General features: G+C 62.9%; 33 protein-coding genes. 22 read left to right on the top strand and 11 right to left on the bottom strand.

The genetic code is table 11. The annotated features are described in order from the left end of the window. From ABN482_RS14095 to ABN482_RS14155, 13 genes are all read left to right on the top strand, one after another. Window positions 1-136 (top strand): aldehyde dehydrogenase family protein (locus ABN482_RS14095; protein WP_349504453.1); only part of this gene is annotated, 136 nt, incomplete at its 5' end. 21 nt (window positions 137-157) lie between these two features. After that, window positions 158-1,186, top strand: coding sequence for an alcohol dehydrogenase AdhP (gene adhP, locus ABN482_RS14100; protein ID WP_349504578.1), 1,029 nt, complete (start codon window positions 158-160; stop codon window positions 1,184-1,186). Between the two features lie 150 nt (window positions 1,187-1,336). Beyond that, window positions 1,337-2,218, top strand: a complete 882-nt coding sequence (locus tag ABN482_RS14105; protein ID WP_349504579.1) for a helix-turn-helix domain-containing protein — start codon at window positions 1,337-1,339, stop codon at window positions 2,216-2,218. A gap of 90 nt (window positions 2,219-2,308) precedes the next feature. After that, entirely contained in the window at window positions 2,309-4,480 is a 2,172-nt protein-coding gene (locus tag ABN482_RS14110) for a TonB-dependent siderophore receptor (RefSeq protein ID WP_349504580.1), read from the top strand. 16 nt (window positions 4,481-4,496) lie between these two features. Then, a complete protein-coding gene (locus tag ABN482_RS14115) occupies window positions 4,497-6,200 on the top strand; it encodes a PepSY-associated TM helix domain-containing protein (protein WP_349504581.1) in 1,704 nt (567 codons plus the stop codon). Window positions 6,201-6,234: 34 nt separating this feature from the next. Beyond that, window positions 6,235-7,380 (top strand): YncE family protein, encoded by a 1,146-nt coding sequence (locus ABN482_RS14120; protein ID WP_349504582.1) that lies wholly within the window; start codon window positions 6,235-6,237, stop codon window positions 7,378-7,380. Between the two features lie 109 nt (window positions 7,381-7,489). Further along, the gene (locus ABN482_RS14125; protein ID WP_349504583.1) at window positions 7,490-8,665 is read left to right on the top strand and encodes a GGDEF domain-containing protein; all 1,176 of its coding nucleotides are present in this window, start codon (window positions 7,490-7,492) and stop codon (window positions 8,663-8,665) included. Between the two features lie 48 nt (window positions 8,666-8,713). After that, complete coding sequence (locus ABN482_RS14130; RefSeq protein WP_143859428.1) at window positions 8,714-9,238, top strand: sigma-70 family RNA polymerase sigma factor; 525 nt, start codon at window positions 8,714-8,716, stop codon at window positions 9,236-9,238. Then, a complete protein-coding gene (locus ABN482_RS14135) occupies window positions 9,235-10,251 on the top strand; it encodes a FecR family protein (protein WP_349504584.1) in 1,017 nt (338 codons plus the stop codon). The genes ABN482_RS14130 and ABN482_RS14135 overlap by 4 nt, the downstream gene beginning before the upstream one ends. Window positions 10,252-10,331: 80 nt before the next feature. Next, a complete protein-coding gene (locus ABN482_RS14140; protein WP_349504585.1) occupies window positions 10,332-12,803 on the top strand; it encodes a TonB-dependent siderophore receptor in 2,472 nt (823 codons plus the stop codon). 100 nt (window positions 12,804-12,903) lie between these two features. Beyond that, window positions 12,904-13,299 (top strand): YchJ family protein, encoded by a 396-nt coding sequence (locus ABN482_RS14145; RefSeq protein ID WP_349504586.1) that lies wholly within the window; start codon window positions 12,904-12,906, stop codon window positions 13,297-13,299. Then, window positions 13,296-13,733, top strand: coding sequence for a hypothetical protein (locus ABN482_RS14150; RefSeq protein ID WP_349504587.1), 438 nt, complete (start codon window positions 13,296-13,298; stop codon window positions 13,731-13,733). The genes ABN482_RS14145 and ABN482_RS14150 overlap by 4 nt, the downstream gene beginning before the upstream one ends. Before the next feature lie 77 nt (window positions 13,734-13,810). After that, window positions 13,811-14,878, top strand: a complete 1,068-nt coding sequence (locus ABN482_RS14155; protein ID WP_349504588.1) for an MBL fold metallo-hydrolase — start codon at window positions 13,811-13,813, stop codon at window positions 14,876-14,878. 16 nt (window positions 14,879-14,894) lie between these two features. On the opposite strand, the gene ABN482_RS14160 is transcribed toward ABN482_RS14155, so the two are convergent. From ABN482_RS14160 to ABN482_RS14185, 6 genes are read right to left on the bottom strand one after another with little or no spacing between them, the layout of a single operon-like run. After that, window positions 14,895-15,719, bottom strand: a complete 825-nt coding sequence (locus ABN482_RS14160) for a phosphodiesterase (RefSeq protein WP_349504589.1) — start codon at window positions 15,717-15,719, stop codon at window positions 14,895-14,897. A gap of 53 nt (window positions 15,720-15,772) precedes the next feature. Continuing rightward, window positions 15,773-16,771, bottom strand: a complete 999-nt coding sequence (locus tag ABN482_RS14165; RefSeq protein WP_349504590.1) for an ABC transporter ATP-binding protein — start codon at window positions 16,769-16,771, stop codon at window positions 15,773-15,775. Window positions 16,772-16,776: 5 nt separating this feature from the next. Beyond that, window positions 16,777-17,637, bottom strand: coding sequence for an ABC transporter permease (locus ABN482_RS14170; protein ID WP_349504591.1), 861 nt, complete (start codon window positions 17,635-17,637; stop codon window positions 16,777-16,779). Further along, entirely contained in the window at window positions 17,634-18,449 is an 816-nt protein-coding gene (locus tag ABN482_RS14175) for an ABC transporter permease (protein WP_349504592.1), read from the bottom strand. The genes ABN482_RS14170 and ABN482_RS14175 overlap by 4 nt, the downstream gene beginning before the upstream one ends. Further along, the gene (locus ABN482_RS14180) at window positions 18,449-19,456 is read right to left on the bottom strand and encodes an ABC transporter substrate-binding protein (protein WP_349504593.1); all 1,008 of its coding nucleotides are present in this window, start codon (window positions 19,454-19,456) and stop codon (window positions 18,449-18,451) included. The genes ABN482_RS14175 and ABN482_RS14180 overlap by 1 nt, the downstream gene beginning before the upstream one ends. After that, window positions 19,453-20,514 (bottom strand): LacI family DNA-binding transcriptional regulator, encoded by a 1,062-nt coding sequence (locus ABN482_RS14185; protein ID WP_349504594.1) that lies wholly within the window; start codon window positions 20,512-20,514, stop codon window positions 19,453-19,455. Before ABN482_RS14185 ends, ABN482_RS14180 begins: the two co-directional genes overlap by 4 nt. Before the next feature lie 170 nt (window positions 20,515-20,684). Here ABN482_RS14185 and ABN482_RS14190 point away from each other — a divergent pair, with 170 nt between their 5' ends. After that, the gene (locus tag ABN482_RS14190; RefSeq protein ID WP_349504595.1) at window positions 20,685-21,278 is read left to right on the top strand and encodes a hypothetical protein; all 594 of its coding nucleotides are present in this window, start codon (window positions 20,685-20,687) and stop codon (window positions 21,276-21,278) included. A 4-nt stretch (window positions 21,279-21,282) separates the two neighbouring features. On the opposite strand, the gene ABN482_RS14195 is transcribed toward ABN482_RS14190, so the two are convergent. From ABN482_RS14195 to ABN482_RS14215, 5 genes are all read right to left on the bottom strand, one after another. Beyond that, window positions 21,283-21,603: an AzlD domain-containing protein gene (locus ABN482_RS14195; protein WP_109062919.1), complete on the bottom strand. Its 321-nt coding sequence runs from the start codon at window positions 21,601-21,603 to the stop codon at window positions 21,283-21,285. Beyond that, complete coding sequence (locus tag ABN482_RS14200; RefSeq protein ID WP_349504596.1) at window positions 21,600-22,331, bottom strand: AzlC family ABC transporter permease; 732 nt, start codon at window positions 22,329-22,331, stop codon at window positions 21,600-21,602. Before ABN482_RS14200 ends, ABN482_RS14195 begins: the two co-directional genes overlap by 4 nt. 192 nt (window positions 22,332-22,523) lie before the next feature. Further along, window positions 22,524-23,996 (bottom strand): glutamate synthase subunit beta, encoded by a 1,473-nt coding sequence (locus ABN482_RS14205; protein WP_349504597.1) that lies wholly within the window; start codon window positions 23,994-23,996, stop codon window positions 22,524-22,526. A gap of 40 nt (window positions 23,997-24,036) precedes the next feature. Beyond that, complete coding sequence (locus tag ABN482_RS14210; protein WP_349504598.1) at window positions 24,037-28,800, bottom strand: glutamate synthase-related protein; 4,764 nt, start codon at window positions 28,798-28,800, stop codon at window positions 24,037-24,039. Between the two features lie 382 nt (window positions 28,801-29,182). Continuing rightward, the gene (locus ABN482_RS14215; RefSeq protein WP_349504599.1) at window positions 29,183-29,356 is read right to left on the bottom strand and encodes a hypothetical protein; all 174 of its coding nucleotides are present in this window, start codon (window positions 29,354-29,356) and stop codon (window positions 29,183-29,185) included. A gap of 197 nt (window positions 29,357-29,553) precedes the next feature. On the opposite strand from ABN482_RS14215, the gene ABN482_RS14220 reads away from it, so the two are divergent. The 8 genes from ABN482_RS14220 (at window position 29,554) to ABN482_RS14255 (ending at window position 41,604) form a co-directional block, all read left to right on the top strand. Continuing rightward, a complete protein-coding gene (locus ABN482_RS14220; RefSeq protein WP_349504600.1) occupies window positions 29,554-32,034 on the top strand; it encodes a hypothetical protein in 2,481 nt (826 codons plus the stop codon). Continuing rightward, window positions 32,031-34,088: a glycosyltransferase gene (locus ABN482_RS14225; RefSeq protein WP_349504601.1), complete on the top strand. Its 2,058-nt coding sequence runs from the start codon at window positions 32,031-32,033 to the stop codon at window positions 34,086-34,088. Before ABN482_RS14220 ends, ABN482_RS14225 begins: the two co-directional genes overlap by 4 nt. Before the next feature lie 32 nt (window positions 34,089-34,120). Further along, window positions 34,121-35,275 carry a polysaccharide biosynthesis/export family protein gene (locus ABN482_RS14230; RefSeq protein ID WP_349504602.1) on the top strand — a complete coding sequence of 385 codons (1,155 nt, stop codon included), beginning with the start codon at window positions 34,121-34,123 and terminating at the stop codon, window positions 35,273-35,275. A gap of 1 nt (window position 35,276) precedes the next feature. Further along, window positions 35,277-36,623, top strand: coding sequence for an ABC transporter permease (locus ABN482_RS14235; protein WP_349504603.1), 1,347 nt, complete (start codon window positions 35,277-35,279; stop codon window positions 36,621-36,623). A gap of 9 nt (window positions 36,624-36,632) precedes the next feature. Continuing rightward, window positions 36,633-37,343: an ATPase gene (locus ABN482_RS14240; protein ID WP_349504604.1), complete on the top strand. Its 711-nt coding sequence runs from the start codon at window positions 36,633-36,635 to the stop codon at window positions 37,341-37,343. 121 nt (window positions 37,344-37,464) lie between these two features. After that, a complete protein-coding gene (locus tag ABN482_RS14245; protein WP_349504607.1) occupies window positions 37,465-38,499 on the top strand; it encodes a KpsE/RkpR family capsule polysaccharide export protein in 1,035 nt (344 codons plus the stop codon). After that, entirely contained in the window at window positions 38,492-40,414 is a 1,923-nt protein-coding gene (locus ABN482_RS14250) for a tetratricopeptide repeat protein (protein WP_349504605.1), read from the top strand. The genes ABN482_RS14245 and ABN482_RS14250 overlap by 8 nt, the downstream gene beginning before the upstream one ends. Next, complete coding sequence (locus tag ABN482_RS14255) at window positions 40,411-41,604, top strand: pectate lyase family protein (protein ID WP_349504606.1); 1,194 nt, start codon at window positions 40,411-40,413, stop codon at window positions 41,602-41,604. The genes ABN482_RS14250 and ABN482_RS14255 overlap by 4 nt, the downstream gene beginning before the upstream one ends. Window positions 41,605-41,644 lie beyond the last annotated feature (40 nt).

The following is a 41,644-nucleotide window of genomic DNA, read 5'->3' on the forward strand; positions in this document are numbered from 1 at the left end:
TCCGGCGCATGCGGCCTTCGGTGGCTACAAGCATTCCGGCATTGGCCGCGAGACCCACAAGGTGGCCCTGTCGAACTACCAGCAGACCAAGTGCCTGCTGGTCAGCTACAGCCCCAACGCCCTGGGCTTTTTCTGATTGCATCCAAGGAGACGTTTTATGCAGACCACCATGAAAGCGGCAGTGCTGCGCACTTTCGGCCAACCACTGCAGATCGAGGAAGTCACGGTGCCACGTCCGGGACCGGGTGATATCCTGGTCAAGATCGAGGCGTGCGGTGTGTGCCACACCGACCTGCATGCGGTCGAGGGCGACTGGCCGGTCAAGCCGAACCCGCCGTTCATCCCGGGCCACGAGGGCGTGGGTCACGTGGTGGCGGTGGGCGCAGGCGTGACGCACGTGAAGGAAGGCGACCGGGTCGGCATTCCCTGGCTGTATTCGGCATGCGGCCATTGTGAGCATTGCCTGGGCGGCTGGGAAACGCTGTGCGAGAGCCAGCAAAACGCCGGCTATTCAGTCAATGGCGGTTTCGCCGAATATGCGCTGGCGGCAGCCGACTATGTCGGCAAGCTGCCTGACAATGTCGGTTTTGTCGAAATTGCACCTATCCTCTGCGCTGGCGTGACGGTCTACAAGGGCCTGAAAATGACGGAGGCCAAGCCAGGACAGTGGGTGGCGATCTCGGGCATCGGTGGCCTGGGTCATGTGGCCGTGCAGTATGCACGTGCCATGGGCCTGAATGTGGCTGCGGTGGACGTGGACGACAGCAAGCTGGCATTGGCCCGTTCGCTGGGCGCAGAAGTCACAGTCAACGCCCGCAATACCGATCCTGCTGCGTATCTCAAGAAGGAAATCGGTGGTGTGCACGGCGCACTGGTCACGGCGGTTTCTCCCATTGCCTTTCAGCAGGCCATGGGCATGACCCGGCGCGGCGGCACCATCGCCCTCAACGGCCTGCCGCCGGGTGATTTCTCGCTGTCGATCTTCGATATGGTGCTCAATGGCACTACTGTGCGCGGTTCTATCGTCGGTACGCGTCTCGACCTGCAGGAGTCGCTCGAGTTTGCGGGTGAGGGCAAGGTCAAGGCCACGGTCACGGCGGATCGTCTCGAAAACGTCAATGATATTTTCAAGCGCATGCATGCCGGGCAGATCAATGGCCGTGTGGTGCTGGATCTGAACGCCTGATAGTTGGCTGTCACGCTCGCGTGGCACCATACCCCGGCTTGCCTGGAGGCAGCCGGGGTTTTTATTGTGGGATGACTTTGTGGTAGCAGCGATATTGTAGAATCATCAAAAGAGAACGCGTATCAATCATTTTGTCGGGGTGGAGAGGAGATGCTGGCGCAGTCCGATAAAAAAGGCAGTCGTGATGCGGATGGGCTGATGGGCATGGTGCTTAATGCTGGCTCCTTGTCGCCCGGCCTGCGCGCGCCCGTGCAGGAGCAAAATGGTGCGGGGCTGAAATTAGCCTTGCTGCTGGGTGGCAGCCTGGAGAGTGTGTTGCCGGGTTCGGCAGCGCGACAGGTCAGCGGTCCTGCATTCCAGCTGTGCTTCAGTGAGCAGCCATTCGAAGAATGGAATCGCTTTTGCGGACAGAACAGCCTGGATTATGTGGTCATCCGCTTGCCGCAGGCGCTTTCGGAACGGTTGCTGGTAGACGATCTGGAGCAGTTACGGCAGCGGCAAGGTGGCTATCGCAATGTCCCGGCCTCGATGTGGGTGCTGGGTGGCCATGCCAGCCACACGATGCAGGCGCTCGGCCGCCAGGTTATGTCGTGTCCCCTGGACGGTGCCAGCGGTGAGCTTTATCGCATTGGCAAGGGGCTGGAAATGGTGGCGCTGCTGCTGGCTGATTTGGTGTCGGCGGGTACTGTGCGGAGGCCGGATACTGCGATATCGGTACGAGAGGCAAACCGACTGCAACAAGTGCGCGACCGGCTGCTGGCGCAACTGATGGAAACGCCTTCACTTCCCACCCTGGCACGCGAGGCCGGTTTGAGTGTCAGTCGGCTGACGGCAGGCTTTCGGATGCAGTATGGTTGTTCGGTGTACGACTTCGTGCGCGAGCAGAGGCTGCAGCAGGCCTATCGGTTACTGGTTTCGCGTGGCATGAGCGTGTCCGAGGTGGCGTGGCGCTGCGGTTATACCGACTCTCATTTCAGCAAGGCGTTTCGCCAGCGTTTCGGGATATCTCCCAGGAACATTCGGAAATACTGAGCCGCAATCGCCAGAAATCTGGCGGCAACCGTTATTTGCTAAAGCAAATGATTCCTAGAATTGATCTAAATTTTCGATCGGACAGGAATCATGATTCAGAAGCAACAGGACAGGGTCGGTGCCAGGCCATGGGAGACGGCGTGCCGCACGATGCTGGTCATCGTATATGCGGCCTGGGCCGGTGCGGCAACTGCCGCCGGAGTGCAGCCGGATAATGGTAGCGATAGCGTGCAGGACGAGAGCCATGGGTCTGCGGTATCCACGTTATCACCTGTGACGGTCAGAGGACAGACGCAAGCGGGAGCCAGCCTGTTCAAGACCGGACAAAGCCTGAGGGAAACGCCTCAGTCGGTGACCATCATCAACGCGCAGAGAATGCAGGAACAGAACCTGCAGAGTCTGGATGATGTCATGCAGCAGGCACCGGGTATTACTGTGCGACCCTATGTCGGCCTGACGACAGGCTACTATGCGCGCGGATTTGCCGTCGATGCGTTCCAGCAGGATGGCGTGCCTGTTTTGATGGGACAGACTGCCAGCGCACCGCAGGATATGGCCATGTACGAACGGGTAGAAATCCTGCGTGGTGCCAACGGCCTGTTGCATGGGATGGGCAACCCGGCGGCAACGGTCAACCTGGTGCCCAAGAAGGCACCGCAGACATTCCTCTGGAACAGTAGCCTCGGCGCAGGCAGTTGGGATCGCTATCGTGCCGAGACCGATATCGGTGGCCCGCTCGATACAGAGGGGCGTTTGCGTGCGCGGCTGGTGCTCAGCCATGAAGACCGGGGATTTTTCTACCGGGTGGCAGAACAGAAATCGACCAATGCCTATGGCGTGGCTGCTTTCGATCTGGCTTCCGATACTACGTTGTCCGCGGGCTTTCATCGTCAGCATATCCGGTCTGTGACCAATATGGCTGGCGTGCCGTTTTACAAAGATGGGGGGGATATCGGGTTGCCGCGTTCGACCTATCTGGATGTCGATTGGGATCGGTTTGACTGGGACAATACCCGCTTTTTTGCTGACCTGGAACACGCGTTTGACAACGGTTGGCGCGCCAAGCTGGCTTTCAACCATCTGACCGGGGATGCTGATCTCAAATATGCGGGTGCCAACGGCGCAGTCGATCCGGCCACAGGGATGGGCCCCAGGTTGTCGGGAGGGACATATCGTTTCGAGAATCGCCAGACCAGTATCGACGGCTATATCAGCGGGCCATTTGCCTTGTTGGGGCGGCAGCATGATGCGACGATCGGTTTCAATCGACAGCGTACCCGGACCGAACAGCTATCGGCTCCTTTCTTGAGTGCAGTCAATGCGCCCGTCGATATCTTTGACTGGGATCCTGGCAGCGTGGCTGAGCCGGATGTGGGGAGCTATGCCTCGCGCGGCCCGACGCGGGTCACGCAGTCTGGGGTCTATGGCGTGGGCCGTTTCAGTATCTCAGACGATTGGACGTTGGTGGCGGGCGGGCGTGTCAGCCAGTGGGAGCAGAAAACGTCGGCGGCGCGTGCCAAGGTCGATCACAAGTTCACCCCTTATGGCGGGCTGATCTATGACGTCACACCAGAGTGGTCGCTGTATGCCAGCTATGCCCAAGTGCTGCAGCCGCAGACACAGACAACCTGGGAAGGTGCGTTGCTGGACCCCATGAAAGGCACGCAATACGAATTGGGCGTGAAGGGAGAGCTGGCAGAGGGCCTGTTGAACGTGTCTCTGGCCGCATTCAAGCTGCGCCAGAAAAATCGTGCCCAACAGGATCCGGCACATCCTTGCGCCGGTCCGGTCTGCTACTACATTGCAGACGGCGAGGTTGAAAGCCGTGGCGTGGAGGCCGAGATCGATGGACGCCTGTCCCGAAATCTGGGCGTGTCTGCCAGCTATACCTTCAATACGACGGAATATCTTCGCGATGCTTCGTCGCAGGGGCAGCCGTTTGCCAGTTTTACCCCCAAGCACATCGTCCGGATATGGACCCACTATACCTTGCCCTGGCAGCAGCGACGCTGGAGTATCGGCCTGGGCATGCAGGCGCAGAGTGCCTACACGGTGGAGTCGGGCGGGGTGACGTTGCGCCAGGGCGGCTATGCGCTGGTCAATATGCGGCTGGGTTGGCAAATCGACAAGCAAGTGTCGGCGGCGCTCAATATCAACAATCTGTTTGACCGTCGTTACTACCAGGGGCTGTTCAGCCCGGCCTGGAACAATCGCTATGGTGAGCCGGCCAGCGTCATGCTGACGTTGCGGGCGGAGTATTGAGGTGTGTTGGCGTGGCATGGGCCGCTGGCTGGCGGCCCTGTGTGGCGGTGGCATCATCGGGGTGGCAGTCGCGGTTGCCGTTGCGTTGCTTTACCCCGATATGCGAGGGACGAATCGTTTGTACGCCGGCATCTTCCTGGGGGTATTGGCATGGGGTCTGACAGTGTGCGGGTGTGTTTTGCCACGCCTTCGCAAGCAACTGTTTGCCATTCATGGCTGGGTTGGCCTGGTCTGCGGTGGCATGTTGTTTGTGCTCTGTTTTTCCGGAACGTTGGCCCTGCTCAAGGACATACTGTCCTATAGGGAAGCACGGAGTGCACAGGGGCCGCTTGTGCAGGTACGCGAAGTGGACAGGGTATTGGCCCATGCACAGGCCATGGGGTGGCTGACGCTGGACGGAAACACGCCATACAGTATCGTGCTGCCGACGACACTGACGCGTTATGTGGCTGTTCGGGAAGCATCGGCTCATCGTGACAAGCCAGATGACGAGGTGTGGCTGGATAGCTCAGGGTTGCGACGCCTGGAACCGGACCGTGGCGTACTGGCACGATTACCAACTGAATTGCATCGCCATCTCTTGCTGGAGTTCCCAGGGCGCATCCTGGTCAGCCTGTTTGGTTTTGCGTTGCTGGCGTTGGTGGTGGGGGGCATCGTATTGCATCCCAGGCATGGTCGCATGCTGTGGCGTATCCGTTGGCGGCAGGGGCTACGCGTATTGCTGGGCGACCTCCATCGCTGGCTGGGACTATGGTTGTTGCCGATGTGGCTGCTGATCGCTCTGACGGGAGTGTTATCGGGGCTGGGGGCATTGGGGACAGTCACGCTGGCGCGTTTTGTGCATGAGGGCGGTGTACGGCAGACCATGCAGGAGCTGATGCCTGCTCCACCCTCGGCGATAAGGGAGGGTGACAGCCTGCTGGCACCAGGCAGCGCTGTGCGGGGAGGCCTGGATGCCGTGCTGCGGCGTCACGAGCGTGACTATCCTGGCAGCCGACCGCAGCTGCTTGATGTCCGGCCCGAGACAGGGGGCGATGCTGTTGTGACGGTGGCGGGGGTGCGTGCTGGCCTGCTCAGTACGGCAGTATTCGAGCGAGATCACTACCGGCTGTCGGATGCGCTGCCATTGCGCCACGACAGCGTGAGCGGGCGTGGTTTCTGGTTGCAGGCATTCGCCGCGATCCAGCCGCTGCATTTTGCGCGCTACGGAGGGGGCGCAGTGACGCTGCTGTATGCATTGGCAGGATTGTCGGCATCTGTGCTCGTTGCCAGCGGGCTGTTTCTTTGGCTGCGGCGCAGGCAGGCCCAAGGGGCGGATGTGCTGCGATTTCAGGCTTGGCTGGTGGGCAGCTGTGGCGGGCTGGTGACAGGCTGGTCGACGTTGCTGCTGGCGAGCAGTTTGCCGGCAGCAATATCGATTGGGCCACAGATGCAGACCTGGGTGTTCTGGAGCTGCTGGATATGCTGGCTGCTATTGGCGTTGTTGCGTCCGGGGTGGTGTGCATATTACGGCCTGTACAGACAGAGTGTCTGGACGGGGTCGTGTCTGGTGCTGGCTGGATGGTCGGATATGGCATGGCTGTGGGGACGGCCATGGACGTCTTCCATGCCGTCCTGGTGTGTGGATTTAGTGTTGTTGGTGCTGGGTGCGTGGCTCGTGTGGCTGGGTGTGCTTCGTACCCGGTCGACTGTGGCGCAGCCTCGAGGGATTTGCATATAACGGATAGTCCGGCATGGGCGGACAGGAGAAAACGATGCGTGTTGCATGGAGTGTGTTGTGGTTGTGTTCGGTCATGTGGCTGGGTGGCTGTGCCGCGCAGATGGCCGGACATGGGCAGGAGATGGCTGGGAGCGGCACGGTGACGCAGCGCGTGTTGGCACAGGGGTTGTACGAGTTGGTGTACAGCGAGCGGCAGGATGCCGTTTTTGTTGTCTCGGCCGGGGATAGGCATGCGCCGGATGCCGTATCACGCGTGTTGCGGCTGGATCCGGTGACATTGGCCGTGCAGTCCACGATTACATTGCCACTGCGGGGCTTCGGGCTGGCGCTGGACGATGCGTCCGGACGGTTGTATGTCGGGCATAGCCTGGATGCTGCTGTTTCGGTGGTGGATATTGATCAGGGGGGGGTACGCGCAACCATCAGGTTGGCGGAGCCTGTACGAACAGCGGATGGCATGGGGCGTTTGCCGCACCATTTCCGGGAAATGGTTGTCGATACGGTGACCGGTCGGTTGTTCATGCCCGGGCTATGGTTCGATGACAGCGCGCTGTATGTCGTGGATCTCGGCACACAGGCTGTGGAGCGGGTCTTGCCGGGACTGGGGTTCGTGGCGACAGGCATTGCGCTGGATATCGATGGCCGCAGCGTTTTTGTGTCTAATTTGCAGGGGCAGTTGTTCGAGTTCGATGCAGACACTCTGGCTTTGCGACAGCAGCGGGAACTCGACGTGGATCAGCCGTTGAATCTTGTGTTCGATCACAAGGCGCGGCGATTGTTCATGGTCGATCAGGGGTTGGCGTTCATTGAGGAAATGCGCAAGACCTGGGTGCCGGCCTATATGACAAAGGGAGCAGGCAATCGGGTGGTGGCGGTCGATGTCCAGACAGGACATTTCCTGCTGGAAATGCCGGCGCGTAGCGGTCCGGTCGGGATGTTGCTGGCGGCAGCCCAGCAGCGCCTGTATGTCGCCTTGCGCGAGTCGGGATCGGTGGCAGAATACGATATCGATACCGGCAGGGTGCTGCGGGTACTGACATTGGGCGGGCAGCCGAATAGCCTGGCGTTTAATCCTGATGGCCATGTGCTGTATGTCACGGTTAAGCAGGACGAGGCGCAGGAGGCGACCGCCGGATCGGAAGGAGAGATACGCGACCGTGTAGCCCGAATTGCATTCTGAATATCATTCTGTTCAAGGCTTCTCTGAGCATGATCATGGGTGTTGGCCTGATCTCCAAAGCTTCTTCTATGCGAAAATCCAGCTCCTGATTCCTATCCCCTTGATCAACATGGTTGCAACCGTTCTTGTCGGCATGCTATGCGCACACCTGCTGTGTTTTGCGGTGATGTTCTTGCTGATCAGCAAGCGCCTGCATGGCAAGAAGATGGGGATGGACTACTTTGCAATGGGCAATCTGTTGCTGGGTCTGGCCTATGTGCTGCAACTGCTTGAAGGAGGGCCGGCCTGGAGCCTGATGAGCGTGGTCAATCATACGTTCTCGCTTGCGTCTCCGGTTGCGTATTGGCTGGGAGCCATGCGCTTTTTCGGATACTCGGTTCCGTTGTGGCACCCATTGTTGATCTTCTCGGTATCGTACGGAGCCGCCCAGGTCCTGGTGCAGTGGAGCCTGGGGCCGGTGGCTCGTTACGCGATGCTGTCAGGTATGTCGGCGTTGCTGTTCTTCGTGATGGTCATGACCGTGATCTATGGCATACGTACATTTGCCAGGGATCTCTATGGGGAAATGGTGTTTTTTGCAGTGCTGATCAGCGGCATCTGCGTATTGAATGCGCTCAAGTTCATGAAACTGCTGGAGGGGGGCCTGGATGCACTGCAGATGGATGGCACCTTTCAAAAGGTGTTCTACATCTACATGTCATCGCTGGCCACGGTACTGCCGCCCTCGATTATCTGGCTGGTGCTGCGGCGTCTGACCGATGAACTGCGCAACATCGCGGCCCGCGATCCCATGACCCAGCTCTTTAACCGCAGGGGCCTGACGGATGCGCTGAAGCAGCATTTCAACGCCCGCGAGGCTACGCCAGCCTATTTGCTGATTGTCGATGTGGATCATTTCAAACGCATCAACGATACCCATGGACATCAGGTCGGAGATACGGTGCTGTGCCATGTTGCAGAGGTGCTGGGCGCTACCGTGCGTCGTGGTGATCTGGTTGGCCGTATCGGTGGGGAGGAGTTTGTGGTCATTTGCCTGGAGGGCGACCTGGCGGGGGTGATGCAACTGGCGGAACGCCTGCGTGTTGCTATTGAAGCCCAGGCACTGAGAATATCGGGTGTCGCGCAGCCCCTGCTGTGCACGATCACGGTTGGGGTGTCCCATGCCTTCGCCCGTGCAGAGGATTTGGAAGAGGCCATGCAACAGGCCGACGCAGCCCTCTACTGCGGCAAGGCCGGTGGACGAAACCGGGTCGAACTGGCACAACCTGTTTATAATCCGGCCTGATATGCATTCCTGTTTGCGAATGCGCTTTCCTCTCTTGACGCGCCGGATATGTCGTCTCCCGAAATTTCCTCATCATCGCCTGGCCCCAGTGCCACTACGGTGGCTGATCTCTATGTGCGCCATCATGGCTGGTTGCAGGGGTGGCTGCAGGGCCGGCTGGGCAACCGGCAGGACGCGGCAGACCTGGCGCAGGATACCTACGTCCGGCTGATCGGCTCGGGCCGCCTGCCGCCGGCAGGACAATCCCGTGCGTTCCTGACCCAGATTGCCAAGGGGCTGGCAATCGATCTGTTTCGTCGCCGGCAGATCGAGGCTGCCTACCTGGAGGCATTGGCCTGCCGGGTCGATGCGCATGCGCCATCACCCGAGTACCGCGCCCTGATCATCGAGGCGTTGATGCAGGTCGATCGTGCGCTCGACAGTCTGCCGGGCAGGGTGCGGGAGGTTTTCCTGCTGTCCCAGTTCGACGGGCTGACCTATAGCGCCATTGCGGCTCGCCAGGGGATTGCCGTGGCAACGGTACGTAAATACATGTTCCAGGCTGCCCAGGCCTGCTGCGCGGCATTGGCATGACGTCCCGCAACAGACCGGAGGCGGCGGCATCGTTGCCTTCTGCAGCACTCGACTTGCATGAGCAGGCTTTGCACTGGCTGGTCACGCACTGGTCCGGCGAAATGAGTGCTGTCGAGCGTCGGGCATTCGAGCAGTGGCTGGCACAGCCAGGGCACGCCGGGGCCTGGCAGCAGGTGCAGCGCATCAATGGTCTGCTGCACGACGCTACGCTGGATCAGGCACCGGATCGTGCATTGCTGGCGGATGTTTTGCGTGGAGCGGGCGGGCGCCGCCGACGCGAACGGCGTGCGTTGCTGCGCAGCCTGTTGCTGGGACTGGGCGTGGGTGGCGTGGTGACCCTGGGCGGGCACGTTGTGCCGTGGCGCACGATGGTGGCCGAATATCGGAGTGGGCGTGGCGAGCGCACCCGGGTTGGCCTGGCCGATGGTGGCGAAGTCGTGCTCAATACCGCGAGCGCACTCGACGTCATCTATGACGCGGCTGCTCGGCGTCTGCTGCTGCGCAGTGGCGAGATTTTCATTGTGACAGCACCCGATACCCATGCGCTGCCCAGGCCTTTCGTGGTGGAAACCGACTATGGCACGATTCGGGCGCTGGGCACGCGCTTCGAGGTCGCGCAGGAAAACGAGGGTATTCGGGTGGCGGTCTACGAAGGGGCTGTCGAAGTCCGACCAGGCGGGCTGGCCGAGGGGGCAGCGACCCGGCTCGAGGCGGGCCGGCAGATGCGCTTCGATCGTCATGCCGTCCAGCAGGATATCGCACTGGTGCAGCCGCGCCCGGCCTGGACGCAGGGACAGCTTATTGCGGAACGGATGACGCTGGATACCTTCCTGGCGGAAGTGGCGCGTTATCGAAGTGGTTTCGTGCGATGCGATCCGGATGTCGCGGAGCTGATCGTGTCGGGTGTCTATCCGCTCGACGATACCGATCGCACGCTGGCCATGCTGGCCCAGGCCCTGCCGGTCAAGGTGGTGTTTCGCACACCTTATTGGGTGACGGTCACGCGGCCGTAGCACTTTTTCATTCTCGTTCGGGAAAGAGATGAGACCTCATCGTGGTGAGGGTCGATTTTCAACGGGAACGAGGCAACGAAATGAGTCAGGAAAAGAACAGGGCGGACAGTGTGTCCGGCAGGCATCGGCAGCGCTCGGTGCGGCTGGCGCACATGCTGGTAGGGACCGGTATCGTACTGGCTGGGGCGACGGCATGGCCTGGTGCCGTACAGGCGCAGCCGGTGGTAGCGGGGCAGGACGGCATGCGGCAGTACGGTATCGAGGCGGGGACACTGGATCAGGTGCTGAATCGTTTTGCTGCCGAATCAGGCATCGCCCTGGCGATCGATGGCGCGTTGACTGCCGGCCTGCCTGGCCCTGCGCTGTCGGGTCGTTATGACGTTGCCGGTGGGCTGGCCGTGCTGCTGGCCGGGTCGGGGCTCGAGGCGGTTCGCAACCGGGATGGCGGCTATGTGCTGCGCAGGCGTCCCCGGCAGGATGTTCAGGCGCTGGAGGCTGTGACAGTGCGCGGGCAGCAAGAGGTGACCGAAGGCTCGGGCTCCTACACGACGGGCCTGATGAGCACGGCCACGCCGTTGGCCCTGTCGATTCGCGAAACGCCGCAATCGGTCAGCGTGGTGACCCGTGACCGTATGACCGACAACAGCATGACGACGGTGGAAAATGCACTCAACTACACGACCGGCATGACGGTTACCTCGACGGCCAGCGAGCGTAACGGGTACAACGCTCGCGGGTTCCGCGTCAGCAATATCATGATCGATGGTTTGGCGATGGGTCATGATGACGATGTGCTGGGTTCGGGCACGTTGGATCTCTATGACCGGATCGAGGTTGTGCGCGGGGCCACGGGGCTGCTGGAGGGGGCGGGCAATCCGTCTGCATCGATCAATCTGGTCAAGAAGCGTCCTACGGCCGATTTTCGCGGTTCTGTCGCTGCATCGTATGGCCGTTGGCACAATCGTGGTACGACGCTGGATGCCGGTGGCCCGCTGAACGAGGCAGGTACGTTGCGAGGGCGGGTGGTGACGACGCTGCGCGACAGCGATACGTTCACGTCGGGCTACAGTCGTGAGCGTCGCCTTTTCTATGGCATTCTGGAGGCTGACATCACGGATCGCACTACGGTCACGCTGGGGGGGTATCACAATAGGGAAGACAATCCTGGCGCGGACTGGAATGGTCTGCCGACCCGTGCCGATGGGTCTTTCTATGACTTCGACCGTAATGTCCGCGCGTCACCCTACTGGTCGTACTGGAACAAGGAGAACACGCAGGCCTTTGCCGAAGTGACGCATGCCTTCGACAATGGCTGGAAGATTGAACTGAAGGGATCGTGGCTGGAGGGCAAGCTGAATATGGCGGGTACTTCGCTATTGGCGCGGCAGGCTGATGATACGATGTTCTACAACACGGGGAAATATCACTACCAGCATCGCCAGACCGCCCTGGATCTGCGCGCTTCGGGACCGTTCGAGCTGGCCGGGCGAAGTCACCAACTGGCGGTAGGGGCCAATCACCGGCGCAAGGTCGAGGATGACGGCCCGGGAGGATGGGTGACGACGGGTTATCCGTATGCCTTCGATCCGGCTGACTGGGCGGCTTCTGTTGAGGCACCCGATCCGGTATGGGACATGGTGTGGGGCCGCGAGAGCAAGGAAATCCAGTATGGCGGCTATGCCACGGCCAAATTCAGTTTGTCTGATCCGCTCAACCTGTTTCTGGGGGGGCGATTGAGCTGGTATACCTACGACAATCTCATCCGCAGCGGCACCTATGTGGGCGAAACGCGCTATACGGAGCATGGCAAGCTGACACCCTATGCTGCACTGACCTATGACTTGAACGATCAATACACGGTCTATGGTTCCGTTACCGGTATTTTCAAGCCGCAGAACTATACGTCTGCGGGGGGCGGACTTCTTGATCCCGTCGAGGGGACGAATTACGAAGTGGGGATCAAAGGCGAATACCTGGATGGCCGCCTCAATGCCAGTCTGGCGGTATTTCAGATTAACCAGACCAACCTGCCCAATGCACTACCGCAGACAGCTTGCTCGAATACGGCCATCTCTTGCTATGCGGCTGCGGGCGAGGTGAGAAGCCGGGGTTTCGAGGCCGAGCTGTCCGGCAATGTCACCCACAATTGGCGCGTGTTCGCCGGCTATGCCTATGTGACGGCGAAATACCTGGAAGATTCGACCGCAGGGCAGGCGGGTTTGCGCTATGGGACGACTACGCCGAAGCACCTGCTGACGTTATCCACGGTGTATACCTTCGATGGCGCGTTGGCAGGTTGGCGCATCGGGACGTCGGCACGCATCCAGGGGCGGACGCACAGTACTGTGTCGGGCGAAGCGACCGTACGCCAGTCGGGGTATGGCATCGTTAACCTGATGGCCGGCTACAGTCCGAATCGCAACCTGGATTTCCAGCTCAACGTGCTCAATGTGTTCGACAGGAATTACTACCGTTCGATCAGTTATCCGGGGAATGGCAACCTGCTGGGCGAGCCGAGAAGCTGGCTTCTGACGGCCAGGTATTCTTTCTAGCTTTCCTCTTCGGGGCTGGGGCACTGCTGCGGCTTGGGACGGACGCTACCGGTTGGGTGTGGCTATACTGCGTTCGATATTCATCGACCCGAGCCATGCCATGCCCGATTCTTCCTGCCCGTGCGGCAGTTCCCAGACCTATGCCCGCTGCTGTGGCCGCTGGCATGCCGGACCGTTGAGGCTGCAGGCACCGGATGCCGAGTCGCTGATGCGGTCGCGCTACAGTGCGTTCGTGCTCGATGATCTGCCCTACTTGCTGGATACCTGGCATCCCGATACCCGCCCGTCGGCACTGGAACCCAATCCGCCCGGACTCAAGTGGCTGGGGCTGCAGGTGAAACGGTACGAGCGCCAGGATGATACCCATGCCACGGTCGAGTTCGTGGCGCGCAGCCGCCTGCAGGGTCGGGCTGACCGGCTGCATGAAACCAGTCGCTTCGAGTGTATCGGGGGCGTCTGGCTCTACCTCGATGGGACGTTTTCGGGAAACTCATGAGCAGCATCGCAAGCATCCAGGAAGGCGTCACGGCGTGTCCGGCCCTGGCGGACAAAGATATCGCCGGGGTTTTCGATTTTTTCATCCGGCTCTATGTTTCCGAACGGATTGACCAGACGAATATCGAAGAAGATGGCGACATGCTGCTCTATCAGTGGAGCAGACAAGGAGGTCATGTCGAACTGGATCTGACCCGGCAAATCATGCTGGATCTCGAGGATCCTGACGAAGCCGCAGACTCCATGACCCAGCTTTCGATCACATTCCGGTTTGCGGAAACGGCAGATACCCCTTCGATTGGAAGCGGCAATGTGTGGTGCAACAGTCCTGCCGAGGTCGAGGCATTCAGGGCGATGCTGGGCGATTCGGCTCTTTTTGCCTGGGCCAGGCAAGTTGTCGCAGCAGGGGTACGGGTCACGCTTGATAGATTGTGAAGGGTCGTATTCGGGTAAATATCCGGGATAAGATAGTCCGCTGACAAACAGACAGATAACGACAGGGGACAAGCATCATGAATCATCAGGAACAGGCGCTCGGTTATCCGCTGGGCGATTTTCTGCCCGCACCGGGTACGGCACATGAAGTAGCTGACGGCGTACGCTGGATACGGTTGCCGTTGCCGTTTGCGCTGGACCATGTCAATGCCTGGCTGCTGCGCGACGAGATCGATGGGCGGGAAGGGTGGACGGTGATCGACTGTGGCATCAGCCGCGATACCGTCAAGGCGCAATGGGAAAGCATTTTTCGTGACGAACTGCAGGGCCTGCCGGTGTTGCGTGTCCTGGTCACGCACATGCATCCCGACCATATCGGGCTGGCCGACTGGATCTGCGCGCGCTGGCAGGCACCTCTCTGGACCAGCATGACCGATTATGCCGTGGCCTGCTTGTGGTCTGCTGCCGGTGATGAGGGGCTGGGCGGGCCGACCGGGCAGGCTGCGGTGAACCATTTCGCCCGGCATGGCCTGCGCGATCCCGAGGCGCTCGACAAGATCCGCCAGCGGGCGCGCTATTACCCGGATCTGGTGCCGTCGGTGCCGGCCTCGTTCGTGCGCGTGATGGATCACGACCTGGTGAGGATCGGCGGCCGTGACTGGCGGGTCATCATCGGCTATGGCCACGCACCGGAACATATCTCCCTGTACAGCGCCGACCTGAATGTACTGATTTCCGGCGACATGGTCCTGCCCCGCATTTCCACCAACGTCAGCGTGTTCAGCCACGAGCCCGAAGGCAATCCGCTGCCGCTCTACCTGATGTCGCTGGATCGCTACCATGCTCTGCCGGCAGATGCGCGGGTGCTGCCTTCGCATGGTCGGCCTTTCATCGGCGTGCACGAGCGCATTGCCCAGCAGCGCGCGCATCATGCGGCACGCCTGCAGGAGGTGGTGGAGGCCTGCGCCGAGCCGTGCAGCGCGGCCGACATCGTGCCGGTATTGTTCCGGCGTGAGCTTGACCTGCACCAGTTGACGTTTGCCATGGGCGAGGCGCTGGCCCACCTGCATGCCCTGTATTTCGAAGGGGTCTTGAGTCGGCGGCAGGATGCCGATGGCGTGGTGCGTTTTAGCCGGATTGCCTGATACCGGGCCTGCTGTCTCAGTCGTCGATCAACTGGCCGTTGTCTTCATGGAAAGGATAGGGGCCGGCATGCTCGCCCAGCACGGCGACATGCGATACCAGCGCACTGCCGCGCCAGAGATGCAGGTGAAAGCCGGCAGGCTCCAGGATGAATGCGGAAGGGCCGTCGGGTCGCAGGTCCAGCGCGACCTGATGGGCGGGCGACGGGCAGATCGAGGCGAGCGTACCGCCGAAACGCCGGAATACGGTGCGATGCTGGTGGCCGCAGATGATCCGCTCGATGTTGGGAAAGGCTGCCACGATGGCCTCCAGTTCTGCGCGTCCCTCCAGCAGTCCGATGGCATCCATATGGTCGATGCCGCTGTCAAAAGGCGGATGATGCATGGCGATCAGGGTGGGGCGTCCCGGTTGTTCGGCCAGGCGCTCGGCCAGCCAGTCCAGGCGTCGTGGGCACAGCGCGCCATGGGGGGAACCCGGCACGACGGTGTCGAGCATCAGCAGGCGCAGCGGATGGTGCTCGATGGCGTACTGGACGAAGCCGTCGAGCCGCTTCTGCCAGGGCAGGTCGGGAAATGCCGCCAGCAGGGCGGCGCGATCATCGTGGTTGCCGGGGATCAGATAGCAGGGCATGTCCAGGGGCTGGAGCATGTCGCGCAGGTGGGCGTATTCGGCCGGACGCCCGAAATCGGTCAGGTCGCCAGACAGGATGAGGCAGTCGGGACGTGGGTCGAGCCGGTTCAGCGCGGCGATGGCGGGTGGCAGACAGCGGTCTGTTTCGACGATGCGATAGGCCTTCTGGCCAGGCATGCGGATGTGCAGGTCGGTAAGTTGGGCGATGAGCATGAAGGGTATCTGCGGGTCGTTTTTCTGTAAGTGCTGTATGCCGATGCGTGGGCTCAATGTGCCGCGGATTGCAGGATGCGCAAGCCGGCCTGTTCTCCGGCCTGGAAGGCGCAATCGGGTGGCGCGGTGATCTGCAGCGATTGCCCGTCGCCCAGGCGCAGGGTATAGCGGATCTGGTCCCCAAGAAAATAGCGTGCCGTGATGGTGGCGGCAAGATCACCGTGTTGCAAAGGTTCGAGGCGGGCCGCATGGGGGCGGAAACGCAGAGGCAGGTGGCCGGCCTGTAGCCGGGCTCCGTGCAAAATGCCGCGTACCTGGCAGGTCTGGCCCAGGAAATCACCGACGAACGCGCTTTCCGGCCGGATATAGAGGTCCTGGGCGGAGCCGGTCTGCTCGATGCGACCGGCCGACATGACGGCGATGCGCTGGCCCAGGATCATGGCTTCCTGCTGGTCATGGGTCACGATGATGGTGGTGATGCCGAGGGTACGCAGCATGTCTGCCAGCTCGGTCTGCAGGTGATCGCGCAGCTTGGCGTCGAGTGCGGTCAGGGGTTCGTCCAGCAGCAGAACAGAGGGCGTGACTGCCAGCGCCCGCGCCAGGGCCACGCGCTGGCGCTGGCCGCCGGAAAGCTGTTGTATGCGTCGTCGGGCCATGTCCTCGAGCCGGATCAGCGCCAGCAGTTCTTCGACCCGCTGGCGCTGCTGTGCCTGGGCAACGCCACGGATGCGCAGGCCATAGGCGATGTTCTCGGCCACATTCAGATTGGGAAACAGCGCATAGTTCTGGAAAACCACGCCGACATTGCGGCGCTCTGCCGGCAGGTCGCCTACGTCGCGGTTGCCGAACAGGATGCGACTGCCTGCATCGGCGCGCTCCAGCCCGGCGATCAGGCGCAGCAAGGTGGTTTTGCCGCATCCGGAAGGTCCGAGCAGGGCCAGTATCTCGCCCGCAGGGATATGCAGGTCGAGCGGCTGCAGCGCAGGGCGACCGCTGGCCCAGGTCTTGGCGCAGTGTTGCAGGGTGATGGAGGTCGGAGGATGGGTCGTCATGGGTATCAGGAGAGAGAAGCGCGCGGCGTGCGAGCCGCCAGCCATTGCAGGCCGACCAGCAGCGGCAGCAGCATCAGCAGGAAGACCAGGGTGTAGGCCGAGGCGATTTCCAGGCGCATGGAGGCATAGCTGTCCGCCAGTCCGACCGGCAGCGTCTTGGTCAGTGGGGTGTGCAGCAGCCAGGTCAGGTTGAACTCGCCGACCGAGAGCGTGACCACGGTGAGCGAACCGGCCAGGATGCCGGGCAGGGCGTTGGGCACGATGATGCCCAGAAAGCGCTTAAGACGGGAGCTGCCCAGCGTGGCGGCGGCCTCGTCGAGCTGGATCAGCTCGGTACCTTGCATGCTGGCGCGGGCGGCCCGCACCATGAAGGGCAGGGTGAACAGGACATGGCCGATGATGATGAACAGCGTATTGCTGCGCAGCAGCGGCAGCGTGCCCCAGGAGACGATCAGCGCCAGCGCGGTGGCCAGTCCGGGTACGGCCACCGGCAGCGTCAGCAGTTCCTCGAGGATACGGCTGGTGCGGCCCGGATGCAGCGTCAGTACCCAGGCCAGCGGTACGCCGGTCAGCAGACAGATCAGCAGGGTGCCGAGGGCGACGATGCCGGTGCGGGCCAGCGTGTCCGAATAAAGCTGCCAGACTTCGCCGATCCAGCGCAGTGTCAGGCCGCTTTGCACGCCGGTGAAATAGTTGCGGGTCAGGCCCGCGAGCACGGACAGCAGTACCGGGCCGATCAGGAACGAGGCGACGGCCAGGGTCAGCAGCCAGCCCAGCCCTGCATCCAGCCGCGAAGGCGCATCGAGTGGGGGGGCGATGTGGCGGGTGCCAGAAAGAGTCTGGTGTGCCTGGTGAGATAGGCTCATGCCCCTGCTCCTTGTTGCGCATCGGCCAGGTGGTGGGCCACGGCCAGGATCAGCCATGTGATCAGCCCCAGCAGGATGGACAGGGCAGCCGCCACCGGGATATTGGCGTAATTGGTGAACTCGTTGTAGATGGTCAGGGGCAGTACATTGATCTGCGTCGCCAGTGTGAATGCCGTGCCGAAAGCTCCCATGCTGGTGGCGAACGACATGGCACCGGCTGCGATCAGGGCCGGTTTCAGGGCCGGCAGTTCGATATGGGCAAAACGCTGCCAGGCGTTGGCCCCCAGTGTGCGGGCAGCGGCCGGCAGGGCCGGATCAATCTGCTCGGCGGCAGCGGTCAGGACGGAAATGGCGCGCGGCAGGGAGAAATACAGGTAACCCAGGAACAGGCCGGCCATGCCATAGGCAAACACCACCGGGTCATTGAGCAGTCGTTCGGTCAGGTCTGCCAGAATGCCCTGCCGGCCGGCCAGCAGGATGATCAGGAAGCCGACCACGACCCCCGGAAAGGCCAGCGGGAATGTCAGCAGTGCGATCAGCGTGCCACGGCCCTGGAATTCGCGATGGTGCGCCAGGAAGCGCGCCACCGGCACGGCCAGGATCAGCGTGGCCAGTGTGGCGGCTGCCGACAGCAGCACGGTATTGAACAGGCTGCGCCAGTACAGCGGCTCCGACAGGACGGTCAGATAGGCGGAGCCGCCATCGCGGCCGGTCTGGCCCAGCCATGCCAGCCGGATCATCGGCAGCAGCCAGAAGGCCAGGAAGACGAGGGTTGCCGGCAAGGCGAACCAGATCCAGCCGCGCCGTGTCATCAGTGGACTTCCTTGCTGTAGCGGGTCGAAAAGCCGCGTTGCGCTTCCGCCATCTTGCCGTAGTCGACCGTGCCGGCCCGGGCGTACTCCGTGTCAGGCAGGAAACGGGACTGGGCTTCTGGCGAAATAGCCGAGGCGAAGACGGGGCGCAGGAAGGCATTGGCCCAGACGGCCTGCCCCTGATCGGACAGGACGAAATCCAGTACCTTGCGGCCATTGTCTGCATGGGGGGCGTCACTGACCAGACTCATGACGTACGGGATGGAAATGGTGCCTTCCTGGGGGATCACGAATTCGACGTTGGACTCATCCTTGTATTTGGCGCGGTAGGCGTTGAAATCGTAGTCGATCAGGATGGGAATCTCGCCCGACAGCACGCGGGCGTAGGCCGTCTGCTTGGGCACGATGGGCTGGTTGGCCTGGACCTGTTGGAACCACCCGATGGCGGGGTCGAAGTTATCGAGGTTGCCACCCAGTGCCTGATTGAGCGCGACGGCACCGACATAGCCCACGAAGGCCGAGGCCGGGTCGAGGTAGCCGATCATGCCCTTGTATTCGGGCTTGAGCAGGTCGGCCCACGACTGAGGGACCGGTTTGCCGCGCAGGGCATCCACGTTGACCATGAAACCGAGCGTGCCGGAGTGGATGGCGAACCACTTGCCGTCGGCATCCTTCAGGCCTGCGGGGATATCGTCCCAGCGGGCGGGCTTGTAGCTGGTGACCAGATTGTCCTGTGCGGCCTGGATGCCGAACGACACGCCGTAGTAGACGACGTCGGCCACCGGGTTCTGCCGCTCGGCAGCCAGCGAGGCCAGGGCCTGGCCGGAGTTCTTGTTGTCGCCAGGCACGGTGATGCCGGTAGCCTCCTGGATGTTGCGCAATTGGGTGCCCCAGTCGGCCCATTCGGGCGGGCAGTTGTAGCAGATGGCGTTCTGGGCCTGGGCGCTGGCGACCAGGCCCAGGCTGAGGGCTGCAACGTGCAGCAGAGGCTTGAGCAGGTGTTTCATGAACAGGACACTCCTGTGAGAGGCGGAGAAGGCAGATCGGCGTCGGCGACGGTGCCACCGGGGACGATCCGGTAGGGAAGACGGATGGGAAAAGCGGGGGCGGGTGCCGCGTCATGCGTGATGCCAAGCATGGACAACAGCAGGGCGCAGGCCTGGCGACCCATGTCGTGACTGGGTTGCGACACGGTGGTCAGGGCGGGTTGCAGCATGGCGGCAAAGGCCATGCCGTCGAAGCCGCAGACCGAGATGTCGTTGGGGACGGTCAGGCCCAGTTGCTGGAGCAGGCCGATCGCTGAGGTGGCGAGCAGGTCGTTGGAGCAGAACAGCGCCTGGGGCGGCTGCCTGTTCGCCAGCGCAGTGCGCAGCGTGCCTGCGTCGCAGCGGGTGTGGTCCGCCATGGACAGATGGACGATCCCAGGCAAGCCCTGCAGGCAAGCCTGTTCCTGTGCGCCGTGCAGGCGACTGCGCGCCCGATCGGATGCCGAGAGCGGGCCGGAAACGAAGGCGATATGCCGCTGGCCGCGCTGTGCCAGCCATTGCACCATGTCCATGGCAGCCTGGTGGTTGTCCACCGAAACGGAGGGGTGCCGGGGCGATTCGTTATAGGCCAGCACATAGGGTGTACCCGTCTGTGTCAGCAGGTCCAGGGCCGGGCTGTCGTGCGCGTTGGCCACTGTCAGGATCAGGCCTTCGACCCGGTGATCCAGCATGTTGCGCACGGCATCGCATTCCCGCTGGGCATCATAGGCGGTCGCGGTCAGCATGACACTGTATCCGGCTTCACGCGCTTGCTGTTCGGCACCTTCGAAGCATTCGGCGAATACCGGATTGGAGAGGGTCGGTGCGATCAGGCCCAGCGTGCGGGTACTGCCCGAACGCAGGCTGCTGCCGACGCGGCTGGGCCGAAAATCATGTTGCCTGGCGACAACCAGGATACGGGCCAGCGTGCCTGGGTTGAGCAGTTCAGGCTGGTTGAAGGCGCGCGACACCGTGGCCGGGGACACACCGGCGGCCTGGGCTATTTCACGGATGGAGGGCGTGTGCCTGGCGGATGTCACTGTTCCGACCCAATGTGATGAAAACGTTTTCATCGTAGAGGGCGAACATGACATGAGGATGACGGAAGGCTGTTCTTCTAGGCCCCTTGCTGGGGGAGTGCGGTGATTTTTCGGTATGAGAAAATTCGTTGCCACTGTGTGGCAGATTTTGCGAAACAACAGGAATGCTTATGTCATTGGTCACAGTAGAGGCGTTGGTGCAATATGCGCAGGAACAGGATCGCATCGCCGCGTTGGGTGTGTTGCATACGTTGTGCCAGCAGTCAGTAAACACGCGTTCGCTGGATGAACTTGCGGGTTTGCTCCGGGCACCATTGGAGCAATGGTGCCCGGGTCAGGAGATAGAAGCGCTGGATCGCTGCCTGGCCGGTTTGCCTGAGTATGAGGCGGCGCTGGCCGTTGCGTATGCCGAGGCCATGGCGCGGGCAGCAGGGCGGAGCGACATCAAGGGCGTGTATTGCGAGTATTTTTTTGATGGCAGCGAAGGATGCGCGGCCGACCTGTTTCTGTGCCGTGCGTTTTCGCGTGAGGATGATGACTGGGCGGCTAATTTCGCGCACGAAGATGTGATTGGCGGGCCTGATGTGGATGGACTGCTGGGCTTTGACCCTGACTTGGTGTGGGCTCTCGCGCCAGCCTTTGTCGCCGATGCTTACGCGCATGTTTTGTTGCTGCGCGGTTTTGTTCGAGCAGTCGCGGTTGGTCCGTCGTCACTGCTGCCTGTCGGCTTTGCCCAGCATGATCGTCAGATCGTCTATTTATAAATGGCTATGCGGCCATCCACAACACACCATTGAGCGCCGCCACGCCCAGTACCACGCTGAGCAGCGTATTGCGCCAGCGCAGGTAGCTCAGCGCCACCAGGCCCAGCGCCAGCAGTTCTGCGCCCAGACGCATGGGTTCGTTGCCACCGCCCTTGAGCGAGGCCAGCGTGAGGATGACCATGATGGCCAGCGGCAGTGTGCGATTGAGTGCGTCGATGGCGCGGTTGTTGCCAAGGAAGCGCTGGGTGGCCAGCGGCAGCAGGCGCAGCAGGATAGTCAGTGCCGACATGATGGCCAGGGCTGGCCAGAGATAGGATAGGCTCATCGCCCGGCTCCTGTGTCCATCTGCGCTCGCTGTTGCAGGCGATCATGGCACACCAGGCCGATCAGGGACAGCAGCAGGGCGCTGATCAGGACATGCTCCTGGGGCAGCAGCAACCGGCACAGCACGAAGGCGACAATGCCCAGTACCAGTGGCAGCCACTGGCGTCGCAGCAGGTACTGCTCGATCGCCAGGATGACGAACAGGCAGGGCAGTGCAAAGCCGAGGTTGGGAATCTGGTTGCCGATCTGCGGGCCGAGCAGCGCACCCAGCGCAGTGCCGGCGACCCACCAGGCCTGACAGGTCAGGTTGATCGAGAAGGCCATGCGGCCGCGCCGTTCGGCGGGCATGGCGCTCAGCATCGAATAGGTTTCGTCGGTCAGTGCTGCCAGCGAGTAGAGTCGCGTGGCGCGCTTGCGTGACAGGACCGGCAGCAGGGGCAGGGCATAGAGCAGGTGACGCAGGTTGAGCAGCAGGGTGGTCAACGCGAGCGCGCCCAGGCCGATGCCGCCCGCCAGCATGGGCAGTGCTGCAAACTGCAGGGCACCGGTATAGACGATCACGCTCATCAGTACTGCATACCAGGCCGGCAGTCCGGTTTCCACCGCCAGCAGGCCGAAGGCGAAGCCAATCGGAACATAGGCCATGGCGATGGGGATGGAGTCGGTCAGCGCCTGACGCCAGGGGGATGGCTGCAGGTGCTGGGCGCTGGCGGGCGAGGGCGTGGACATGCGGTCTGGGCAATGGGCGGAAACGATAGCGGCCCATCATAGCAAAGCTGTGGTGCCAGGGGCGGGCGACGATATGCAAAAACGGCCTGCATCGCTGCAGGCCGCTGTTCCGATACGCGCAAGCAGGCCAGGGTCGGGCCTGATGCGCAGGGAGCGCCGGGGGGAGCGGCGCTGATCCGTCGTACCTGTCGCTTAGCGAGGCAGCACGCTTTCACCCATCAGGAACTCATCCACCGCCCGGGCGCACTGGCGTCCTTCGCGGATGGCCCAGACGATCAGCGACTGGCCGCGGCGCATGTCGCCTGCCGCGAAAATGCCGTCTTCGGTCGTGCGGTAGTCGTCGGTATTGGCGCGGGCATTGCCCCGGTTGTCCCGGTCCACGCCAAAGGCGTCGAGTACCTGCTGCACCGGTGAGACAAAGCCCATGGCCAGCAGCACCAGATCGGCGGGCAGCGTGGTCTCGGTGCCTTCGATCGGGGTCATGTTCATCAGCCCGGTGGTCGGATCGCGCTGCCAGTCGACGCGCACGATGCGGATTTCCTGCAGCTTGCCGTTCTTGCCCTCGAAGGCTACGGTATTGATGGCCCAGTCGCGTTCGCAGCCTTCCTCGTGCGAACTGGAGGTGCGCAGCTTGATCGGCCAGTAGGGCCAGGTCAGTTCGGTGTTTTCCAGTTCGGGCGGACGGGACATCAGTTCGAACTGGGTGATCGATTTGGCTCCCTGGCGATTGCTGGTGCCGACGCAGTCGGAGCCGGTATCGCCACCGCCGATCACGATCACGTGCTTGTCCTTGGCCGAAATCACCTTGCTCAGGCGGTCGCCTGCCACGATCTTGTTCTGCTGGCGCAGGAAGTCCATGGCAAAGTGCACGCCTTGCAGGTCACGGCCCGGTGCCGGCAGGTTGCGTGGTGTTTCAGAGCCGCCCGCCAGCACGATGGCATCGAACTGCTGGCGCAGCTCTTCGGGAGTGATCACGGCCAGGCCGACACCATGGCGGTTGGCATCCGAAGACTGGCCAACATAGGTCGAGGGGCGGAATTCCACGCCTTCGGCTTCCAACTGGGCCATGCGACGATCGATCAGGTGCTTGGCCAGCTTGAAGTCGGGGATGCCGTAGCGCATCAGGCCGCCGATGCGGTCGCTTTTCTCGAACACCACGACAGCGTGTCCGGCCCGCGCCAGTTGTTGTGCACAGGCCAGCCCGGCAGGCCCGGAGCCGATGACGGCGATCTTCTTGCCGCTCTTGCGGCTGGGCGGCTGCGGGGTGATCCAGCCCTGCTCCCAGCCCTTGTCGATGATGGCGTGCTCGATCGACTTGATGCCCACGGGCATGCGGTCTATGTTCAGGGTACAGGCGGCTTCGCAGGGAGCCGGACAGATGCGACCCGTAATCTCGGGGAAATTGTTGGTCGAGTGCAGCACATCGAGCGCCTGGCGCCACTGCTGGTGGTAGACCAGGTCGTTCCAGTCGGGAATGATGTTATTGACAGGGCAGCCGTTGTTGCAGAAGGGGATGCCGCAGTCCATGCAGCGTGCCGCCTGCTGGCCGGCCTGGCCGTCGTCCAGGCGCAGCACGAACTCGCGCCAGTGGCCCAGCCTGCTGGCCGGTGCCTCGGTGGCCTCGTGCAGTCGTTGGTATTCCAGGAATCCTGTGATTTTTCCCATGATCGTATCCGTATAGTCTGTTCGTGTCAGGGGGCGTGGCTCAGGCCAGCGCCTTCTCCTTGCGTGCGCGGGCAGCCTTGGGCCGAGGGGGCTCGGCCGGGGCAGCGGTCTGTTTGGACTGGGCGGCCTGCCACAGTTCGGTCAGGGCGCGACGGTAGTCGCGCGGCATGACCTTGACGAACTGCTGGCGGGCGCTGTCCCAGTTGCCCAGCAGGTCGCGGGCGCGGAAACTGCCGGTGGCACGGAAGTGGTCTTCGATCAGGGTGCGCAGGATGACTTCGTCGGGCTGGCGGGACGACTGACGGTCACGACTGTGCCAGGTGGCAATGTCGCCAGCCAGTTCCTGCTCGGCTTGCGGCACGACATTTTCGAGATCGACCATGCCGGTGTTGCAGCGCTTGCGCAGGATGCGTTCCGGATCCCAGACATAGGCCACGCCGCCGGACATGCCGGCTGCGAAATTGCGACCGATGCCGCCCAGGACCACGACGGTGCCGCCGGTCATGTATTCGCAACCATGGTCGCCTGTGCCCTCGACCACGGTCGCGGCACCGGAGTTGCGCACGGCAAAGCGTTCTCCGGCTACGCCGTTGAAGAAGGCTTCACCCGCCAGCGCACCGTACAGCACGGTATTGCCGGCAATGATGTGCTCGGGGCCGTCACCGCGGAAGTCATTGGGGGTGCGCACGATGATGCGGCCACCCGACAGGCCCTTGCCGACGTAGTCGTTGGCCTCGCCTACCAGGTCCAGGGTGACGCCATTGGCCAGGAAGGCCGCAAAGCTCTGGCCGGCAGTGCCGTTGCACTGGATGTGGATGGTGTCGTCCGGCAGGCCCTGGTGACCGTAGCGGCGCGCCACTTCGCCTGACAGCATGGCCCCGATGGTGCGGTTGCGGTTGCGCACCGGCGTGATGAAGGACACTTTCTCGCCGCGCTCCAGCGCCGGCTTGCTGCGCTCGATCAGTTGCAGGTCGAGGGCCTTGTCCAGACCGTGGTCCTGTTCGCCGATCTGGCGAGGCGATTCGTCGGACTCGACCCTGTGGAAGATGTTGCTGAAATCCAGGCCGCGGGCCTTCCAGTGTTCGACGCCCGTGCGCATGTCGAGCAGGTCGGCGCGGCCGATCAGGTCGTCGAACTGGCGGATGCCAAGCTGGGCCATGATCTCGCGCACTTCCTCGGCGACGAAGAAGAAATAGTTGACTATGTGCTCGGGCTGACCCTTGAAGCGCTGGCGCAGGACCGGATCCTGGGTGGCGACGCCGACCGGGCAGGTATTGAGATGGCACTTGCGCATCATGATGCAGCCCTCGACCACCAGCGGTGCGGTGGCGAAGCCGAACTCGTCGGCACCGAGCAGGGCACCGATCACCACGTCGCGGCCGGTCTTCATCTGGCCGTCGGCCTGGACCCGGATGCGGCTGCGCAGGTGGTTCAGGAGCAGCGTCTGCTGGGTTTCGGCCAGGCCCAGTTCCCAGGGCGTGCCGGCGTGCTTGATGGACGATACCGGCGAGGCACCGGTGCCGCCGTCATGGCCGGCGATCACGACATGGTCGGCCTTGGCCTTGGCCACGCCGGCCGCCACCGTGCCGACGCCCACCTTGGACACCAGCTTGACCGAGATCGAGGCACGCGGATTGACGTTCTTCAGGTCGTGGATCAGTTGTGCCAGATCCTCGATGGAGTAAATGTCGTGGTGCGGGGGAGGCGAGATCAGGCCGACGCCCGGAACCGAATAGCGCAACTGGGCGATGTATTCGGATACCTTGTGGCCGGGCAACTGACCGCCTTCGCCGGGCTTGGCACCCTGGGCCATCTTGATCTGGATCTGGTCGGCGCTGACCAGGTATTCGGCACTGACACCGAAGCGGCCCGAGGCCACCTGCTTGATGCGCGAGCGCAGCGAGTCACCCAACTGGAGCGGAATGTCTGCCGCGACGCGGTCGGAGCCCAGTACCGAGGCCAGCGTATCGTTAGCTTCGATGCCGCTGGTGCCGTGGCGCAGTTCGTGCTCGTAGCGGCGTGGGTCTTCGCCGCCTTCGCCGGTATTGGATTTGCCGCCGATACGGTTCATGGCAACGGCCAGCACGGCGTGTGCCTCGGTCGAGATCGAGCCCAGCGACATGGCTCCGGTAGCAAAGCGACGCACAATGCTGACGGCCGGTTCGACGTCGTCGAGGGTAATGGCGCGGGTCGGATCGAAACGGAATTCGAACAGCCCGCGCAGCGTCATGTGGCGCTTGCTCTGGTCGTTGATGATCTGCGCGTATTCCTTGTAACTGCGATAGTTGTTGCCGCGTGCCGCATGCTGCAGGTGGGCGATGGCATCGGGTGTCCACATATGCTCTTCGCCGCGGGTGCGGAAGGCGTATTCGCCGCCGGCATCCAGCGCATTGACCAGTACCGGGTCGGCGCTGAAGGCCGCCTTGTGCATGCGCAGGGCTTCGTCGGCCACGGTGAAGATGTCGATGCCCTGGATCGGGCTGGGCGTGCCGGAGAAGTATTTGTCCACCAGCTCGCGCGACAGGCCGATGGCCTCGAAAATCTGCGCACCGGTATACGACATGTAGGTCGAGATGCCCATCTTGGACATGACCTTGTTCAGACCCTTGCCGATGGCCTTGATGTAGTGCTTGATCGCCGTCTTGGTATCGAAATCGCTTTCGGGGCGGGCTGCCAGCTCTGCCAGCGACTCGAGTGCCAGCCAGGGGTGGATGGCCTCGGCACCGTAGCCGCCCAGCAGGGCGAAGTGGTGCACCTCGCGTGCCGAGCCGGTTTCGACGATCAGGCCGGTGCTGGTGCGCAGGCCGGTGCGGATCAGGTGCTGGTGGATGGCCGAGGTCGCCAGCAGTGCCGGGATGGCGACCCGCTCGGCATCGACATTGCGGTCGGACACGATCAGAATGTTGTAGCCGTTCTGGACGGCATCGGCGGCCTTGGCGCAGAGTGCGGCCACGCGGGCTTCGATGCCCTCCGGACCCCAGGCCACCGGATAGGTGATATCCAGTTCGTAGCTGCGGAACTTGCCGCGCGTGACTTCCTCGATATCGCGGATTTGCGCCATGTCGTGCGTATCGAGCACGGGTTGTGACACCTCGAGGCGCAGCGGCGGATTGACGTTGTTGATGTCCAGCAGGTTGGGCTTGGGGCCGATGAAGGACACCAGCGACATCACCAGCTGTTCGCGGATCGGGTCAATCGGCGGATTGGTGACCTGGGCGAACAGTTGGCGGAAATAGTTGTAGAAGGCCTTGGGGCGGTGCGACAGCACGGCCAGTGGGGCATCGTTGCCCATCGAGCCGGTGGCTTCCTCGCCATTGCGAGCCATGGGTTCGAGAATGAACTTGTAGTCTTCCTGGCTCCAGCCGAAGGCTTGCTGGCGGTCCAGCAGCGAGGCATGCGCGCGGGCGGTCTGGCGGGCATGCGGCTCGGCCTCGGGTAGCGAGTCCAGGCGGATGCGCAGGCGCTCGATCCACTGGCGATAGGGATGTGCGTTGGACAGTTGCGACTTGATTTCGCTGTCGTCGATGATGCGGCCCTGTTCAAGGTCGATCAGGAACATCTTGCCCGGCTGCAGGCGCCATTTCTTGACCACGCGGTTTTCCGGCACGGGCAGGGTGCCCGCCTCGGAGGCCATGATGACCAGGTCGTCGTCGGTGATCAGGTAGCGTGCCGGACGCAGGCCGTTGCGGTCGAGCAGCGCGCCGATCTGCAGGCCGTCGGTAAAGGCCATGGCGGCAGGACCATCCCACGGCTCCATCAGGGCGGCGTTGTATTCGTAGAAGGCGCGGCGGCTTTCTTCCATCTCCTCGTGCTGTTCCCAGGCTTCGGGCATCATGATCATCATGGCGTGAGCCAGCGAGTAGCCGGCCATGGTGAGCAGTTCAAGGCAGTTGTCGAAGGTGGCCGTGTCCGACTGGCCTTCGTAGACGATGGGGTAGAGCTTTTGCAGGTCTTCGCCCAGCACGGCCGATTGCATCACGCCTTCGCGGGCGCGCAGCCAGTTGAAGTTGCCTTTGACTGTGTTGATTTCGCCGTTGTGGGCGATCAGGCGGTAGGGGTGGGCCAGCGGCCAGGCCGGGAACGTGTTGGTCGAGAAACGCTGGTGCACCAGCGCCAGTGCCGAGACGGCACGCGGATCGGACAGATCGCTGTAGTAGCGGCCAACCTGGTCTGCCAGCAGCAGGCCCTTGTAGACCACGGTGCGCACCGAGGCGGACGGGACAAAATATTCCTGGCCGTGCGCCAGTTGCATGTTCTGGATGGCGTGGCTGGCGGTCTTGCGGATGACGTACAGCTTGCGCTCGAGGGCGTCGGGCACCATCACGTCGGCACCACGGCCGATGAAGAGCTGGCGGATGACCGGTTCATGCGCTTTGACCGTAGGCGACATGGGCATATCGCTGTCGATGGGCACGTCACGCCAGCCCAGCAGAATCTGGCCTTCGGCGCGCACGGCGCGTTCGAGTTCCTGTTCACAGGCCAGGCGCGAGGCGGTTTCCTTGGGCAGGAACACCATGGCCACGCCGTATTCGCCGGGCGGAGGCAGGGTCACGCCCTGCTGGGCCATTCCCTCACGGTAGAGCAGGTCGGGAATCTGGATCAGGATGCCGGCACCATCACCCATCAGCGGATCGGCACCGACGGCACCCCGGTGATCGAGGTTCTCGAGGATCTTGAGACCCTGCGAGATGATGGCGTGGCTTTGCTGGCCCTTGATATGGGCGATGAAGCCGACACCACAGGCATCGTGTTCGTTGCTGGGATGATACAGACCCTGGGGCGAGGGCGTACAGGATTGGGTCATGGCGGCGATTCCTGGCAAAGCGCGGTTGAGCGGTACTGGAAAACCAGTGAGTAAATCAAAAATACCGCGAGCCAAATCGCAGCGCAACAAAAATAAAAAAGGGTCTGTCCCCATTTGTTTATCAGTGTTGATAAGGGTTCGCAGGAGATGTGGTTTGTTACGTCCCTTATTTTGTCATTTCCTGACTGGGCAGCCAGAAATGTGGGTTGTATTTGCGAGTTGTTCCTGTTTCCAGATCGTATGAAACGCGATCCACAAGGGTTTCAAGCGCTTGCCAGTCGAGACTGAGTCAGGGCCGGCGGCGTGCATTTGCGCCCTGCGTCATAGCCTTGTTTGTGTTGCACCAGGATTAAGAGAATTAATTTGTCACTATTTAGTGCTTTCAAAAAATAAGCTTATATCCATTATTTTTTGAGTCATCTGTAATGAGTGTAATTCTTTCTATCCCCTCTTCCTGCCCCCTCTCCCAGCAGTCGTATAAAACAAGTCGCATTTGCACTGCAATAAAAATATTTTGAAAGAATGTTGCGATGTTTTGCGCATAGGATTCGTCCACCAGGATCCCTGAGGCACCAAAAGCATATTGGCTTTGCGTCAGCCAAGTGTTTTTTTGGCGACGTTTCAGGGCTCTAATCCGGCATTGCACAGAAAGTTGTTTCTATTTGTGTTGAACGCCCGTCCGATCGGACTCCCTTCGATCCCTTGTCTGGACTCCCAAGTTCAGCCCGTCACTAACCCTCCCAAGGACTATGAATGGCTGATTTCACGATCGCTCCCATTGGCACTTGCCGAATCCACACACCGTTGCGCAATGCCGTGACGCGCTACCCCTTCAAGCTGCAGCTCGGACGCAACTATGGTTTCGTGCACACCAGCACGGAAGCGCTCCAGCAGGTGCGCTTCATGTTCGGCGAGTGCGACATTCCTGCCGACGTCCAGCGCCTGATCTTCCGTCCGTCGGTGGTGGGCAGGGCACACAGCGCCACGCATGCGCCGGCGGATCTGTACTTGGTTGAGCTGTCGTCGCGCAAGTTGCTGACGCTGGATGGCTACCCCATCCAATCCAATTACCTGACCCGCCACTTCACCGAGTTCTTCGCCGACCGCGTCCGTGCCCGAACCTATTGGTCGCAGGCGGTCGCAGAGTTGCTGGCCGAGCGCCGGGCCTTCCTCGATCAGGATCCGGTCTTCAGGAGCCTGCCGGCGGAAGATCGCGAACTGCTGGCTCGCATCGTGAAACACGACTTGTCGGACGACGCGATCGAGGCTGAGATGCGGCAGATTGTCGAACTGTTGGGCAAGGACAAGGTGGTGTTTGTCACGCACGTCAATGCACTGGCTGCCGACAATACGCCCATCGAGTCGCGCCAGGAGCTGATCTGCGTCGTGACGGAGGCCGCGCAACGCATTGGCGTACCAAGTTACGACCCGACGGCCGCGATGAACAAGTTTGGCCAGGCCGAGGCCATGGAGAACGGCGGCCTCGACCTGACGCACTACACGGAGCGCTTCTCGGACCGCCTGGGTGCCGAGTGGTTCAAGGCCTATATGCGCCCGAAGATGAGCGCGTCCCTGCCGACGCCGGCGTCGGCCAGGCTCGGCAACGAGGAAAGCGTCGAACGCATCGAAAAGGTGTGGGAGTCAGGCGATGTCCGCGAGGCCTCGCGCCGCGTGCGCGATGTGCTGCGCCGCCATCCCGCTCTGCCGGAGCACGTCGTGCTGCTGGCGCGCATGCAGTCCGAGCTGGGTGCCTACGAGGAGTCGATCGGCCTGCTGGAGAATGCGGGTGCCGTCGTGGCCACGGGCAGCAAAGCCGAACAGATCCTGATGCGTAACCATTTCAAGCTGGGGCGCTACGACCTGGCGTATTCGCTGTCTGCCGGGCTGATCGGTGACGAAAAGGAAACGCCGGAGATCCTGCGGGTGGCAGCGGCGTCCGCGGCCCAACTGGGCCATCTGGACGAGGCGCTGAGCAACTGGAAGCTGGCGTTCCGCATGTCGTTGGCCAGCGACGCCTGGGCGACTGAGGCGGCGGATACGGTGCTGTCGATGCTGCAGGCCAGCGGCGATATGGAAGCCGCCCTGCGCTGGGTGGGAGAGGTACGCGAGAAGCAGCCTTCGAATGGCCGCAGTTTCGCCGTGCTGTGGCGCGACCGCCTGATCGCGGGGGATCGCGAAAGCCTGCGCTCCCTGGCATCAGAGTCGCCTGTGCTGAGCGATGCCGAGGTGTTCGAGCTGGTCCAGGAAGCCACATGGCGGGGCTGCCTGGTGGCCGCGTCCGCACTGACCGTATCGAGCGGCCTGATCAGAAGCGAACAGGACGATATCCGTGCCTGGTTGCAGGCGCAATCGGCCACGTGGGCGACCGAAGGTGCCCAGGCGCTGGAAGAAGGCCGCCTGCGCGATGCCGCCGAACGGATCTGCGCGCATCGCATGCTCGACCCCGATACCCTGGCCAGCACACGGGCGCTGCGTGCTTTCGAGCGTGCTACCCGCCTGGCTGTGCGTGCCGCGCTCCTGGCCGGCAACCACAAGGAAGTGATCGAACTTACCGACATCGCACTGGATGCGCATGTCGACTTCCCCGAGCTGGATGCGATGCGTGGCCGGGCTGCAGACGCTCTGGGCGACACAAAGACCGCGATGCTCCACCTGGAGCGCGCGGTGGCGGGTGAGTCCGCCCAGTTCAGCACCCAACTGTACTATGCACGCGTGGCGTTCAACGGCGGCTGGTTTGGCGAGGCCATCGATGCCTACAAGGCCGTGCTGAACCATGCGTCGGCAGACCAGAGCGCCAAGGAAGAGGCCGAGCGCCAACTGGGCCGCCTGGGCCCGCGCTCGATCCGTGCCGCGCGCCAGATACTGGCCGAGGGCGATCCGCAAGCCGCGTGGAACCTGCTGGATCGCGTGGAGCAATCGTGGCCGCAGATGTCCGAAGTCGCGCATGAGAAGCGGCGTATCCTGGGTGTCCTGTACGCCGAGGTACGCGCGCTGGAGCCGGCGAGCACCCATGAGCGCCTGGCGATTGGCGAGAAGATCCTGGCCCTGGTTCCCGATGACGCCATCGGCTTGCGCACTGCGGCGGTCGGTGCGATGCGCCTGCACATGTTCGAGAAGGCCTTGCCCTATTGGCAAGCGCTCAAGGCCCGTTCGGAGAATCCGGAACAGTTCGACAGCTACATCCAGCGTTGCCAGGTCTGGATCGACAAGGCAAATCGCAGGAGGGCTGCATGACGGGCCTATCCGATACCGAGCAACACGCCGTCGAGGCCTCCTCGCTTGAATGGGTGCAGGCCCAGCTGGAAGAAATCGTTGCTGCGTCGGGCCGGGTGCTGCTGGCGCAGGAGAATCTGCCGCGCGCCCAGGCGCTGGCGAATGATTTCCCGGATGATGCAAAAGTCCGTTTCCTGCTGCTGCGCCTGAAGGAGACGGCGGGCCTGAACGAAGGCATGGCCGAGCAGTGGTCGGCGCTCCTGCGTGACTACCCAGGCGATTTCCAGATCATCCGCTATTGCGCGACCCGTCTGGTCAAAGACCGGAATGTCGATGAAGCCCTGGCGCTGATCGACCGGCATTTCCCCAAGTTGACTCGCAAGCCGGAGAAGCTGTTCACCAAGGCCAAGCTGCTGGGTGATATCCGCGCACACGAGCAGTCCGACGCGCTGTTTCGCCGCCTGATCGCCAAGTACGACGCTCGCAATGTCCGTGTCGAGTTCGCCAAGCGCCTGCGCAAGCGTGGCCTGCTGCTGGATGCCTTCGAGGCGATCCAGCCGGTGGCGGATCAGCTCGCGGCTGGCAGCAAGGCGGCCGAACTGGCCAGCGGCCTGGCCGCCGATGTCGCGTTCTACCAGGGATTCGAGTCGGAAGCGGCACTGGCTGGCAAGGACATCAAGATCGTCTCGATGAAGCACGCGATCCTGCATTTCCGGAATCGCAGCGTGGCGGACCAGCCGCCCGAAAATCCGGTCTCGATCGCGCTGGTGACCGGCAGTCTGGGGCCTGGCGGTGCCGAGCGGCAGTTGACCCGGCTGGCGAGCGAGCTGCACCGCATGGCGTCCTCTGCCGACCAGCGTCCGTCCTTCATGGAGGTGCGGCCGGAAAAGGTCGAGGTGCTGGTGAAGCAGCACACCGAACCGCCCGGTTCTGCCAAGAAAGGTGGTCAGGATTTCTTCCTGCCCGTGCTGACCAAGGCGAATATCCCGGTCACGGAAATCAACGCCTTGCCCGCGATCTCGATGGCCAGCCAGCCGGTGGATGATGAGGGCCTGACGCGCCTGTTGGAAAAACTGCCGCCGCCCGTGCACTACGGCGTCACGCGTTTGACCCCGATGTTGCGCGAGCACGGTTTCGACGTCGTGAGCCTGTGGCAGGACGGCACGTGCCTGTTTGGCGCGCTGGCTGCGCTGCTGGCGGGCGTGCCCACCATCCATCTGGTGTTCCGGGGCTTGCCGCCGAACATCCGCAAGGACCGCTTTCGCGAAGAGTATCCGGTGTTGTACCGTGCTCTGGCGCAGGTGCCGGGTGTGCACTTCTGCAGCAATAGTCTGACGGCTGCCAAGGAATATGCAAAGTGGCTCGACCTGCCGATCGAACGCTTCCACATTCTCTACAACGGCGTGCCTGAACTGGCAATCCATCCGTCGGCCGAGGATGAGCAGAAGTGGAATGCCTTCCAGGCCAGCACGGCTGACGCAACCGAGACGATCGGCGGCGTCTTTCGCCTCGAACCCGACAAACGACCGCAACTCTGGCTCAAGCTTGCTGCGCAATACCTGAAGCGGCGGCCGCAGGCGCGTTTTTTCATCGTTGGCGACGGACGCATGAGCGACAGCATGACGGCGCTGGCGGAAGACCTCGGCCTGACCGACCGCTTCCTGTTCGTCGGACTGTCGAACCACGTGGGCTATTGGTATTCGCAGATGGATGCCAAGGTGTTGCTGTCCCGGTTCGAAGGCCTGCCCAACGTGCTCATCGAGGCGCAGTTGCTGGGCGTGCCGGTCGTGTCCACGCCTGCCGGCGGTGCGGGCGAGTGCTTCGTGCAGAACGTGACGGGTCACCTGATCGACGATCTTGATCATCCGGACCTGAACGAGGCATGCGACAAGATCGAGTCGATTGTCGACATGATGCGCGGCAACGATGTGTTGAAGCAGCACAGCCGGCAGCGGGCGCGGGAACTGTTTTCGCTCAATACGATGCTGGACAAGTTCCTGAGCCTGTGCGTGGCTGTCCTGGGGGCGTTTCGCTATGACGAGGACGCCGTCGGCCTGGACGCCAAGCGCGCTTGAAAGGAGGCCTGACTCTGGAAACGATGGACGCTATGCGAAAGAACGCGCCGGCCTTTGGGCTGCGACGCAAGGCGGCACTGCTCATGGCAGTGCTTGCCCCCCTGTTCGTGGCAGGCTGTCAGCTGCCGCGTACCGGTCCGATGCTGTATGAGATGACTGCGGCCAACGACGCCAGGGATGTCGTGGTGGTGGCGGTGACGCCCGAGCACGTGCGTGCCAGCCGCATGCCCGCTGTCGAGGATTTCCCGAAGCATTATCGCGACCTGACCCATGCCGGCTTCGACCGCCTCGTGCCCGGTGACGGGATCAACGTGACGGTCTGGGAGCGCGATGGCCTGGGCGTTTTCGCTGCCGACGCCACGGGTGCCAGCAACCTGGGGAACCACCAGATCGACTCGCAGGGTGACCTGTACGTGCCCATCCTGGGCAACTTCAGGGCGGCGGGCATGACGTTGTCGGCGCTGCGCGATGCCATCGTGGCGCGCCTGAGCAAGCTGGTCGTGGCGTCCGACGTGGCGGTGAACCGCGTGGGCGAGCGCGGCCAGATGGTCACCGTCCAGGGCAATCTTACCAAGCCGGGCATGTATCCCATCACGCAGACAGCCCAGCGCCTGAGCAGTGCGCTGGCGCTTGCGGCACCGGTGCAGGAGAACCCCGAACAGATGGTGATCACGCTGCGTCGCGACAACCAACTGGCCTCGGTGCGTCTGGCGGACATCTATCGCAACCAGGACAACGACATTCTGCTGCGCGCGGGCGATGTCATCACGGCGAGCGACGCGCGCGAGCACCTGACGGTGCTGGGTGCCGCCGGCAACCAGGGGCGCGTTGCCATCAGCAAGCGCAACTACACCGTGCTGGACGCGCTGGCCGATGCCCGTGGCCTGGATGGCGCGACCGCGGACCCGCGTTCCGTCTTCCTGTTCACGCCGGCGCAGGCCGGGGTGGACGGCAAGCCGGACACCGTCCCGGTCGTCTATCAGTTCGATCTCACCAAGCCCGAACAGGTCGCGATGGCGCGGCAGTTCGCGGTGCGCGAGGGAGAAGCGATCTATATCTCGGATGCGCCGTTTGCCCAGGTCCAGAAGGTCTTGTCGGCCTTCAGGTTCTCGATGAGTGCCGGCTTCAGCGCGACCCGCCAGATCGATGGCGGCTCGGGTCCCACCAATTCGGTGATCCCCGAATAGCGTGGCGACGAGCAATGAGGACCGTATCCGCGGCTGGCGCTCGCGCCGACAGGGCGGCAACTACACCGTAGGCGCGGGCGTCGCCGAGTGGCGACTGGATCCGGCCGCGCTGTTTGACAGCAACTCGTCGCCGGCCGTCCTGTTCAAGCCCTTGCTGGCGCGGTTGCAGGGCGAGCCGCACGATTCGGTCGCAGCCCGGCGGGCGGTGTATGACGCGATCCAGGCCGAACTGGACGAGGCGGTTGTGCGCCAGGGTGCCGATGAGATGGTTGCCGATTTTTCCCGTCGGCGGCTGCGTCTCATCGTGCGCCTGCTTGAACACGACATCCGCACGGAGGTCGAGGTGTTCAAGCCTGGCTACATGCCGGCCAAGCTGGTGGAGGAAGATCTCCGGCTGAACGCGGCGCACGAGCGGCGCGTGCAGCGGCGCAGGCAGGAAGAGGCGCAGGAGGCACGGCGTCATGCGTCACGCAACGACGTCGCGCTGGAGATCGCGCTTGCTCCTGCCGAAACCGGAGACCTGGCGATCCTGCGCGACCGCATGCGTGGCCTGCACCTGGGGCACGCCCCGCGCCATGCCGATGAAGGCGGGGGCGGCGTGCGCACCCTGTTTGCGCTTTTCATCTACCAGTTGCAGGTGATGCACGGTGAAAGCCGATTTGCCCTGGTCTGGGCCCTGATCGGCCCGGTGGTGCTGCTGACGCTGATCACGTCGATGTACATCATCCTGGGCACGCACTACATCATGGGCATGGACGTGCTCACGTTTTCGATGGTGGGGGCCACCACATGGATCATGTTTCGCCAGGTCACCCTGAGAACCAGCACGGCCTACGTCTCGGCGCGAGGCCTGCTGAACCTGCCGGGTGTAACGCCGCTGATGTGCGCGGTCGTGCATTCCTTCCTCTACATCACGGTGTACCTGGTGGTGTTCGGCGTGCTGATCAGCGCGGGCCATGCGTTGAACCTGGTCACGCTGCCGGACAATGTGACCGGATTCCTCATGTTCGTCGTGTCGATGGGGGTGTTTGGCGGGGCGCTGGGCGTATTGTTCGGCGCGATTTCGACCACCTGGCGCTTCTTCCTGAGGGTGGCACCGATCATCGAACGTTTCCTGCAACTGTTCTCGAGCGTTTTCCTGGTCTCGGAGCAGTTGCCGGAACAGTACCGCCCCTGGGTCCTGTGGTCGCCGCTGGCGCATGGCATGCAATTGCTGCGGTCGGCCTATTTCACCAACTACACCTCGCAGGACGCGCGCCTGGGCTACTTCCTGATCGCGCTGGTGTTCATGATCGTCGTGGCCTGGGCCGCCCAGCGGCTCGTACGCAGCGACGTCCAGCCCATGTGAGCGATAGCGATGATCCATCTATACGGCGTCACCGACGAACCCTTTGCATTCGGCAGCAGGCAGCCGCTGCTGACCGATGCCGACCTCGATATTCCGGTCGGGCGCTATGCGCTGCTCTCGCCCACGCCCGAGCGGCATCGCCAGGTGATCGACGTGCTGTGCGGCCTGCGTCCGCCGCGCCATGGGTTCGTGCGGCACGAGGGCCATATTTCCTGGGCGATCGGACGGCAGGGGTTCGTGCGCGGCAAGGCGAATGGCCTGAACATCATCCAGCTGGTTGCCGACCGCTACGAGCTGGACGCCGGGGAGACGGCCGATCTCGTCGCCGACCTCATCACCGAATCGCAATGGCTGGCCAGGCCCATGGAGCACTGGCCACTCTACATCCGGCAGGAGTTCTCGTTCGCGCTGGCGCTGGCACCCGCTTTCGACATCTACGTGATCGAAGGGACGATTCCTTTCGAGCCCTGCCGGTTCACCCGTCTCTGGCTGGCGCTGTTTGAGGAGCGCCTGGTCGGACGGACGCTTGTTTTTTCCAGTTATCGCCAGAACCAGTTGGCGGATTACTGTTTCAAAGGTCTAGTTTATGAACGAAGCGCTCTCAGAATCGAAGAAGACCTCGACCAGTGCATCAGCAAGTACCCGCCAAGACGATCCAGAGACGACGCCGGGTCAGGGGAGGAGTCCTTCGGAGGCGGCTTCGATGACGTCGGCTTCTGACAACGGCTCCGAGATCGAGCGTCGCCGCCGTGACCGCGATGCTGCGCTGCGTGGCCGCCTGCGCCGGCGCTGGATCAGCGCAGGCATCGTCATGGCACCGGTGGTGTGCGCGCTGGTCTACCTGTTCAGTATTGCCACGCCTCGCTACGAGGCGGAGTCGCGTTTCTTCGTGCAGTCGGCGTCCAGCCAGCAGCCCGCCGCCGCCGCCGGGGCGGCAAGCCTGATCACCACCGGTAACGCGGGCGGCATGATGGGCGGTTTCGTGGACGGCTGGGCGGTCAGGGACTTCCTGCTGTCGCGCGACAGCATGCGTCAGCTCGACAAGAAGATCGATTTGCGCCAGTACCTGGTCCAGGACGGTCTGGATCCTGCCAACCGGCTGGCGGAGGATGCCAGCGAGGACGCGCTCTATCGCGCCTACCAGGCCTCGGTCCATGTGTCGTTCAATGCGCTCGAGCAGATCGACGTGTTGCGCGTCAGCGCGTTCTCGCCGGAGCATGCCATGCTGCTGTCGAGGGAGCTGATCGGGCTGGCGGAAGACTTCGTCAGTCGCCTGAACGCGAAGGGCGTGTCCGACAAGCTGAAGGTCAGCGAAGAGTCGCTGCGGCAGGCCGAGGCGAAGGCGCTCGAAGCCCGCGAGGCCCTGACGGCATGGCGCACGGACCACGGCAACATCGATCCCACCGCCACGGTGCAGATGTTGCTCAATCACGCCAGCCAGCTCGAAAGCGAGTTGAACAGCGCGAAGATCAATCTGGACAAGATCCGCGCATTGGGCAACAACGATCATCCCATGCTGCGGCCCGCGCAGATGCAGATCGCGGCCCTGCAGAGGCGGATCGAGGGAGTGCGCGAGCGCCTGAGCGGGCAGGGCAATACGGAGGCGACGCTGCTCAAGTCGTACGAGGCCCTGAGGAACGCCCAGGGATTTGCGGATTCGAACCTGACCCTGGCGCAGCAGTCGCACCAACAGGCGCTGGTCGATACCCTGCGGCTGCAGCGTTACCTGTCGATCATCGTGCAACCGGTCGCGACCGACAGGCCCAGCAGTCCGCGCATGTGGACGCTGTTGTTGGAGGCACTGGCACTGGGTTTCGCACTGCTTTTCGTTGTACGCGTTTCGATGTCCTTGTTGAGGGGGTTGCGCCATGGCTGAGTTGAATGTAGCGACCCCAGGGACGCAAGCCGAGGCGGCGGCCCGGTTGCTGGCGATCATCCAGCGCATCCGCAGCGCATCGGATCCGGCCAGCGCGATGGCCGATTTCGATGTGGCGCTGGTGCTTGCGGCCGACGGCTGGCGCGATGCCAGGCGGCTGCTGGTCTCTCCCTATGTGAAAGAAGGCCAGTTTGCGCTGGCCATCTCTGCGCTTGACGTGCTGATTGCCGCCTATCCGCAACGCGTGGATGATCGCCGCATGCTTGCCAGCCTGTTGGGGCGCACGAAGCAGTGGGATCGTGCGATTGCCGAGGCGGATGCCGCTGCCGGGCTTGAACCGGATGACGCAACGCTGCATGCCGCAAGGATCCAGCTGCGCCTGCAGGCCGGGCAAGTTGGCGAAGCCGCGTCTGTGGCACGCGCCACGGCCGACAAGGCGGGCGGTGGGGGCACCGATGCGAGCGCGTGGATGATGGCGTTCATTCGCAATGGGGAGGCGTCCGAGGCTGCGCGCATGGCCGCGACGCTGGATCCGGCCGCCTTGCCCAACGCGCGCGTGGCGGCGATGGCGGTGCGCGCGCTGCTGGAGGATGACCGGGTCGATGCGGCGATCTGCTGCGGCGAGGCGGCCCTGAACGCCGCGCACGACAGCGCGGCCCTGCGCACCTCTCTTGGCCTGTCGTATTTGCGGCGCGCGACGGAAGCGGATCGCAAGGTGCATGCCCTGGCGCATTTCGAAGCCGGCCTGAAGGCTGCGCCCGATGACGTCAGGCTGCTGTCCCTGCATGGTGAAACACTGCTGCGTGCCGGACAGTACCGCGACGCGGTGCCGTTCTTGAAGCAGGCGCTGGCGTTGGCTCCGGACATGGAACAGACGCGGATGCTGTATGCGCGCGCGCTGCGTTATTCCGCGCAGCATGACGAGGCGGCAGACCAGTTGCTGATCCTGCTGGAGAAGGCCCCCGACAGCCTGCTGCGGCAGCGTTCGGCAATCGGCGCGCTGTCGCAGGCGGGCCGCAAGGAAATGGCCGAGAACCTGTATGCGCAATACGTGGCCAACCGCAGCAAACTGCTGCCCGACTCGTTCCAGGAGGCCGTGGCCGATGTCTCGCAGCGGCTGCATACCGCCCCGATTCCGCAGGCGCGGCTTGACTGGGCGTGGTCGTTGCGCGGCGATACCAGCGTTGATCGTGCATCATGGGAGCGTGCGGCGCGCTGGGGCCACCTGATGGACCAGTTACTGTTCGATTGGCTGGAGTGTCGGGAGGAGCGCGCCGAAGAGGCCATGCAACTGCTGGGCGATCTCGAGCCCGGCGAGCGTTTCTTTGCGCCGCTGCTGGCTTCTGGCCGGGGCGTTGTGGTCGCCACGGCGCATGTGGGGCCGATGTATGCCGCGCTGATGGCCCTGGAACTGCTGGGCATTCCCTCGCGCTGGTTGGCCACGGCACCAAATGTCGAGCAGAGCAGCTATTCGCAGGCATTGATTTCCACTGCCGACCAGTCGGAGGCGCAGGTTGCCAAAGCCTGCATCCGCGCGATCGGTGCGGGCTACGTGCTGGGGCTGGCCGTGGATGGCGCAGCGAACCCCGCTGCCCCGCGGACGACCTTCGAGGGGCAGGAAGTGACCTATTCGAGCTTTGCCTCGCGCATGGCGCACCGCCTTGGCGTGCCGTCGGTCTTCTATGCCCCGCGCTGGGAGAACGGCCTGGTGACGTTCACGCTGGAGATGTTGCCTGCGGTGCTGCCCGGCGAAGATGCGGATGCCTATGCCCAGCGCTGGCAGGCAGCCTATTTTGCGCTGCTGCGCCAGCACCTGGCGGGACCTGCCGAGAACCTGCGCATGAGTGGCGGTATCTGGCGCCACGTTACGCCGGCGGACCGGTCTGCCGTCCTGTCGGCAGCGGAGCGTGCATGAAAAATTGGCTGCTGGTGGTTGCGCTGTGGATGAGCGGCACCGCCGCGGCCAGCGAGCCGTGCGCCGTGCCGGATGTGCAGTGCCCGATTGTGTCGTCGCTGCTGCAGCATCGCGAAGGCTATGGGCAGAACGTCACGGGCGGCCTGGATGGCCGTTTCGTCGAGGTGACGTCCGATCAGGACGATGGGCCTGGCACGCTGCGTGCGGCGCTGGAAGATGCGAGGAAGTCGGAGTCACCCACCTGGATCCGCTTTGCCTCGGACATGACGATCGTGCTGAAGACGCAACTGCGCGTGCCGTCGAACATCACGGTGGATGGGCGGGGTAGGCGCGTTACGCTGATCGATGACGGGCTGGGCGTCTATCGCAGCCGGAACGTGATCCTGACGCACATGAGTATCGACGGGCGTCTGACCCGGTTCACGCAGGCGGTGAACGTCGCCAACGACAGCCGGGACGTGTGGGTCAATCACATGGACCTGGCCCGTTTCTCGGACCGGCTGCTGAATGTGAAGAACGGCTCGACCGATGTGACGGTGTCGTGGAACAAGTTCCATGATTCCAACAAGGTCATGCTGTTGAACAACATCACGTCGCAGAACGTGTACGAGAACTACGAGCGCGACAGGATCGCGCGCGTGACGTTGCATCACAACTATTTTCTGAACACGGTGCAGCGCAATCCCAGGGGGCAGTTTGGCACCTTCCATCTGTATAACAACCTGCTGGAAGACTGGAACCTGTATGGCATGAGCTTCAGTCTGGAGGCGCGCGCGCTGGTCGAAGGCAACATCTTCAGCAACCACGCCCAGCGCGCCTGTCTGGAACCAGAACGCACACCGACGATTCACGGGATCGACGTGAACTATTGCGACAAGCTCCCGGATTCGCCCAACAGGACTGCGCTGGAGAACGGTGCCGCCGACCGGCGCAATTATGAGCGGACGCAGGCCCAATATGGCTACGAGCGAGGCTACAAGGCCTTTCTGCGGGTGCGGGACAATCTTTATCTGGGCGAGGCCAGGGCCGTGCTGGAGGATGACCAGCCCGAATCCGTGCCGAACCCGCCTTATTGCTATGGCTATGAGCCGCCTACGCCGGCGGTGGCAGACAGGATCCGCGCGCTGGCAGGGAACACCAGCGGCGATGCGCCGATCATTGCCCCGCGTCGGGGATCCGCATGTTCCTAGTTCACTGCGCCGGTGACTCGGGCGGTGTCTTGGGGGGGGG

Origin of the sequence: Corticimicrobacter sp., from assembly GCF_040137905.1 — a bacterium.
In the GTDB taxonomy this organism is placed as follows: Bacteria; Pseudomonadota; Gammaproteobacteria; order Burkholderiales; family Burkholderiaceae_B; genus Corticimicrobacter.

Excerpts from the sequence above, each read along its gene's own strand:
- adhP (WP_349504578.1), top strand. The coding sequence starts at position 158 with ATGCAGACCACCATGAAAGCGGCAGTGCTGCGCACTTTCGGCCAACCA.
- ABN482_RS14105 (WP_349504579.1), top strand. The coding sequence starts at position 1,337 with ATGCTGGCGCAGTCCGATAAAAAAGGCAGTCGTGATGCGGATGGGCTG.
- ABN482_RS14110 (WP_349504580.1), top strand. The coding sequence starts at position 2,309 with ATGATTCAGAAGCAACAGGACAGGGTCGGTGCCAGGCCATGGGAGACG.
- ABN482_RS14115 (WP_349504581.1), top strand. The coding sequence starts at position 4,497 with ATGGGCCGCTGGCTGGCGGCCCTGTGTGGCGGTGGCATCATCGGGGTG.
- ABN482_RS14120 (WP_349504582.1), top strand. The coding sequence starts at position 6,235 with ATGCGTGTTGCATGGAGTGTGTTGTGGTTGTGTTCGGTCATGTGGCTG.
- ABN482_RS14125 (WP_349504583.1), top strand. The coding sequence starts at position 7,490 with ATGGTTGCAACCGTTCTTGTCGGCATGCTATGCGCACACCTGCTGTGT.
- ABN482_RS14130 (WP_143859428.1), top strand. The coding sequence starts at position 8,714 with ATGTCGTCTCCCGAAATTTCCTCATCATCGCCTGGCCCCAGTGCCACT.
- ABN482_RS14135 (WP_349504584.1), top strand. The coding sequence starts at position 9,235 with ATGACGTCCCGCAACAGACCGGAGGCGGCGGCATCGTTGCCTTCTGCA.
- ABN482_RS14140 (WP_349504585.1), top strand. The coding sequence starts at position 10,332 with ATGAGTCAGGAAAAGAACAGGGCGGACAGTGTGTCCGGCAGGCATCGG.
- ABN482_RS14145 (WP_349504586.1), top strand. The coding sequence starts at position 12,904 with ATGCCCGATTCTTCCTGCCCGTGCGGCAGTTCCCAGACCTATGCCCGC.
- ABN482_RS14150 (WP_349504587.1), top strand. The coding sequence starts at position 13,296 with ATGAGCAGCATCGCAAGCATCCAGGAAGGCGTCACGGCGTGTCCGGCC.
- ABN482_RS14155 (WP_349504588.1), top strand. The coding sequence starts at position 13,811 with ATGAATCATCAGGAACAGGCGCTCGGTTATCCGCTGGGCGATTTTCTG.
- ABN482_RS14160 (WP_349504589.1), bottom strand. The coding sequence starts at position 15,719 with ATGCTCATCGCCCAACTTACCGACCTGCACATCCGCATGCCTGGCCAG.
- ABN482_RS14165 (WP_349504590.1), bottom strand. The coding sequence starts at position 16,771 with ATGACGACCCATCCTCCGACCTCCATCACCCTGCAACACTGCGCCAAG.
- ABN482_RS14170 (WP_349504591.1), bottom strand. The coding sequence starts at position 17,637 with ATGAGCCTATCTCACCAGGCACACCAGACTCTTTCTGGCACCCGCCAC.
- ABN482_RS14175 (WP_349504592.1), bottom strand. The coding sequence starts at position 18,449 with ATGACACGGCGCGGCTGGATCTGGTTCGCCTTGCCGGCAACCCTCGTC.
- ABN482_RS14180 (WP_349504593.1), bottom strand. The coding sequence starts at position 19,456 with ATGAAACACCTGCTCAAGCCTCTGCTGCACGTTGCAGCCCTCAGCCTG.
- ABN482_RS14190 (WP_349504595.1), top strand. The coding sequence starts at position 20,685 with ATGTCATTGGTCACAGTAGAGGCGTTGGTGCAATATGCGCAGGAACAG.
- ABN482_RS14195 (WP_109062919.1), bottom strand. The coding sequence starts at position 21,603 with ATGAGCCTATCCTATCTCTGGCCAGCCCTGGCCATCATGTCGGCACTG.
- ABN482_RS14200 (WP_349504596.1), bottom strand. The coding sequence starts at position 22,331 with ATGTCCACGCCCTCGCCCGCCAGCGCCCAGCACCTGCAGCCATCCCCC.
- ABN482_RS14205 (WP_349504597.1), bottom strand. The coding sequence starts at position 23,996 with ATGGGAAAAATCACAGGATTCCTGGAATACCAACGACTGCACGAGGCC.
- ABN482_RS14210 (WP_349504598.1), bottom strand. The coding sequence starts at position 28,800 with ATGACCCAATCCTGTACGCCCTCGCCCCAGGGTCTGTATCATCCCAGC.
- ABN482_RS14220 (WP_349504600.1), top strand. The coding sequence starts at position 29,554 with ATGGCTGATTTCACGATCGCTCCCATTGGCACTTGCCGAATCCACACA.
- ABN482_RS14225 (WP_349504601.1), top strand. The coding sequence starts at position 32,031 with ATGACGGGCCTATCCGATACCGAGCAACACGCCGTCGAGGCCTCCTCG.
- ABN482_RS14230 (WP_349504602.1), top strand. The coding sequence starts at position 34,121 with ATGCGAAAGAACGCGCCGGCCTTTGGGCTGCGACGCAAGGCGGCACTG.
- ABN482_RS14240 (WP_349504604.1), top strand. The coding sequence starts at position 36,633 with ATGATCCATCTATACGGCGTCACCGACGAACCCTTTGCATTCGGCAGC.
- ABN482_RS14250 (WP_349504605.1), top strand. The coding sequence starts at position 38,492 with ATGGCTGAGTTGAATGTAGCGACCCCAGGGACGCAAGCCGAGGCGGCG.
- ABN482_RS14255 (WP_349504606.1), top strand. The coding sequence starts at position 40,411 with ATGAAAAATTGGCTGCTGGTGGTTGCGCTGTGGATGAGCGGCACCGCC.